This is a genomic window from Blastococcus deserti, assembly GCF_042682525.1.
GTDB classification, from domain to species: Bacteria; Actinomycetota; Actinomycetes; order Mycobacteriales; family Geodermatophilaceae; genus Blastococcus_B; species Blastococcus_B deserti.
Genome location: NZ_JBHUHP010000009.1, coordinates 451,628 through 507,846, shown reverse-complemented (window position 1 = coordinate 507,846; position 56,219 = coordinate 451,628). Strand labels below are relative to the sequence as shown.

Here is a 56,219-nt window from a genome sequence, read left to right as displayed (position 1 = left end):
GGCGGAACGGCTCCGGTCGCCGTCGGCCACCGGGTCCATCGGCCGTTCCGGTTCCAGCAGACGTCGTCCGCGGCGTGCTGCCCATCCCTGCGCACCGGGGAACCGCGGCCCCCAGAACCGGGGGTCGCATCCCCCAGGGTTCTGGGGTTCCGGCCGGGCCGGCGCGGCGCGAGCATGGTCGCGTGCGCACGATCCGCACCGACGACGTCCGCGCCCGCCTCGGCGCCCTCGCGACGGCCGGGCTCGACCTCGACGGGTACGCCCACGGGTTCCTCGAACTCCTGGGGCGCGCCGTTCCGCACGAGATCGGCTGCCTCGCCACCACCGATCCCGCCACCGGACTGGTCACCAGGACGTTCAAGGTGAACCTGCCCGACCACCTCGACCGGGAGGTCGCGCGCTTCGAGTACGAGGTCGACGACGTCAACCTGTTCCAGGAGATCGCCCGGCGCCCCGACCCGGTGGGCGTGCTCCACCTGGACACCGACGGCAGACCGGAAGTCAGCGCGCGCTGGCGCGAGCTCCTGGTGCCGCACTTCGGCCAGGCGCACGAGCTGCGGGCGGTGTTCCGCCTCCGTGGGGACACCTGGGGACTCCTGGCGATCTTCCGGCCTGCCGGTGTCAGCGGCTTCAACCCGGCGGAGGCGGACTTCGTCGCCCGGCTCTCGCCCACCGTCGTCTCGGGGCTGCGCGCGGGGCTCGTGGCCTCGGTGGAACCGCAGACGTCGGACACCACCGGACCGGCCGTCCTCGTCGTCGGCGCCGATGGCCGGCTCTCCCAGATCACGCCCGCCGGGGAGCAGCGGTTGGGTGAGCTCGGCGGCGATCCGGCGCGGGGTCTCCCCCTCCCACTGCTGTCGCTCGTCGCCGCGGCCCGCGCGTACGCCGACGGGCGGAGGGCGATCCCGCCCCGGCTGCGCGTGCGGACGCCGTCCGGCCAGTTCCTGGTGGGGGACGCGGCCCCGTTGGCAGATCGCACCCGGACGGGACGGGACGTCATCGTCACGCTGGAGGAGGCGCGTCCCCCGGACATCGCTCCCCTGGTCGTCGCCGCCTTCGGGTTGACGCCGCGAGAGCGCGACATCGTCGGGCATGCGCTGCGTGGAGCGGACACCCGGGAGATCGGCCGGCGGCTGCACCTGTCCCCCTACACCGTGCAGGAGCACCTCACGTCGATCTTCGACAAGGCAGGCGTGCGCAACCGCCGGGAGCTGACCTCCCGGGTCTTCCTCGACCAGTACGCGCCCAGGCTCGGCTCGTCGCTCGCGCCGTCGGGCTGGTTCGACGACCGCGCCGGGTGAGCCGCCGGCGCGAGGCGACGACGTCAGCCGACCGAGGGCGGGACGTTGTGGTTGTGCCGGAAGACGTTGGCCGGATCGAGACGGGTCTTCAGGGCCGTCAGCCGCTCGAAGGTCGCCGCCGGGTACGCCTCGCGGACCCGCGCCGTTCCCTCGTTCTCCAGGTGGTTCACGTACGTGCCGCGTGCGAGCCGCCGGGTCGCGGTCCACGTCGCCCGTGCCCACGCGATCTCGGGCGCCGGGTCGGCTCCGGCATCCCACGCGCCGACGATCGTGGTCATGTGCGCGGCCTGCCGGTGGGCGAAGGCGGTCCCGTCCGCGGGCACGTCCGCGATCGCCCCACCCAGCCGCCGGACCAGGACGTGGGACATCGGGTGGCTGCGCCGCGCCGCGTGGTCGGCGAGCGCGTCCAGGGCAGCGTCGTCGAGCTCGTCGAGGAAGTCGCTCTTGACGTACGAGCGCATCCCCCACGGCGCGCTGGCGTCGACCGACTGCTGCAGCGCGCAGTAGGGCAGCACACCGAGCAGGTCGATCACCGGCCGGCCGAGCGCGGTCTGCACCGGCGCCAGCATGCGCTCGCCGTCGTCCGGGTCGCCGAACCAGGCAGCGGACAGACCGGCCAGCGGCCGCCCCCGGAACTCCTCCGGCACGAACGGCGCCGGAGGTGCCGTCACCTGCACCGCGACGAGCGACAGCTCGCGCGGTGCAGCGGCGCCGAGGTCGCGATAGAGCCGCAGCACGTCCCGGGCACGCTCGCCCGGGAAGAACACCGCTCCCCCGGGCACCGGGCCGACCGGGTGCAGCCGGTAGCTGAACGAGGTGACGACCCCGAAGTTGCCGCCGCCGCCGCGGAGCCCCCACATCAGGTCCGGGTCGGTCGTGTCGTCGACGTGGCGGATCTCGCCGTCCGCGGTGACCAGCTCGACGCCGAGCAGGTTGTCGCACGCCAGGCCGTGCATGCGACTGAGCCAGCCGATGCCACCACCCAGGGTCAGCCCCGCGACGCCGGTGTGCGAGATCTCGCCGCCGGGGGTCGCGAGGCCGTGCTGCTGGGCGGCGGCGTCGAACTCCCCCCAGGTGACGCCCGGCTGGACGCGCGCCGTCCGCGACGCCGGATCGATCCGCACCTCCTTCATCTCCGTCAGGTCGACGACGAGCCCGCCGTCGACGACCGACCAGCCCGGGATGCTGTGCCCACCGCCGCGGACGGCCACGGCGAGGTCGTGGCGCCGGGCCAGGTCCAGGGCGGCGACGACGTCGTCCGCCGAGCGGCACCGGGCGATGAAGGCCGGCCGGCGGTCGACGGCGCCGTTCCAGACGCGGCGCGCGTCGTCGTAGCCGGGGGACGCCGGGGTCAGCAGCGTTCCGGCGAAGGGTGGCGGGGCCAGCAGAGTCATGGCGGTCTCCTCGGTCGTCGGTGTGGGTCGCACCGACGATCGAGGCGCACGGCGTGGCCGCACCATCCCTTGTCCTAGGGGTTCCGCGCGCGCGTGCCCGGTCCGACACTTGCGGCATGGACCGGCGACGGGCGCGGCAGGCGGCAGCAGAGGTGGAGCGGCTCTGCCGGACGGCGACCGACGCGACCGACCTGCACCGGTCGGTGGCCGGTGTGATCGCGAGCGCCGTGCCGTTCGACCGCTGGTGCGCCATGAGCTTCGATCCGGCGACCGCGCTCCCGACCGGCGGCTTCCACGCCGAGGGCCTGCCCATGCCACTGGTCCCGCGGCTGCTGGAGCTGGAGTACGGCGAGGAGGCCGACGTGGCCCGGCTCGCCGACGTGGCACGGGGCGAGCACCCGGTGGTGAGACTGTCGGAGGCGACCGGCCGTGAACCGATGCGCAGCACTCGCTTCCGCGACGTGCTTCACCCGGCCGGCCTGCCGCACGAGCTGCGAGCCGTCCACCGCGACGGCCGCACGCCATGGGGCGCCGTCATCCTGCTGCGCGGCACCGACGTTCCCGACTTCACGTCCGGCGAGGCCGCCTGGGTCGGCACGCTGAGCGCCCGGGTCGCCGAGGCGCTGCGCCGGCTGCAGCTGATGGCGCAGGCAGCCGAACCGGGCGGCGACGCACCGGGGGTCGTGCTGCTCGAGGTGACCGATCCCGCGGTCACCGTGCTCACCGCGTCGCCGTCGGCACTGCAACGGCTGGCCGACGTCGAGGACGGCACGGTCGACGGCCTGCCCTTCGCCGTCGCGTCGCTGGCACGGACCGCGCACGGCCGCCGCGGGACCGCCCGCTGCCGGCTGCGGACCCGCTCCGGCCGGTGGCTCACCCTGCACGCCGAGCGGCTCGCCGGATCCACGGTGAGCCTGGTGGTGGAGCCCTCCCGGCCCGCCGACATCGCCGCCCTGCTGACCGACGCCTACCGGCTCACCGAGCGGGAGGCCCAAGTGGTCGGGCTGGTCGTCCGCGGGCACAGCAACGCCGAGATCGCCCGAGCGCTGTGGTTGTCGCCCTACACGGTGGCCGATCACGTGAAGAACGTCTTCGAGAAGACGGGCGTGCGCAGCCGCGGCGAGCTGACCAGCCGCCTGTTCTTCGACCACTACCTGCCGCGGCTCTGATCGCGGCCGCGTCATGCAGAAGCGTCATGCAGGAGGGTCGTGCAGGAGGAAGGCCCCGTACCCGACGACCCGGCCGGGGTCGGCTCCGGCGTCGGCCGACGTGGCCAGCCGCAGGACCTCGACGTCGAGGCCGCGGTCGGCGGCATGCTGCAGCAGACCGCGCAGGGGCCAGTGGCCACAGGCGTCGGCCGGTCCGACCGCCAGGCCGTCGCGGGCGACGATCGCGGCGGCGGTGTGGGCATCCTGCTCGCGAGCCAACGGCTGGGGCAGGTAGTGGCTGAGGTCGGTGGAGACGACGGCGACGGTGCCGGTCTCCGCGAGCAGGCTCGACAGGAGGGCAGCGACCGTCGCGGGGGGCGTGTGGCCGACCAGCAGCGGCAGGGCCCGGACTCCGGGGTCGAGGGCCCGCTGGAGGAACGGCAGCTGGGTCTCGATCGAGTGCTCGCCGGCGTGCGGGTGGTCGTGGACGGCGACGCCGGGCGTACCGATGACCGCCGTCCGGGCGTCCACGTCGATCTCGACCGGACCCAGCGGGGTGTCGAAAGCGTCCACGCTCGGCACCGCCATCCCGCGCAGCGGCGTGACGTGCGCCGGGCCCAGCACCACGACGCGCGTGATGCGGAAGCGGCTCGGGGCCAGGTGGGCGTAGGCCGTGGCGGCCACCGCGCCGGAGTACCGGTAGCCCGCATGGGGCGCGATGACGGCGACGGGGTGCTCCGGCCGCTCGGGCCGGACGTCCGCGAGGAGGCCGTCGACCAGGTCGGCGAGGGCGGAGCGGTCGGCGGGGTAGAACCGGCCGGCCACGGCGGCCGGACGGACGCGCACGGTCAGCCCCCGGCGCGCGCGAGCGACACCGGCAGTCGCCGTGCTCCCCACCGGCCGACCGGTCCGTCGTAGCGACCGGGGAGGGCGGTGCCGCAGGACCTGCAGCGCCCGTCGTCGGTGAGCCGGTAGCGGCCGATGACGTACCAGTCCCGCTCCACGACGACCTCGCCGCAGCCAGGGCAGGCGGTGCGCCCGCCCTCGGCGTCGTGGACGTTCCCCGTGTAGACGAAGCGCAGCCCGTGCCGGAGGGCGATCCGGCGGGCGCGGGTCAGCGTCTCCGGCGGCGTGGGCGGCACGTCGCGCATCTTGTAGTCGGGGTGGAACGCCGTGAAGTGCAGCGGGATGTCGGGCCCGAGGTTGGCGGCGATCCAGGCGCACTCGGCGTGGATCTCGTCGTCCGAGTCGTTCAGCCCGGGGATGAGCAACGTCGTGATCTCGAACCAGACGTCGGTCTCGTGCCGCAGGAATTGCAGGGTGTCCAGCACCGGCTGCAGGTGCCCGGCGGCCACGCGGCGGTAGAAGTCCTCGGTGAACGCCTTGAGGTCGACGTTCGCGGCGTCCACGTGCGCGAACAGTTCCCGCCGGGCGGCCTCCCCCGCGTAGCCGGCCGTGACGGCGACCGCCCTGATGCCCCGGGCCCGGCAGGCGTCGGCGACGTCGACCGCGTACTCGAGGAAGATCACCGGGTCGTTGTACGTCATCGCCACGCTGCGGCAGCCGAGCCGCTCCGCGGCCTCGGCGATGCTCTCGGGACTCGCCGCGTCGGAGAGCCGGTCGATCTCGCGGGACTTCGAGATGTCCCAGTTCTGGCAGAACTTGCAGGCCAGGTTGCACCCCGCCGTGCCGAACGACAGCACGGAGCTGCCCGGCAGGAAGTGGTTGAGCGGCTTCTTCTCGACCGGGTCCACGCAGAACCCGCTGGACCGGCCGTAGGTGGTGAGCACCACCTGGTCGGCCACCCGCCCGCGCACGAAGCACAGCCCGCGCTGGCCCTCGTGCAGCCGGCACTCCCGCGGGCAGACGTCGCACTGCACCCGGCCGTCGTCCAGCCGGTGCCAGTAGCGACCCGGAACCGTGTACCGGTCCTCGAGGTTGATCTCCGACGTCACCGCGTCGCCTCCCCTGCCTCACGGTAGTGCGCGGAGGTTCGTTCCGGCAGGGTCGGACCGCGACGGTTGCCCGGGCTCGCGGAGGGCGAGGACAGTGGGCCCCGCGGCGATGCCGCAGGGGTGTCGCCGTTCCCGGGAAGGAGTGGTGGCATGTACGCCCGAACCACCACCATGCGGATCGACAACCAGTACGTCGACGACGTCGTCGCGATCGTGCGCGACGAGCTCATGCCGATGGTCACGCGGATGGACGGCTGCGTCGGACTCTCCCTGCTGGTCGACCGTCACCACGGCCGTTCCGTCACGACCAGTGCGTGGGAGACCGAGGAGGCGATGCGCGCCAGCGCCGAGCGCGTGCGCGAGTCGCGTGACCGCGCCGCCCAGAGGTTCGGCGTCACCCCCGAGGTGCGGGAGTGGGAGATCGCCGTCCTGCACCGGGCACATCGGGCCGGCGACGGCGCCTGCGCGCGGGTGACCTGGACCCGGACCGCGCCCGGCAACCTCGACGCCGTGGTGCAGGCCTACCGGGAGAGCCTCATGCCCTGGTGGGAGCGGACCGCCGGGTTCTGCAGCAACAGCCTCCTGATCGACCGCCGGGAGGGAGCGTGCGCGTCGGCCGTCGTGTTCGACAGCCGGGATGCGATGGCGCACACCCGCGACCAGTTCACGACGCTGCGGGAGGAGTTCGCGCAGCGGATGGCGATGGAGATCCTGGAGGTCGCGGAGTTCGACCTCGCCCTCGCCCATCTGCGGGTACCTGAGACCGTCTGACCGGCAGCCCTGAGCGCCCGGGCGGGTTCGGGGCGCGGGTGACCCGATCGCCGAACGCCACCTCGCGTGCTGGCGACACGAGTCAGTGCGCTGCCAGGAGTGGTTCGGCGAGGAGGATCTCGGTGCCGTCGGGGCGGTAGGTGCGCCATCGGCCGTCGGGTGATCGCTCGACCCGGAAGCCGTGGTGCACCTTGGTGTGGTGCCGCTCGCACAGCAGCGCCGAGTTCTCCAGCGAGGTGTCGCCGCCGTCGATCCAGTGCACGAGATGGTGGACGTCGCACCAGTGCGTCGGGGCACCGCATGCGGCGAACACGCACTTCCGGTCCCGCTGCTCGGTGGCCCACCGCAGATGCGGCGGGACGACGCGGTGGGTGCGACCCACGTCCAGCGGGGTGCCTTCGGGGCCGAGGATGACCCGGCCGATCGTGCCGTCGCAGGCCAGCCAGCGCGCCCGGGCCGCTGAGATGGTGGTACCGAACCCGGTCTCGGCGGTGGCCGGGCCTGTCGAGGGGTGGACCAGGTCCTCGACCGGGACCGTGACGATCACGTGCGGCTTCACAGTGCGCAGCGTCGGCAACCCGCCGGTGGCCAGCAGGTTGTCCGCGGCCTGCACCAGGGCGTCACCCAGCCGCTGGGCGCGGCTGCGCAGATCGCCCTTCGGCCGGTCGGCCTGCACGATCGACTCCAGCGCCGCAACCACCTTCTCCCCACCGACCGCGTCGAGCTCGAACCGGCCGGTGACCCGGCCGTCCAGCAGCCGCGACAACGTCAGCGACCGGCCCTCGGTGGGATCGGGCTCGGGCCCGTCGGGATCCAGCCGAGCCAGGTAGTAGGCCACCACCCGTCGAAGCTGCGCGAACGGCTGCGTGGCGGCAACCTCGGCCAGCGTGGCCTCGACGGCGGCCAGGTCGACGCCCTGCCCGACTGCCTCGGCCTGCACCTCGGTCACCGCCACCGGCGCCATCACCGCGACCTGATCGGCGCTCACCGCGCCGGAGGCGAAGGCCGCCGCCACCGCCGGCAACTGCTCGACCGCCCGGCCGTTGCCGATCAGCCGCCGCACCTCACCGGCCGACAGCCGCACGTGCCCGCGCAGCCACGAGGACATCGACCTCAGCCCGTCGTGCTCGGCCGCCTGCACCACGTCGGCCCGCCGAACGGTGCGGGTCAGTTCGGCGTCCAGCCGATTGCGCGCCCGCACCAGCAGGGTCGTCCGGTCCAGCAGTTGCGGGGCGAGGAAACCGTCCAGGTCCTCGGCCGCGAGGGTGTCGAGCACCGCCTCGAGCTCTTCCACGACACCCCCAGCCAGTCAGTTCGAACGCATGTTCGATGATACCGCCTGCGCGAGGGTGGCACCACGCGAATACGCAGGTCAGGTCGCTGTCCACAGACTCCGTCGAGGCGTTGCCAAGAGTTCGACGATCGACGGCTCCGGGCAGCTCACGGGGCGTGCGACGCAGTCCCCGGCCCCGGCAGCAGGCCGCGCTCGACGGCCACCATGACCGCCCGCGTCCGGTCGTCCACCCCGAGCTTGGCGAACAGCCGCAGCAGATGCGTCTTCACCGTCGCCTCACCGATGAACAGCTCGCGCCCGATCTCCGCGTTCGTCAGGCCCCGCGCCACGCCGGCCAGGACCTCCAGCTCGCGGGGCGTCGGCGCCTCCACCGCCGGCGCCCGCATGCGCGACACGAGCCGCGCGGCGACCGGTGGCGCCAGCACCGTCTCTCCCCGTGCGGCCGCTCGCACCGCCTCCGCCAGCTGGGGCAGAGGGGCGTCCTTCAGCAGGTATCCGGTGGCCCCGGCCTCCACGGCGCGGACGATGTCGGTGTCGGTGTCGTAGGTCGTCAGCACGAGGACGCGGACGGCAGGATGCGCGGCACCCATCCGCTCCGTCGCGGTGACGCCGTCCATCCCCGGCATCCGCAGGTCCATCAGGACGACGTCCGGCTGCAGCGACGCGACCGCGGCCAGCGCCTCCGACCCGTCCGACGCCTCCCCCACGACCGTCAGGTCGTCCTGCGCGTCCAGCCACCCGACCAGCCCGCCGCGCACCACCGGGTGGTCGTCCACCACCAGGACGCGGATCACGACGCCGGCACCCGCACCGTCACCCGCGTCCCCTCACCCGGCGCGGAGGCCACGTCGACCTCGCCGCCCACGGAGGAGACCCGGTCGCGCAGCCCGTCCAGTCCCGAGCCGTGCGCCCGCGCCGGGTCGAACCCCACCCCGTCGTCCTCCACGTGCACGGAGACCTGCCGCGCGCCCTCGTCCCCCACCACCGACACCCGGATCACGACCGCGTGCGCGGCCGCGTGCCGGCGCACGTTGGTCAGGGCCTCCTGGGCGCCACGCAGCAGGACGACCTCCTCGTCGCGGCGGAGCACCAGCCCGCCGTCCAGCGCCGAGGTGTCCACCCGCACCGACAAGCCGGTCTCCCGGCCGAAGCGTTCGGCCAGTCGCGCGAGCGCGTCGACCAGGGTCGACCCGTCCAGGGCCACCGGCCGGAACGCGGCGACCATGGCCCGCGCCTCGGCGAGGTTCTCCCGCGCGACCTCCTCGATCAGCGCGAGTCGCTCGCGCACCGCGTCGTCGTCCCGGCCGACCTGAGCGGTCGCCGTCTGCGCCAGGACGACGATGCTCGTGTAGCCCTGCGCGAGGGTGTCGTGCACCTCCTGGGCCAGCCGCTCCCGCTCGGCCAGCACGCCGCGCTCGTGCTCGGCCACGGCCAGGTCCGCCCGGGTCAGCTCCAGCTCCTGGATCAGCTCGCCCCGCCGCACGCTCTGCCACAGCACGTGGCTGATCCACAGCCCCAGGCCGGCGCTGAAGACGATGTTCACCCCGGTGGAGACCAGCGCGTCCATCGCGGCTTCGCCCGACGTCGCCCGCGTCACCGGGCCCAGCGCCGATGCGACGGCCAACAGCACCGTCCAGATCACCCCCGCGGGCGACCCCTGCACCACGAACCAGATCTGCGGATAAGCCAGGAAGAGCAGGAAGAACACGCCGGGGGCGACGAACCCGAGGACGCCCGACGTCAGCACCAGCACCGACAGGTACGCGACCGCGCGCACCGGACGTCCGGCCGCGATCGCCGGCGCACCGGCCAGCAGGTACGCCACCGCGAGGACGCCCAGCACGACCAGCGCGGCGGCCCGCGGCGGCCCGTCCTCGCCGACCACCACCGTGCCGACGGCCAGGACCCACATCCCGGCCGCCAGGACGTGCAACCCGGCCAGCGTGGCCCGCCAGCCGCGCTCGCTGAGAGGCTCGGGACCGCCGCCCTCCTCCGGGACGTTCGGGAGGAGGACGGCGGCCAGCCGGGGCCCGACGGTCATCCGGCGTCCCGCCGCCAGCGGAACGTCCTTGCGCACACCACGGCACCGATGATCACCCATGCCACGAGCACCAGGGCAGTTCTCCCGTGCTCCCAGGTGCCGGTGGGCTCCAGGGCGGCAACCGCATCGGGCAGGAACACCGACCGCATGCCCTGCACCATCCACTTCAGCGGGAAGAGCGCCGCAACCTGCTCCATCGGCCCGGGCAGGTCGGAGTCCGGGAAGAACACCCCCGAGATGAACTGCAGGACGACGGCGAACGCCGGGATCCCGGCCGCAGCGGCGCGGGCGCTCCCCACGAATCCCCCGACGGCGATGCCGAGGAACGTGCCCGCGACGATGCCGAGCGCCACGACCCAGGCGAACGTCAGCCACCGCGCGGGCTCCGTCGGCAGCGGGACGTCGTAGGCGATCGCGGCCACGCCGAGCAGCAGAGCCAGCTGGAGTGCGGTCGTGACCAGCACCTGCCCCGCCTTGCCGACGCCGTAGGCCAACGCCGGGGTGCCGAGTGTCTGCAGCCGCGCCAGGTCGCCACGGTCGCGTTCCTCGGAGATCGCGGTGCCCACCGCCTGGAAGCTCGTGAGCATGATCCCGGCCGCCACGATGCCGGCGAGGAAGTACTGCCGGAGGCCGATGCCCGGGAACACCTCGTCGTCGCCGAAGACGGATCCGAAGATGAGCAGCATGATCACCGGATAGGCGAAGGAGAAGGCGATCTGCCCGGGGTCGCGGGCGTACAGCCGGAGCTCGAGGCCGATGCGGGCCCACCCGATCGTGGCCGCCGAGGGCGGCGCGGGCCGGTCGGTGGTCAGCGGTGCTGTGGTGGCGGTCATCGAATCTCCCCTTCGGGGGTGGCGACCAGGCGGAGGTAGACGTCTTCCAGGCCGGGGCGGGTGACGGACAGATCGGGGAGCTCGCCGAGCGGGTCGACGGCGAGCAGGTCCCGCAGCAGCGCGGCCGGCGTGGTGGTGACCAGCTCGCGGACGGCGCCGTCCTCCGTCCAGCGGACGGTCACCTCGTCGCGCAGTGCGCCGCCGAGCTGCGCGGGGGGCGCCACCTCGACCAGCCGCCCGCCGGAGATCACGCCCACGCGGTCGGCGAGGTGCGCGGCTTCGTCGAGGTAGTGGGTGGTCAGGACGATCGTCGTCCCGCCGTCGCGCAGACCCTCGATCAGCGACCAGAACTGGCGTCGGGCGGCCGGGTCGAGCCCGGTCGTCGGCTCGTCGAGGAACAGCAGCTCCGGCCGGCCCTGGACGCCGAGCGCGACCTCCAGCCGGCGACGCTGACCGCCGGAGAGCTTGTCCACCCGGGTGCCCGCCGTGCTGTCGAGGCCGACGGCGCGGAGCAGCTGGTCGCCGTCCTGCGGAGTGGCGTGGTAGCGCGCGAAGTGGTCGACGGTCTCCCGGACGGTGAGGGCGTTGCCGTCACCGGTGGTCTGCCCCACCACGCCCACCCGGTCGCGCCAGGCCCGCCCGGCGGACGCGGGATCCTGCCCGAGTACTCGCACCTCTCCGGCGTCCCGCCGCCGGACGCCCTCGAGGATCTCCACCGTCGTCGTCTTGCCCGCACCGTTGGGTCCGAGCAGGGCGAAGATCTCGCCGCGGCCCACGTCGAGGTCGAGACCGTCCACCACGGCGCGTCCGCCGTACCGCTTGACCAGACCGAGCACTTGCACGGCCGCTCCGTCCGAGGGCGCGGGGAGATCGAGCTCCGGCGCCGGCTGGATCGTCGTCATGACAAGAGCGTCACCGCGCGACCCCTGCCGGCGGGACCGCCGAACCGCTGGTCCGCCGTCCACCGGTCGGTGGACGGCGGACCTCCACCGGGCGGTCGGACGGGCTACGGCTGCGCCGTCCCCACGCGGGCGCGGAGGTGCCGAGCGGTCAGGGTGTCGGCACGCAGCAGGTCGGCCGGTGTCCCTTCGAAAACGATCCGGCCGCCGTCGTGACCGGCGCCGGGCCCGAGGTCGATCACCCAGTCGGCCCGTGCGATGACGTCGAGGTCGTGCTCGATGACGACCACGGTCCGGCCGCCGTCCACCAGCCGGTGCAGGAGGCCGACGAGCCGGTCGACGTCGTCCATGTGCAGACCGGTGGTGGGCTCGTCGAGCACGTAGACCGCGCTGTCGCCGGTCATCTGGACCGCCAGCTTCAACCGCTGGCGTTCCCCACCGGACAGCGTCGAGAGCGGCTGGCCCAGGGTGATGTAGGGCAGACCCACGTCGGCCAGCGCGCCGAGCATCCGCTGCAACGGCTTCTCGGAGAGGAACTCGCGGGCCTCGTCGACGGTCAGCGCGAGGACCTCGCTGATGTTCTTCCCGCGCAGCCGGTAACCGAGCACCTCCTCGGTGAAGCGCCTGCCCTCGCAGGCCTCGCAGACGCTGACCGCCGTGTCGAGGAACGCGAGGTCGGTGTAGGCGAGCCCGAGGCCTTTGCACTCCGGGCAGGCACCCTCGGAGTTCGCGCTGAAGAGAGCCGGCTTGACCCCGTTCACCTTGGCGAACGACGTGCGGATGGTGTGGAGCATCCCGGTCCACGTGGCGGTGTTCGACCGGCTCGAGCCGCGGGTCAGCCGCTGATCGACGACGACGACGTCGGAATGCTGCTTCGGCAGGACGCCCAGGAACAGCGAGCTCTTGCCCGACCCCGCCACCCCGCTGACGACGGTCAGCACCCCGGTCGGGACGTCGACGGTCACGTCCTGGAGGTTGTGCAGCCGAGCGTGCTCGATGCGCATCGCCCCGGTCGCCGCCCGCGGTGCCGGGTTGGTCTCGTGCACCCGGTCGAGGTGGCGGCCGGTCAGCGTGCCGGAGCGGCGCAGCCCGTCGACCGCGCCGGCGTAGACGACCTCTCCCCCGTGCGTGCCGGCGCCCGGCCCCATGTCGATGACGTGGTCGGCGATGGCGACGACCCCCGGCTCGTGCTCGACGACCAGCACCGTGTTGCCCTTGTCCCGCAGCCGCAGCAACAACTCGTCGAGCCGCTGCACGTCGTGCGCGTGCAGGCCCACCGTCGGCTCGTCGAACACGTAGGTGATGTCGGTGAGGCTCGAGCCGAGGTGGCGCACCATGCGCACCCGCTGCGACTCGCCACCGGAGAGGGTGGACGAGGCGCGGTCGAGCGAGAGGTAGCCGAGGCCGATGTGCACGAGGTCCCCGAGCAGCGCCGCCAGGGCATCGAGCACCCGCTGGAGCGACCGCACCTCGAGCCCTCGGACGAACCGCAGGAGCTCGTCGACCTGCATCGCCGCGCAGTCGGCGATCGAGACCCCGTCGATGCGGCATTCGCGTGCGGGCGGGTTCAGCCGGCTGCCACCGCAGGCGGGACACGGCCCCGAGACCGTGGTGCGCTCCACCGCGCGCCGGATGTGGGGCCGCAGTTCGGCCAGGTCCTTCGCGAAGAACGACTTCGACATCCGGACGAGCAGGCCCTGGTAGGTCAGGTTCATCTTCCCGTACCTGAGCTTGACCTCCTCGCCGTACAGCAGCTGCCGCCACTCCTCCTCGGTGTAGTCGCGCAGCTTCTTGCTCCGGTCGAAGAAGCCGGAGTCGGCGATGACCGTCCACGGCCAGGACTCCTTGCCGTGCCCCGGGAAGCGGATGGGGTCCTCGTCGAGGCTCTTGTCCTTGTCGAGAAGCGCGTCGACGTCCCACTCCGACTTCCGGCCCAGCCCCTCGCACTCCGGGCACATGCCGGCGGGGTCGTTGAACGAGAGCGCGGTCGCCGGCCACACCCGCGGTTTCCCGGCGCGCGAGTAGAGAATGCGCAGCAACGAGGAGGCGTCGGTCGCCGTCCCGACCGTCGACCGGGCGTTCGCTCCCATGCGCGTCTGGTCGACCACGATCGCGGCCGACAGGTTCTCCACGGAGTCGACGTCGGGCCGCCCGTAGTGCGGCAGGAAGTTCTGCACGAACGCGGAGTAGGTCTCGTTGATCAGCCGCTGCGACTCGGCCGCGATGGTGTCGAAGACCAGCGACGACTTGCCCGAGCCGGACACCCCGGTGACCACCGTGAGAGCACGTTTCGGGATGTCCAGCGACACGTCACGCAGGTTGTTCTCCCGCGCGCCGCGGACCTCGATCGCGCCGTACAGGGGATACCCGTCGGTCACGTCCACCTCCACCTCTCGCATTCCGCCGTCGCGGTGGACGACGGGTGGGACATCGATGACTGAGCGGTTCACCGCGAGAGCGCCTGGAACCTGCGCACGCTGAGCGCGGCGAAGACGGCCGTGAGCACGGCCGGCCAGGAAACGGCGAGCAGCATCGCGTGCTCGGTCGCCCACCCGCCCCCGGCCCCGACGGGCGAACCGAACAGCTCGCGGACGGCGGTCACCGTCCCCGCGGCCGGGTTCCACTCGGCGATCGTCGACAGCCACCCCGGCATCGAGGACGCGGCGACGAACGCGTTGGACAGGAAGGCGAAGGGCCAGACGAGGATCTGTACGGCCGTCACCGTCGAGGGGTCCCCGGTGAGCAGTCCGAGGTAGATCCCGATCCAGAGGAACGCGAGCCGGAGCAGCAACAGCAGCCCGACGGCGGCCACCGCCGGGCCGAGACCAGCGGGACGCCAGCCGATCGCCAGACCGGCGGCGACCAGCACGGCCAGCCCGACGACCGAGGAGAGCATGTCGGCGAGGCAGCGGCCGGCCACCACCGCCGACGGCGCCATGGGCAGCGACCGGAACCGGTCGGTGATCCCCCGTGCGGTGTCCGTGACGACGGCGGTCATGGTGGCCTCGACCCCGAAGACCATCGCCAGGGCGAGCATCCCGGGGACCAGGAAGTCGCGGTAGTCGCCACCGCCGGGGACGACCATGCCGCCTCCCAACAGGTAGACGAACATCAGCATCAGGAGCACCGGGAAGAGCGCCCCGACGAGCACCGGCGCGGGCTGGCGGCGCCAGTGCGCGACATCCCGTCCGGCCATGGTGACGGCGTCCACGACGGCCCAGCGTGCTCGACCGAGCAGGCCCGGCTCCGTCCAGGAGAGGTCGAGCGCAGTCATGCCGGCACCTCCGTGCGCTCGTCGTCCCGACCGGTGATCCGCAGGTAGGCCTCGTCGAGCGTGGTCGGTCGGAGGACCACGTCGTCCACCGCGATGCCGGCCTCATCCAGTGCGCGCACCACCGCCCCGAGGACGCCCCGTCGCCTGACCACCGGGACCACCACCCGCTCCCCGGTCCCCACCGGATCGGCCACGGCTCGGACCACCGCCGCCCGCTGCGCCACGTCGGCCGCTTCCTGTGCCCGACGGGGGTCTGCGACGACCAGCTCCAGCCGGTCACCGCCGATCGCGGCGGTCAGCTCCCGCGGTGTCCCCCGAGCGGCCACCCGGCCGTCGTCGAGGACGTACACGTCGTCCGCCAGCTGCTCGGCCTCCTCCAAATACTGGGTGGTCAGGAGCACCGTCGTGCCCCCGGCGACGAGCGCACGGACGGCGTCCCAGACGTCGCGTCGGCCGGCCGGGTCGAGGCCGGTCGTCGGCTCGTCGAGGAACAGCACCGCCGGCGCCAGCACGAGCCCGGCGGCGATGTCGAGCCGCCGCCGCATCCCGCCCGAGAAGGTCCGCACCGGCTGCGTCCCCGTTCCGGTGAGCCCCACCTGCTCGAGCAGCTCGTCGGCCCGCACGCCGGCCGACCGGCGATCGAGGTGGTGCAGCCTCGCGAACAGGACGAGGTTCTCCCGCGCCCCGAGGACGTCGTCGACCGCCGGGTGTTGCCCGATCAGTCCGATCCGGCGCCGGACCGACCGTGGCTGCCGGGTGACGTCGAAGCCCGCCACCTCCACCCGGCCGCCGTCCGGCCGGGTCAGCGTCGTCATGACCCGCACCGCCGTGGTCTTCCCGGCCCCGTTCGGCCCGAGCAGGGCGCACACCGACCCCCCGCTCACCTGCAGGTCCACACGGTCGAGCACCACCCGCTCCCCATACCTCTTGATGAGTCCCGCCACCGAGAGCGCACTCGCCACCGACTACCCCCGTACGCTGTACGTCATTGGTCGAGAGGACACCGTACGCCGTACGGAGACCGTGTGCCAGCGACTGAGGGGCGATGCGCGAGAGAGTGAGGACATGGCCACCGCGTTCACGGGCACCGGCGACCCCGCCCGGAGCATGGCGCTGCTCTGGCGCACCCCGGCGAGCGATGCCGTGCGACCGGGTCCGAAGTCCGCCCTCGACGTCGACCGCATCGTGTCGGCCGCGGTGCAGCTGGCCGACGCCGAGGGGCTCGCGGCCGTCTCGATGCGCCGCGTCGCCGCCGATCTCGGTACCGCCGCGATGACGCTCTACAGCCACGTGCCGGGCAAGGGTGAGCTCGTCGACCTCATGCTCGACGCCGTCCTCGCCGAGCTCTATCCCGACGAGGAGGTGGTCACGAGCGGCACCTGGCGCACCCGGCTGAAGACGGTCGCCCAGGCCAACTGGGACTTCTTCCTCCGCCACCCGTGGGCCGCGCATCTCGCCACCGGACGCCCCCCGCTCGGTCCGGGGCTGATGCGCAAGTACGAGCTCGAGTTGCGGGCCGTCGACCACCTGGGTCTGTCCGAACTGCAGATGGACCTGCTCGTCACCCTGGTGAACGGTTTCGTCCGCGGCACCGTGAGCGGGGTGCAGGAGAAGGCCGACGCGGAACGCCTGACCGGCCTCAGCGAGGACCAGTGGTGGGCGGCCACCGAGCCCTACCTCGCCCAGGTCTTCGACGCGGAGCGCTTCCCCACCGCCGCGCGCGTGGGACCGATCGCCGGCGAGGAGCTGGGTGCCTACGACCCGCACCGGTCGTTCGAGTTCGGCCTCGACCGACTGCTCGACGGCATCGGCGTGCTCATCCTCGACGCCTCGCGGTGAGACCCGAGGAGCCCTGACGTCGGGACGGCGATGTCCGGAAACCGCCAGTCATCGGCGTCCACCGCTGGCATGCTCGACGCCGTGACCCCGCCTCTGGACGCCGAGCGCTGCTACCGCGCGGTGGCCGGCCGCGACGCCCGCTTCGACGGCTGGTTCTTCACCGCCGTGCACACGACCGGCATCTACTGCCGCCCCTCGTGCCCCGCCCGCACGCCCCTGCCCCGCAACGTCAGCTTCTTCACGACGGCGGCCGCGGCACAGGGCGCGGGCTTCCGCGCGTGCCGGCGGTGCCGCCCCGACGCCGTGCCGGGGTCCCCGGAGTGGGACGTGCGGGCCGACGTCGTCGCGCGGGCCATGCGCCTGATCGCCGACGGCGAGGTGGAGCGCTCCGGGGTCCCCGGGCTCGCCGCCCGGCTCGGCTACTCCGAGCGGCAGCTGCACCGACTGCTCGTCGGCGAGCTGGGCGTCGGCCCGCTCGCCCTGGCCCGCGCGCAGCGCGCCCAGACGGCCCGGCTGCTCATCGAGACCACCGACCTGCCCATGGCCGACGTGGCCTTCGCGGCCGGGTTCGCCAGCATCCGGCAGTTCAACGACACCGTGCGCGAGGTCTTCGCGACGACGCCGACCGCGCTGCGCCGCACCGCTCCCGGCACCACCGGGGGCGCACCCGGCTGGCTGACCCTCCACCTGGCGGCACGGGCGCCCTACGAGGCCGCGGAGGTCCTCCTCTTCCTCGGCGCGCACGCCGTCCCGGGTTTGGAGGAGTGGGACGGGACGACGTTCTCCCGGGTACTCGACCTGCCGCACGGCCCCGCCGTCGTGCAGCTCTCCCCCGCACCGGATGGAGGAGCCGCCGTCACCGCGCGGCTGCGGCTGCCCGAGCTGCGCGACCTCGGGGCCGCCGTGACCCGCTGCCGCCGGATGCTCGACCTGGATGCCGACCCGGCGGCGGTCGACGACGTCCTCGGTGCCGACCCCGCACTGGCCCCCCTGGTGGCGTCCGCTCCCGGCCGGCGGGTGCCCGCCTCACCCGACGCCGACGAGCTCGCGATCCGGGCCGTCCTCGGCCAGCAGGTCTCGCTCGCCGGCGCCCGCACGCTCACCGCCCGGCTGCTGACGGCCGGCACCCCGCTGCCCGAACCGGTCGGCACCCTCACCCACGCCTTTCCACGCGCCGCCGCCCTGGCCGACGCCGACCTCACCGCCGTCGGTCTCACCGGCGCCCGCCGCCGGACCGTCTCGGCGCTCGCGGCCTCGCTCGCCTCCGGTGTCATCGCCCTCGACCCGGGCGCCGACCGTGCGGAGGCGGGGCGGGCGCTGCTCGCCGTCCCCGGCATCGGTCCGTGGACGGCGGCACTCGTGGGGCTGCGCGGGCTGGCCGACCCGGACGTCTGGCTGCCCGGAGACCTCGCCCTGCGTCGGTCCTTGGCGGCACTCGGCAGCTCCGACCCAGAGGCCGCGACGCGCTGGCGGCCGTGGCGCTCCTACGCCGTCCTGCACCTGTGGGCGCTGGCCGTGCCGTCCCTGTTCACGCGAGCGCCCGCCTCCCTGCCCCACCCGACCACTCCCTCCCTCTCGAGGAGCGCCTGATGACCGCCTCCACCGCACCCGCCCGCCACGCCACCCTCGGCACGCCCCCGGGACCGTTCACCGTCGTCGTCGCGACCGGCTCCGACGGCCAGGACGTCGTCCTCGCCAGCGGCTGGACCGCCGACGTCGGGGAACTGCTGCCCCTCGTGCACCCCACCCTGCGCCCGACCGCCGTCGAACGGGTCGAGGATCTCCCCCTCCTCGACGTCGTCGAGAAGTTCGTCGCTGGCGACGTCGCCGCGATCGACGACGTCCCCGTGCAGCAGCGCTCGGGCCCGTTCCTCACCGAGGCGTGGCAGGTCCTGCGCACCGTGCCCGCCGGACATCCCGACACCTACGCCGCCTTCGCCGCGCGGTGCGGGCGGCCGGCCGCCGTGCGGGCCGCGGCCAACGCGTGCGCCCGCAACGCCGCGGCGTTGTTCGTCCCCTGCCACCGGGTGCTCGGCTCCGACGGGGGCCTGGGCGGCTTCCGCTGGGGCACGCCGGTCAAGCGCTGGCTGCTCGACCACGAGGCAGCGCACGCACCCGTCGCGGCCTGAGCGCGGCCCCTGCCGCCGCGCCCGGCAGGCTGGCGGCGGGACCTGCAGGAGGTCACGCCTCCGCGGAACTGTCGGACCCGTCCGGCAGGGTCGGCTCCCATGGACGCCGCTTCCCTGCTCACCGGTCTCCTCCTCGGCGCGCTCCTCGCCACCGCAGCCACGCTCGGCGTGGTCTCGCTGCTGACCCGCCGGCGCCCCGACGACGCCGGGCTCGAGCCCGTGCACGAGTCGCTGGATCACCTGCACCGGCTGCTCGCCGGCATGGAGCGCGCCCGCGCCACCGCGCACGGGGAGCTGCGCGAGCAGATGGGCACCGTCGGGCAGGCCTCCGCCCAGCTCAAGCACGAGACCGCCGCACTGGTCACGGCACTGCGCACGCCGCACGTCCGCGGCCGCTGGGGCGAGGTCCAGCTGCGCCGGGTCGTGGAGGTCGCCGGCCTGGTCGAGCACTGCGACTTCGTCGAGCAGCCGGCCGGCACCAACGACGCCGGCGCCGGCGTCCGGCCCGACCTGGTGGTCACGCTCGCCGACGGCCGTCAGGTGATCGTCGACGCGAAGGTGCCGTTCACCGGCTACATCGAGGCGGTGCAGGCGACCGAGGAGCCGGTCCGCATCCAGCGGGTGGCGATGCACGCCCGGCAGCTGCGCACGCACGTCGACGCACTGGCCGCGCGCCGCTACCCCACCGCGTTCCGGCCGGCCGCGCCGTTCACGGTCCTGTTCGTCCCGTCGGACGGCTTCCTCACGACGGCACTCGAGGCGGAACCGGGTCTGCTGGAGTACGGCTTCTCCCGCGACGTCGTCCTGGCCACGCCGAGCACGCTGCTGGCCCTGCTGCGCACCGTCGCCTACTCGTGGCGGCAGGAACGGCTGGCCCGCGACGCCGACCAGGTCCTGGAGGTCGGACGCCGCTTGCACGCTCGGCTGAGCACGCTGTCGGGGCACCTCACCCGCCTCGGCTCCGCGCTGGGCACGACGATGACCCGCTTCAACGAGACGGTCGGCTCCTACGAGCGATCCGTGCTCACCGCGGCCCGGCGCTTCGACGACCTCGGGGTCGCCGAGAACCCGGTGCCCGCGCCGGAGCCGCTGGAGGCCACGGTGCGCACGCTGCACCCGGCCGAGCCGGACTACGACGAGGAGGAGACCCGCGACGGGACGAACGGCTAGTTCGAGGGCCGTCGCACGGTGGTGTCCTCGCCGGCCGCCGCGGCGATGTGCTTGGCCGTGTCGCAGTAGTGGCGGAACCGGCTCACCCGGCCGGCCTCGTCGAAGGTCCACAGGTGGAGCTCCTCGTCGTCGAACCGACCGCCGCCCGGCAGGGCGAACGACGCGCGGACCTCCGCGACGACCTGGCGGCCGCTGCCGATGAGGTCCAGGACGGCGAAGTGGAGCACCGTGGCCGAGCCGAGCACGGCGAAGAAACCCTCGACGTCGGACGGGCCCTTCCGCGGGACGAGGTACGGGACCTCGGCGCGCTGCGCGAAGTTGTCCACCCAGTCCTCCCAGGCGACGTCGTCGGCGAGCCGGCCGAGGATCGCCGGGATGTCTCCTCGGCCGAAGGCGGCGTAGATGTCGGCGACGGTCTCGGCGTTGCCGGCGGCGACGGGGCTGGTGGTGGCAGGACTGCTGGTCATCTCGATCCTCCGAGGACGGCGCTGTGGGACGGACGGATCGTCGGCCGCACCGGTCCGCGCGACATCGGTCGTTCGACCTAACCGGGCAGCAGTCCGTGCTCCATAGCGAAGACCGCGGCGCCGGCGCGGGTCCGGCGGCCGGTCTTGTCGAAGACGTGCGCCAGGTGGTGACCGACGGTCCGGTCCGACACCCCGAGCCGGTCGGCGATCGCCCGGTTGGACATGCCCCGGGCCGCCAGCCGGAGCACCTCGACCTCACGATCGGTCAGGTCGCACGGCCAGGCGCGGCGCGGGCGGGGCAGGCCGGCGCCCGCGAGCACCGCGGCGCAGGCGTCGGGGTCCAGTCGCCCGGCCGCGGCCTCCTCGACGAGGGTCGCCCGAGCCACGTCCGCGCCCAGCGCGGACCGGTGCGGCCGCTCCTCGGTCAGCGCCGCGAACACGTCGGCGGCCGCCAGCAGCCGGGCGTCGAAGGACAGCTCCGCTCCGCTCGTCCCGCGGTGGTAGCCGCTGCCGTCGCAGCGCTCGTGGTGTCCCGCCGCCGACTCCGCCAGCGCCGCCAGACCCGTGCAGCGCCGCAGCACCCGGTCGGTCCAGTAGGTGTGCAGCCGCACCCGCTCCCGATCGGCGGCCCCCAGTGGTCCCGGCCGGTCCCAGACCGCGCTCGACACCGCGACGCGACCGAGGTCGTGCAGCAGGGCGGCCGAGCGGACCGCCTCCCGGCGCGCGTCCGGCAGGCCGGCAGCCACCGCAGCCGCCGCCGCGACCGCCGCCACGTGCGTGGAGTGGCCGAGCAGGTACCGGCCCTTCAGGTCGACGACCGCGGCCAGGGCGGCACAGAGGTCGTCGACCCGCGCCGCACCCGCCGCTGCGGCGGGTGCCGGCTCCGCGGCGAGCACCGCGGCGAGCAGGTCCGGCACGTCGATGACGGGGAGCAACGTGTCGGCCGACCGCAGGAACGCCGCGGCGAGATCGGGGTCCAGATGCCCACCCGCACGCCGGGCCACCTCGCGCACTGCCGCGGCAGCTCCTCCCTCCGCGGCGGCGAGCACGGCCTGCTCAGCCACGTGGACGATGCGGGCGAGCAGCGACACCTGCTCACCGTGTCGGGCGCCGGGCAGGCCCCGTCCGTCCCAGCGCTCGTAGACGTCGTCGAGGGCGTCCACCGCAGCCGGCGACAGGCCGAGTCTCCGGCCGAGCGCCCGGCTGACCTCGCAGCCGGCCCGGCTCGCCCGCTGCCCCTCGACGGGTGCGACCGCCAGGAACGTCCGGGCGAGCTCTGCCTGCCGCTGCGGCACCCAGCGTCCGAACCCCCCGAGCTGATCGGCGAGGACGTCGGGGTCACCCGGGTCGAGCCGGCTGAACGCGGCCTCGAACGCCGTGTCGTCCTCGAAGAGCGCGGCGTTCTCCGACGCGTTGGCCGTGCACCCGATCGACCGGAGCAGCGCGACGTGGAACACCGCCGCGCGACCGTCGTCGTCGAGCTCGAGTTCCGCGGCGAATGCCGTCGCGAGCGCGCAGGTGCGCAACCCCTTCTCGAAGGGCACGCCGGTGGCCAGGTCGGTGGTCAGGGAGAGTGCGGCGAAGACCTCCGCCACCCGGGCCCGCGGCATGCCGGGCAGGGTAGAACCGGAAGGCCGCAGCGGGCACCGGTCCGGCGCCCGTCCGGGCTCAGTCGGTTCGCGCGGCCCGCTCGGCGCGGCGCAGCTCGTGCGGCAGCGCGAAGACCAGCCGCTCCTCGGCGGCCTTCACCGTCTCGACGTCGGGGTAGCCACGGGCGGCGAGCCAGTCGAGGACCTCGCTCACGAGGATCTCCGGGACCGAGGCACCACTGGTCACTCCGACGGTGCCCACGCCCTCGAGCCAGGCCGGGTCGACCTCCGAGGCGAAGTCGACCAGGTGGGCATCACCGGCACCGGCCTCCAGGGCCACCTCGACGAGGCGCACCGAGTTGGAGGAGTTGGTGGAGCCGACGACCAGCACCAGGTCGCACTCGGCCGCCATCTGCTTCACGGCCTGCTGGCGGTTCTGGGTGGCGTAGCAGATGTCGTCGCTGGGCGGGGACTGCAGGCCGGGGAACCGGTTCTTCAGCTGGTCCACCGTCGCGAGCGTCTCGTCGACCGACAGCGTGGTCTGGGAGAGCCACACGACCTTCTCGGGGTCGCGCACCTGCACGTTCGCGACGTCCTCGGGACCGTCGACGAGCTGGATGTGGGCGGGCGCCTCACCGGCGGTGCCCTCGACCTCCTCGTGGCCGCGGTGGCCGATCAGCAGGATGTCGAAGTCGTCGCGGGCGAAGCGCTTGGCCTCCTGGTGCACCTTCGTGACCAGCGGGCAGGTGGCGTCGATGGTCCGCAGCTGCCGCGCGGCGGCCTCCTCGTGCACCACCGGAGAGACCCCGTGCGCACTGAAGACGACGACCGAGCCCTCGGGCACCTCGTCGGTCTCGTCCACGAAGACGGCCCCGCGCCGCTCGAGGGTGGCGACCACGTGCTTGTTGTGGACGATCTGCTTGCGGACGTAGACGGGCGCGCCGTGGATCTCCAGCGCCCGTTCGACGGCCACGACCGCCCGATCCACGCCGGCGCAGTAGCCCCGGGGATCGGCCAGCAGGACACGTCCGCGCTGTTCACCCATGCACTCATGGTAGGTGCGCCGACGCGGACCGCCGTGGTTCCGGAGGGTGGGACAGACCACGACCACCTCCCCGGGTGGATCTGCCCACATCGCGTGTCGCGCCGGAGGTTGTGGGGCACGCTGTGCGCATGGCTCGAGAGATCCCGCAGGTTGTCCGCGCCGCCGCCGGCCTGGCGGCCACGGTCCTGGACGAGGCGCGCAAGCTCCCCGAGACGCTCCCGGGGCTCCCCGTGCGCCTGATCGGCCTGGCGATGCAGCAGGCGATGAAGGTGCAGCAGCAGTACGCCGGCCTGGTGGCCCGGGGGGACGAGCTGTTCACGGGTCTGCGTGGGGACAAGGAGCCGGGGCTGGCGACCTTCGACGACGACGAGCCGACTGCCGCGCCGTCCAACGGCTTCCGCGACTCGGCCTTCGACCGGGCGGGAGACCCCGCGGTCGACTCCCTGCCGGCCGACCCGGCGGCCGACGCCGTGACGGCCGTCGTCGACGAGCTCGCCGACCAGGTGGAGACCGGCCGGCAGTCGATCGAGGAGCTGGCCGAGGAGGCCCCGGCCATCGAGGAGATCCTCGACGAGATCGCCATCGACGAGCTCGTCGACCAGGCGCCCACGCTCGAGGAGACCGCACCCGCCCTCTCCCTCGTGAACGACGCCCCGGCCACCGAGGACGCCGACGCTCTGGAGCGGGCGCTGCTCGAGTCCGACGACTCCCCCGCCGCCACCGACGCCCCCGTGGAGGCCGAGCCCACCGCGGACGTCGCCACCACCGTCGACGTCCTGACCCCCGAGGGCGAGATCGCCACCGTCGACGCCACCGTGACCGACGAGGGCGTCGCCGCACCCGAGGCCCCCGGCACCGCGGACGCCGACGACGACACGGTGGCCACCACCGATGCCGCCGCTGATTCCACCGCCGGGACGACCGGCGCCCGGCCGCGCAAGGCGGCCAAGGCGGCCAAGGCCACGAAGGCGACCAAGGCCACCAAGGCGGGCGGGACCCGGGCCCGCAAGGCGACGAAGGCCGCCGCCGGCGACACCGACACCACCGCGGTCGACACCGCCACCACCGACACCACCGCGACCGACACGACGGACACGACCGACACCGCCGCCGCCGGCACCGACACCGGCACCGCCGCGACCGACACGAACGCGGGGCCGGCCACGGCCACCGACGGGAGCGGCTCAGACGTCGCGGCGGCCACCGGCGTCCGGACGGACGTCGGCGACAGCGACACCTCCGACGAGGACACCGCTATCGCCGAGGGTGCTGCGGTCGGCGCGGTCGGCGAGACCTCCGCGGCTCCGACGGACGAGCCGGAGGGCGGCAGCGAGCTGTCCGGCTCCCAGGCCGCCGGGACCGCGCCGATCGACGGCTACGACAGCTTCACGATCGCCCAGCTCCGCGGCCGGCTGCGGGGCTACGCCCTCAGCACGGTGGCAGACCTGCTCGCCTACGAGGAGGCGACACGGGCCCGGGAGCCCTACCTGCGCATGCTCCGCAACCGGTTGGAGAAGCTCGAGGAGCAGGCGGTCGAGGCCAGTCCGCTGGCACCGCGGGGCGCATGAGCAGGGACCCCGGGCAGGATCCCCTCCTCCCCACCCGTCGCGGGTCCCGGACGGGGCCGTCCGGGGGTGTCGGGGCAGTCTGACACGCTCGCGGCGTGACGTCCCCGTCCTCACCTGAGGCGCCCTGGCCGGTCCGCACGGTCGCGCGCAAGATCGCCGACTGGATCGGGCGGCTCGGGGAGGTCTGGGTCGAGGGCCAGGTGGCGCAGCTGTCGCGGCGCGGGGGCGCGGCGACGGTGTTCCTCACCCTGCGCGACCCGGCCGCCGACCTGTCGGTGCCGGTCACCTGCCACCGCGACGTCGCCGAGCGCCCCGGCCTGGAACTGACCGAAGGCGCCCGCGTCATCGTCCGGGCCCGGCCCGACTACTACGTCGCCCGAGGTTCGTTCTCCCTGCGCGCGACCGAGATCCGCGCCGTCGGCCTCGGTGAGCTGCTGGCCCGTATCGAGCGGGTCCGCCGGCTGCTGGCCGCCGAGGGGCTGTTCGACGCGGCCCGCAAGCGGCCGCTCCCCTTCGCCCCGGCCGTCGTCGGGGTCATCACCGGCCGGGACAGTGCCGCCGAGCGCGACGTCCTGGTCACCGCCCGGCGGCGCTGGCCGGCCGTTCGCTTCGCGATGTACAACTGCGCCGTCCAGGGACCGCAGGCTGCGGCGAACGTCATGGAGGGACTCCGCCGGCTGGACGCCGACCCGACCGTCGAGGTCATCGTGATCGCGCGGGGCGGTGGATCGGTCGAGGACCTCCTGCCGTTCTCCGACGAGGGACTGGTGCGGGCGATCGCGGCGGCCCGCACCCCGGTCGTCACCGCCGTCGGGCACGAGACCGACACGACGCTGGTCGACCACGTCGCGGACGTCCGCGCCGCCACGCCCACTGACGCCGCCCACCGGGTGGTCCCCGAGATCGGCGAGCAGCGCCGCCTCGTCGACGGATTGCGTTCCCGCGCCCGCCAGGTCCTCGCCGGCCGCCTCGAGCAGCAGGAGCGGTGGCTGGAATCGGTGCGCAGCCGCCCGGTGCTGGCCTCGCCCGACCGCCTGCTGCACGGCCGGGAGGACGACGTGCTCGCGCTGCGGACCCGCGCCCGCCGCACCGTCGTGCACCGCGTCGAGGCGGCCGAGCGCGACCTCGAGCACGCACGCGCCCGCGTGGCTGCCCTGTCCCCCGCCGCGACGCTGGACCGCGGCTACGCCGTCGTCCAGAGGGCCGACGGCTCGCTGGTCCGGGACCCGGCAGAGGTCACCGTCGGCGAGCGGCTGCGGGTCCGCGTCGCCGGGGGCCGTCTGACCGTGCGGGTCGACGGCGGCACCGACGGGGAGGATGAGCGGTCGTGAACGGAGCAGACGCGCGAGGAACGAGCGAGGAGCGAGGAGCGCAGCGCTCCGCGGAAGCGAACCGAGGACCCCGTGAGCGGACAGGTGCGCGAGCATCGCAGCGAGGAACGAGCGAGGAGCGCAGCGCTCCGCGGAAGCGAACCGAGGACATCGTGAGCGGACAGGTGCGCGAGCATCGCAGCGAGGAACGAGCGAGGAGCGCAGCCCTCCGCGGAAGCGAACCGAGGACATCGTGAGCGGACAGGTGCGCGAGCATCGCAGCGAGGAACGAGCGAGGAGCGCAGCGCTCCGCGGAAGCGAACCGAGGACATCGTGAGCAGTGCCGAGAACATCGTGAGCAGTGCCGGGAACGCGGAGCCGACGACCACCTACGAGCAGGCCCGTGAGGAACTCGCCGACGTCGTCCGTCGGCTGGAGGCCGGTGGCCTGACGCTGGAGGAGTCGCTGGCCCTCTGGGAGCGCGGCGAGGAGCTCGCGAAGCTCTGCCAGCACTGGCTCGACCGGGCCCGCGAGCGGCTGGCCGCCGCGGCGCCCGCCGATCAGCCGGAGTAGGGCCGCAGCGACGCGGCGACGGTGCGCAGTTCCTCGTCCGGAGCCGAGCCGGTGACCAGCACCGTCACCCCGTCGGACTCGCGGAAGAGCGCCGTCTCCCCGTCCACGGTGGTCGACCGGGTCCAGCGCTCACCGTCGACGTCCACGCTCCCCTGCTCCTCCGCGCCGTCGAGGACGGCGGTGAGCGGGTCGGCACGGCGGTCGTCGCTCACCACGAACCCGGCGAACTCCTCCGACGGCGTGAGGTACCCGATCTCGAGGGTGACCGGGTCCCCCTCCCCCGCGCCGCCGGCGTCGGTGCGCGCGCTGGTCGTCAGGTACTCCTCGCCGAGCCCGGTCGGCACCAGCACCTGGTAGGCGGCGCGCTCGGCCGCGAGCCGCACGGTCGACGACGGGTCCACCGTGCGGACGCCGACGTCGCCGCTCTGCCGGAAGGTCTGCCACCCGACGAGCAGCAGGCAGATCACCACGAGGGGCAGCAGCGAGCGGACCATGTTGGCGAAGGTGAGCCGGCCGGCCCGCTCGACCGCCGAGGACACCGGCGCCGAGGGCTCCGCGGCGGGGGTGGATGCGTGCTCGCTCGTCGGGCCGACTCCGGTCATGCCCCTAGGATCGCAGGGAAGTTCCCGCACTTCCGCCGCCCCGCCGCCCCGCCGCCCATGGCCCCGTCCCGGGGCCCGCCCTGAGCTTGCGAAGGGTGGGTCGGACGGGGTCCTTCCACAGGAGGTCCCGTGTCGCTGCCCGTTCCCGAAGGACCCGTCCCGGCGAGCCGCGGCTTCCGCACCGACCGGCCCGCGCCCGACCGCAACCTGGCCCTCGAGCTGGTCCGGGTGACCGAGGCGGGAGCCATGGCCGCCGGCCGGTGGGTGGGCCGCGGCGACAAGAACGGCGGCGACGGCGCCGCCGTCGATGCCATGCGGGCGCTGATCGGCACGGTCAGCATGAAGGGCGTCGTGGTCATCGGAGAGGGCGAGAAGGACGAGGCCCCGATGCTCTACAACGGCGAGCAGGTCGGCGACGGGCACGGCCCGGAGTGCGACGTCGCCGTCGACCCCGTCGACGGCACGACCCTCATGGCCAAGGGCATGCCCAACGCCATCGCGGTCATGGCCGTGGCGGAGCGCGGTGCGATGTACGACCCGTCCGCGGTCTTCTACATGGAGAAGCTCGCGACCGGCCCGGCCGCCGCGGACGTCGTCGACATCACCGCTCCGGTCGCCGAGAACATCCGCCGCGTGGCCAAGGCCAAGAAGAGCTCCCCGGGCGACGTCACGGTCTGCATCCTCGACCGGCCGCGGCACGACCAGCTCGTGAAGGAGGTCCGCGAGGCCGGCGCCCGCATCAAGTTCATCACCGACGGCGACGTCGCCGGCGCGATCGCCGCCGCCCGCGAGGGCACCGGAGTCGACCTGCTGCTCGGCATCGGTGGCACGCCGGAGGGCATCATCGCCGCCTGCGCGCTGAAGTGCATGGGCGGCGCCCTGCAGGGCAAGCTCTGGCCCAAGGACGACGAGGAACGGCAGAAGGCGCTCGATGCCGGTCACGACCTCGATCGGGTGCTGCACATCGACGACCTGGTCCGCGGCGACGTCTTCTTCGTGGCCACCGGCATCACCGACGGCGAGCTTCTCCGCGGCGTCCGCTACAGCGCCGGCGGCTGCACCACCCAGTCGCTGGTCATGCGCTCACGTTCGGGCACCATCCGGTCGATCGAGAGCCTCCACTCGCTGGAGAAGCTGCGGGCCTACTCGGCGGTGCCTTTCGACCGGCACGACGAGCACGGCTGACCGGCTGCCGGCCTCACCTCGGCGGTGGGGGCACGGGCGGCGGGGGCACGGGCGGCGGGGGCACGGGTGGCGGAGGCACGAGCGGCGGGTGCACGAGCGGCGGGTGCACGAGCGGCGGCGGACCGATGACCGGCGGTGGCAACGGCCGCCGCTGGGCCAGACGCTCGAGCAGCGCTCCCCAGCGACTGGGCGAGTCGCCCGGCGCGAGGCTGCGCAGCCGGAGGTCGCCGAACACCGCCCTGGCGTGGACCACCACCAGCGGCGTGCCGGCGATCCGCGGCACGGGCGCGAGCTCCACCTTGCGGTTGCCGAGCACCGTGCGGCCGCGCAGCTCGGCGTCCACGCCCTCGGCGACGATCACGTCGATGTCGCCGAAGACGGTGCTGATCTGGAGGTCGATCCGGTCCGCGCCGGTCCGCAGCCCACGCAGGTCGATGCGGACGTCACCGAACACCGTGCCCACCCGCTGCGGAGGCGAGGTCGCGACGGTCAGCGTGATGTCGCCGAAGACGCTCGACACCTCCTCCTGCGGCCGCTGCCCGACGATCTCCACCGGTCGAGCCGTGTGCACCGGCAGGTCGGCCACCAGCAGGTCCAGCTCGGCCCGGGTCACGGCCGCGTAGGCCGCGCCGGCACGCTGGCCGAACTCGTCCAGATCGATCCGGCCCTCACCGAGGGCTGTCTGCAGGCGGGCGACGACTGCCTCCCGGTCTGCGTCCGAGGCCCGGAGGACGGGGGAACCCGCCGCGGCGGCGTCGTCGGTCACGGCTCCGGACCGTAGCGGACCGGAAGGCCTCGTCGGAGCACCTGCGGGACGGGTAGGCACCGGCACCCTGCCACCCCGCGCCGGTCACCCGCCGGGGAAGGCCACCGTGCAGAGGACGTTGGTGTCGAGGGCCTGACGGCCGGCGCACGTGTCGCCGTAGGCCTCGTAGAGCGAGCCGAACTCCGACTCCAGGTACAGGTCGTCGCAGGCGGTCATGTCGCCGTCGTAGCACTGCTGCGCGTACTGGTCCAGGAGCGGATCGTCGCCGAGACCCTCCGGCGGCACCGTGGGCGGGGGGATGTTGCCGGAGTCGGTCGTGGGACTGGCACTGGCGCTGGAGGACGACCGTGGGCTCGGCGAACCGCTGGTCGTGCGGTCGGACGTGCTCCGGCTGGCGTCGGCGCTCGTGCTGGTGCCGGAGGCCGCCGTGCCGCCGTCGTCCCTCCCGAGCACCAGCAGCAGGGCGACCCCGATGGCCGCCACCACCACGACACCGGCGACGACGAGGGCGATCACGGTGTTCCGGTTGCGGGAGGGCGGACGGCCGCCCGGCGGGGACCACTGCTGCCCCGGCGGTCCGTACTGCCCGTAGGGAGGCTGCTGCCCGTAGGCCGGCTGCTGCCCGTAGGGAGGCTGCTGCCCGTAGGCCGGCTGCTGCCCGTAGGGAGGCTGCTGCCCGTAGGGAGGCGGCTGCCCGTACTCCCCACGCTGCCCGTAGTCGGCATGCCGTCCGTACTGGCCCGGCGGTCCGTACTGGCCCGGCTGCCCGTAGGGAGGCGAGGCCGGCTGCCCCGGACCGCCGTAGGGTTCCTGGCCCGACGGCGGCTGGCCGAACTGCCGGGTCTGGTCGCGCTGACCTTCCCCACCCGGGGAGCCCAACCGCTGGGTGGGCTCGTCGGCGGCCTGCGGCGGCTCCCACCCCTCGCGGTCCCCCGGCTCCTGTCCGCCCTGCGGCGGGTACGGCGGCTGCGACATGGGCACTCCTCGGCCTGGGGACAGCGCTGGCGCGGATGCTAGGGCGCCCGGCCCCCGACCTCCACAGCCCAGGACGCGGCAGGATGCGGGTGACCGGGTCCCGTCCCGCAGCCGCGAATCACTCGAGTTCGGTGCAGCTCCCGACCGTGTACTCCTTGACCCGGCCACCGCAGGTGTTGGCGTAGGTCTCGTACTCCGACATCGGCGGTGACTCGTAGTAGAGGTCGTCGCAGGCCTGCAATGCCCCGTCGAAGCACTGCTGCGCGTACTGGTCGAGGGCGGGATCCGACCCGAGATCCTCCGGTGGTGTCGGCGGGAACTGCTCCGCGGGGTCCACCGGTTCGCCCGGCAGCGCGAGGTCCTCCGGCACGGCGCCCATCAGCTGGTCCATGGCGGCCTGCATCGCCTCTTCCGAGCCGTCGGCGATCCCCCGTTCGACCGCCGGGCCCACCTGATCCGCCATCTGCCGGCCGATGTCCTCCGCGCCGGCGAGGAAGGCCGCCGTGACCAGCAGTGCGGCGCCGACCGCACCTGCCAGGAGGCCGACCCCGGCGACCAGGGCCAGCCCGAGCGGTCCCCTGCTCCTCGCCGGGCCGGCGGGTGCCGCGGTCGGCGCGCCGGGAGCCCTCCACCCACTGGTCGGCGGCGGCTCCCAGGCGGGTGCCCAGGCAGGTGCCTGGGGCGGGGACCAGGTGCCAGCGGGCGCCTCGCTGCCGGGCGCGGGGTGCGGCCAGGAGCCCGTCGGGCGCTGGGGCTCGCTCGAGGGACCGCCGTCCCCGCGGGCGTTCGGTGCCGACACGTGCATCTCCTCGGGATCGGTGTCCGGCCGCTGGTCCGCCGCCGCACACCGCTCATCGGCCGACCGCGGCGAGGGCGGGACCGGCCGGGCCGCCGGGGGTGTCTAGGGTCCCTCCCGGAGCACTGTCACCATCCATCACACACGGGAGCGCAGCGTGGCCCCACAGCAGGACGGCACCGGACAGGACGCCGGCGGGTACCGCATCGAGCACGACTCCATGGGGGAGGTCCGCGTTCCCGCCTGGGCCAAGTGGCGGGCCCAGACCCAGCGCGCCGTCGAGAACTTCCCCATCTCCGGCACCCCCATCGAGCGCGAGCTCATCGGCGCGCTGGCCGCCATCAAGGGCGCGGCCGCCACCGTCAACGCCGATCTGGGCGTGCTGGACGGCGACGTGGCCCGCGCCATCACCGAGGCAGCTGCGACCGTCGCGCGCGGCGACTGGGACCAGCACTTCCCGATCGACGTCTTCCAGACCGGGTCCGGGACGTCGAGCAACATGAACACCAACGAGGTCATCGCCACGCTCGCGACCGAGTCGCTGGGCCGGCCGGTGCACCCCAACGACCACGTCAACGCCTCGCAGTCGTCCAACGACGTCTTCCCCTCGGCCATCCACATCGCGGCCACCCGGGCGATCGTCGTGACCCTCATCCCGGCGCTGCAGCACCTCGAGGCCTCCCTCGAGCGCAAGGCCGAGGAGTTCGCCGAGGTGGTCAAGAGCGGGCGCACCCACCTGATGGACGCCACCCCGGTCACCCTCGGGCAGGAGTTCGGCGGTTACGCGGCGGCGGTCCGGTACGGCGTCGAGCGGCTCCAGGCCTCGCTCCCCCGTGTCGGGGAACTGCCCCTGGGCGGCACCGCCGTCGGCACCGGCATCAACACGCCTCCCGGTTTCGCCGCGGCGATCATCGAGAAGCTGGCCGCCGAGATGGACCTGCCGCTGTCGGAGGCGCGCGACCACTTCGAGGCGCAGAGTTCCCGCGACGCGCTGGTGGAGGCCTCCGGCCAGCTCAAGACCATCGCTGTCGGCCTGGTGAAGATCGCCAACGACCTGCGGTGGATGGGCTCGGGCCCCCGGACCGGGCTGGCGGAGATCTTCCTGCCCGACCTGCAGCCGGGCAGCTCGATCATGCCGGGCAAGGTGAACCCGGTGATCCCGGAGGCGACCATCCAGGTCGCCGCGCAGGTGATCGGCAACGACGCGGCGGTCACCTTCGCGGGGACGACGGGCAACTTTGAGCTCAACGTGACGCTGCCGCTCATGGCCCGCAACGTGCTGGAGTCGATCAGGCTGCTGGCCAACGTCAGCCGGATCCTGGCCGACCGGACCGTCGACGGCATCACCGCCAACGTCGAGCGCTGCCGCGAGTACGCCGAGTCCTCCCCGTCGATCGTCACGCCGCTGAACAAGTACATCGGCTACGAGGAGGCGGCGATCGTGGCCAAGCAGTCGCTCAAGGAGCAGAAGACGATCCGCCAGGTGGTCCTGGAGCGGGGGTACGTCGAGCAGGGCAAGCTCACCGAGCAGCAACTCGACGAGGCCCTCGACGTCCTGTCGATGACCCACCCCTGACGTCCGGCCGGGGTGCGGGATCGGCAGATCTCGCACCCCGTCCGGCGCGGCGTCGGGGGGCATCACGGGCGCGCGACCAGTAGCGTCCGGAACCGTGACCGAGACAGACGTAGCCCTGCGCTACCCCGGTGGAGAACTGCCCCTGCCCGTCGTCAAGGCGACGGAGGGCGCCGACGGCTTCGACACGAGCAAGCTCCTGGCGACGACCGGCAAGGTCGCCCTCGACATCGGCTTCGTGAACACGGCCGCCTGCACCTCGGCGATCACCTACATCGACGGTGACGCCGGGATCCTGCGCTACCGCGGCTATCCGATCGATCAGCTGGCCGAGCAGTCGACCTTTCTCGAGGTCACCTACCTGCTGATCTACGGGGAGCTGCCGACCGCCGACCAGCTCTCCGCGTTCGACCAGCGGCTGCGCCGGCACACGCTGCTGCACGAGGACCTGAAGATGTTCTTCAACGGGTTCCCGCGCGACGCCCATCCGATGCCGGTGCTGTCCTCCGCCGTCAGCGCGCTGTCGACCTTCTACCAGGACTCCCTGGACCCCTTCGACCAGGAGCAGGTGGAGATCTCCACCCTCCGGCTGCTCGCCAAGCTGCCGACCATCGCGGCCTACGCCTACAAGAAGTCCGTCGGGCAGCCGTTCCTGTACCCGGACAACTCCTGCGGGCTCGTCGAGAACTTCCTCCGGATGACCTTCGGCTTCCCCGCCGAGCCCTACGACCAGGACCCCGACCTGGTCAAGGCCCTGGACATGCTGTTCATCCTGCACGCCGACCACGAGCAGAACTGCTCCACCTCGACCGTCCGGCTGGTCGGCTCCTCCCAGGCCAACCTGTTCGCGTCGGTCTCGGCCGGCATCAACGCGCTCTTCGGCCCGCTGCACGGCGGGGCCAACCAGTCGGTCCTGGAGATGCTCGAGTCCATCCAGCGCGAGGGCGGCGACATCCCGCGCTTCGTCGAGCGGGTCAAGAACAAGGAGCCCGGCGTCAAGCTCATGGGCTTCGGTCACCGCGTCTACAAGAACTACGACCCGCGTGCGGCGATCGTGAAGCAGACCGCCGACACGGTGCTCGACAAGCTCGGCGGCAACAACGAGCTGCTCGACCTCGCCCGGCAGCTGGAGGAGATCGCCCTCAAGGACGACTACTTCGTCCAGCGGAAGCTCTACCCGAACGTCGACTTCTACACCGGCCTCATCTACCGGGCCATGGGCTTCCCGACCCGCATGTTCACGGTGCTGTTCGCGCTCGGCCGGCTGCCCGGCTGGATCGCGCAGTGGCGCGAGATGATCGCCGACCCGGCGACGAAGATCGGCCGCCCGCGTCAGCTCTACACCGGTGAGACCGAGCGGGCCTTCGTTCCCGTCGACAAGCGCTGACGAGGGACGCCAGAAGAACCCCGCGTCCTCCCCCACGCTGGCGGCGGACGTGGCCCACCGGGCCCCCGCACGCCGGGGCCGGCCTCGGGAGCGGGCCACCGGGCCGGGCACCTTCCCACAGGGGAAGGTGCCCGGCCCGATCCGTGTCCGGGAGACGCCCCTACGGTGGGTGCGACCTGCCCGCTCGGAGGACCGCAGACCTGGAGGACCGCCCATGGCCGAGCCGCCCGGCGACGACGTCCTCGTCGTACCCCCGATCCCCCTGGCCAGCGGCAGCATGCTGGAGCCGGAGGACGACGGGCCGCCGGTCCGCATCACCAAGGTCGAGGTCGTGGTCTCCACCGAGGACGGCGGGGAGCTGCGCATCCCGCTGACCCACCGGCACGGCGCCTGGTGGGCACCCTGATCCCTCCCCCGCAGGGGTCACCCGCGTCGTCCCGGAGCAAGGTTCACCCTCACCCGGCGGGGTGAGACCCCCGCGGCAGCCGTTCAGCCGCTCCCGCCGGCACGTCGATACGAGGTCAGAACGCTCCGCCTGCACCCGCAGCCGGAGCCGGCCACGGAACGACGAGACCGCCGGGGGACGCTGCAGTGCCTGCACCACGCACGTCCTCCACCCGTGCCCGCACCGGCGCCCGGCCCGTCATCAGCGCCCGCGAGGCCCAGGCGCTGCGCGAGGCTCTCGCGCTGCGGTCGGCGCTCGCCGCCGGCCGGCCCCTCACGCCCGAGCAGGCCGCCGCGGTCCGCACCGCGACGGCCGCGGCCGTCCGCACCACGCCCGGTGCCGGAACGGGCACCCGTGCTCCGGCTCGGCGCACGGCGTCCGGCCGGCCCGCTGGGAAGCGACCCGCGCAGCGACCGGTCGACCGGAAGAGCCGCCGCACGCCCGCCCGTCCGGCCGACGGCACGGGGACACGGTGGTCGACCCGCCTCGGCGTGGTCGCGCTGAGCACCGTGCTCCTCCCCGCCGTGGCCGCCCTCGTGCTGCCGGGCGCCGACGAGCCCGGGCAGGGCCCGCTCGACGCCACGGCCCTCGCGCTGACCGCGCAGAGCTCGCTGCTCGAGGACGCCGGCCGCTACCGCCAGCTGGAGCAGGAGGTGGCGCGCCGGGAGGCCCAGCTGCAGCAGGCCCGCGCCGCCGAGGAGGCCGCTCGAGCGGATGTCGAGGACCGGCAGCAGACGGTCGGCGTCTCGGCCGCCGAGCTCTACCGTGCGGCGCCGCAGCAGCGCTATCCGCTCCTCTCGCTGAGCGTCCACGACCCCGACGCGACGTCCGACACCCTCTTCCGCCAGTCATTGGCCGAGCGCGCCGATCTCGTCGTCACCGGGGACGTCGTCCGCGCGCAGCGCAGCCGGCTCGCCCTCGCCGTGGCCACCGACCGGGTGGCGCTGGCCGAGTCCGCCGTCCGGGCCGCGGACGACCGCGCCGAAGCGGTCCTGCGGACCGTCCGGTCGAAGGTCGACGAGCTGACCCCCGAGGTCATGTCCGTCCTCGCCGGGCTGGGCTCGATGCCGGTCAGCGGGCCGCAGCAGGAGCGCAACCGGGAGGCGACGCTGCGGTGGCAGCAGTACCTGGCGCGGCTCGCCGCGGCCGGCATCGAGCCGCCGCAGGCCACCGAGCTGACCGACCCCACCGACCTGCCGCCGGGACTCTCCCCCGCGCTCGACGGCGCCGGCCGGCCGATCCCCGGCGTCGTGTGGGCGGTGGTCGGCAGCAGCCCGGTCACGGTCCTGCCCGCGGAGACCGTCGCCGCGGTCAGCAGCGCGCTGTCTCAGCTGGGCAAGCCCTTCGTCCCGGGCGCCACCGGCCCCGACGCCTACGACTGCGGCGGGTTCACGGCGGCGTCCTGGCTGCTGGCCGGCTACGCGGTCCCCGCGACCCCGCAGGACCAGTGGGCAACCGGCGCCGCGGTGCCGCTCCCCGACGTGCAGATCGGTGACCTGGTCTTCGCACCGGGCGGTCAGGACGTCGGCATCTACGTCGGCAGCGGTGAGGTCATCGGCGCCTCCGCCGGCACCTACCAGGTCGGCGTCCGATCGGTGACGCCCGGCTCCTCTGCGGTCCGCGTGACCCTGCCGGGGCCCGAGCAGGCCAATCCGGCGCTGCCCGTGGCCGAGGCCGGCGCCTGTGGTGCTCCCCTGCCGCCGCCCGGTGAGCGCACGGGCGCGTGGGGCGGCTGGAGCAACGGCCAGATCCCGGTCGACACGCTCTGCCGGCTGGGCACGCACCGGCACGCGCTGCGCTGCGACGCCGCGGCCTCGTACGGCCAGCTCGACGCGGCGTACACGGCCGCGTTCGGCACGCCGCTGTGCATCACCGACTCCTACCGCTCGCTGGGCGCGCAGGTCGCGGCGTTCTCCCGGAAGCCGCAGCTCGCCGCCGTGCCGGGCACGTCGAACCACGGGTGGGCGTTGGCGGTCGACCTGTGCGGCGGGATCAACGTGAGCGGCTCGCCGCAGTGGACCTGGATGACGGCCAACGCGGGCCGGTTCGGCTTCGTGCAGCCCGACTGGGCCGCCCCGGGCGGGGAGAAGCCCGAGCCCTGGCACTGGGAGTACGGCTACATCTCCTAGCGCGGTCTCCCAGCCCCCGCTTTCTGTGCCGAAAGCTGAGCTCCCCCGGTCAGCTTCCGGTACCGGAAGCTGGGGGCGTCAGAGCCAGGGGAGGTCGGCCAGGCGGGTCCAGGGCAGGGTGACGCTGGCCTCCGAGATCTCCCCGGCCAGCCGGGCGGCGATCGACGGGCCGGCGCAGGCGACCGGCCGCTCCGGGGTCACCACGACGTGCATGTCGGTCATCGCGACCCCGGCCGCGGCGATGCGCGCGATCATCAGCTCGGGAGCCACCAGGGCCGCGGTCGCGAGCGCCGGGACCGACCGGTGCGACCACAGGGCCACCGGTCCCTCGGTCCGCAGGTCCAGCGGCACGTCGTGGGAGCGGCCGGTCGCGGCCGAGCGGACGCGGTGCACCGTCGCGGCGTCGGCGGGGACGGACGCCGTCCAGGGGACGGCCAGCTCTCCCCTGCGGACGACGACCCGCCAGCCGACGGCGGTCCGCGCGCGGTCCGCCCAGTCGAGGACGGCGATGCCTGCGGCAGCCGCCGCCGCGTCGGTGACCGGGCGGTGGGCGATGAAGGACGCCAGGGCGGCGGAGATGGCGACCCTGGTCGGGCGCACACCGGCGTGGGTCATGTCGTCGGCGAGGTCACCGAGGGCCACCCGGACACATCGCTCCTCCTCCTCGAGGACGAGCACCGAGCCGGCGCCCGAACGCTCGATCACCCGCGCCCGGAGGCCCGGGGTTGCCAGGCAGGGCAGGAGGGCGTCGGCCACCTCGCGGAGGTCGCCGACGCCGATGCGCGCCGGGCGCAGCCGCTGCAGCAGGCCGGAGGAAGCGCCGAACCGGATGTCGATCATGCGGGCCCCCGGAGCAGGTCGCGGACGGCGTCCGGTAGGTCGGCGAGGGTGAGGACGCTGGCCAGCTCGGCCGCGCTCAGCCGTACGGGGAGGACGTCCTCGTCCCAGCCGGTGGCCAGGCGCACCCGGGCGGCGGAGGCGGGCCAGACCGCGTCGCGCGCCGCCGCGACGTGCAGCTCGGTCAGGACGTCCTCCAGGTGGATGGCGGCCACCGGGTGCATCGGGCGACCCGCGAGTGCCTGGCGCACGGCAGCCGCCAGCTGGGCGCGCTGGGCGCCGGCCAGCCAGTGCGGGACGAGCACCTCAGGGCCCGGCTCACCGGCGGGCAGCGCGCTCATGCGAGCCGTCCCGGCACGGGACGCCGCCCGGCAGCACACGGCACCGCGGCGTCGCGGTGGCGGATACGGGGGCGAGGCGTCACGTGGTGGATATCGGCAGGGCCGCGCCACGATCGACCCGTGCGGAGCTTTTTCGTGCCGGGGTGGTCCCGACCGCACGCCCGTCCGTGCGGGGTCCGGTGTCTCCGGCGCCGCGTGAAGCGCCCCGGCCGGACCTGCCGTGCGTCGTGTCACCGAGCGTGCATCGTGACCCTCGTCGACGCGTGCACCGACCGATCCGCACCGCACCGTGCCGGATCGGACCCGCCGCGGAGAGCCGGGTTCCCGGCGGTGCCGGGACGAGCCGCTGGCGCGGCCGGATCGGCCATGTCGGCCGTCCGCAGGCCGATGGCGAACCCGGGTCGGGCCGGGATGGCTGCCTCGGCCGAGGGGTCAGTCGACGAGTTCGGCCAGCCGCGTCTTGAGCGCCTGCTCCACCCGGTCGGCGTACACGTTCATGTTCCGCACCGAGGTGTTGAGGTCCTGCGATAGCTGGGTCTTGGTCTGGCCGCCCCAGGTGGTGAGGTACCAGGTGGCCCAGCCCAGGACGTTCGGTTGCCCCGCCCGCTGGTCCTTCCGGGCGGTCGGGTCCGGGGCGCAGGCCGCGGTGAGGGCGTGCGAGAGCAGCGTCTGCTCCGCCTCACCCATGATCTCGTCCGGCGCCTCGGAGGAGTCCGGCAGCAGGATCTCGCTCGCATCCGGCCCGCCGTCGAGCGACTGCAGGTTGCGCAGCCCGTTGAGGGTCGCCACCGTCTGGGAGTTGCGCCGCAGGGTGGCCACGCTCTGCCCCATGAAGGCGGCGAGCTCCTTCTCGCTGGGCCGTCGCTGGTGCTCGGCGATGAAGGCGGCGATGGCCTTCTGCTGCTTGTGCTCGGTGTCGGCGGCGGTCCGGCCGTGGGCGTTGCGGCCGAGGTCGTGCACCCACTTCGACAGCTGGGTGGCCAGGAACGCGCCGAAGGGGACGCCCTTGGTCTCGTCGTACTGGCTGACGGCCTTGAGCACCCACTCGTAGACCTGCTGGCCCAGGTCGTCCGGGTCGGGCAGGTGCAGGCGGATCGTGCTCATGTTGCGCTGCAGGCGCTTGAGACTGACCGGGCCGTAGTGGCGGCAGAGGTCGTTCAGGTACTCGGCCGGCAGGTCGCGGGGGGCACGCCGCCGCACGCCGGTCTCGGCCCGCAGGCCGATCGTCGTCGAGCCGTGCCGTCCGGCCCAGGCCCGGATCCAGTCGGCCAGCACCGCCGCCGAGCCGCAGGCGCCGTCGACCCGGTAGAGACCGTCGCCCTGGTCGTAGCTGACCGTGACGCCGTCGGGGAGCTCGCTGCGGAACTTCTCCAGCGGGAGCTCGTGGTCGACGCGGAAGTGGACGCGGTCGCGCGGGGTGATCGGGGCGAGAGACCAGCCGTCGCCCTCCGGGATGCCGCCGAAGACCAGCGGCTGGCGGACACGGGTGCGGTTGTCGGTGGCGGTGGACGTTGGGGCTATGGCATTGGAAGACGAGGCGCAATCGGACACCGGTACTCCTGGCACTACGGGGAAGGACGGGACCCGGGGAAGGGGACCCGGAAGTGACGCGGAGGTCGTCAGGCCGGGATGGGTTCGCCCGGTCCCGGCATGCGGGGCGCGGGGACCGGCGACGCCGGCGTGGTGGGCAGGCCCTCGAGGACGTCGGCGGCCGACATGCCGGCCGAGGCCTTCTCGATGAGCATCGCGGCCGCGGCCCGCTCCGCGCCGCTGGGCTCGGCGGTGTAGACCGGCATGTGGTCGTACAGCGAGGTGAAGATGGCGCTGACGAACGCGTACGCGGCCTGGGCCTGCGGCGAGAACTTGGCCACGGCGGTGCGCGGTCCGAGGTCGACGCCGACGGTCACGCGGACGACGCGATCGTCCTTGCTCAGCCCGGTCACGGCGAAGGACACGTCGTCGTGCTCGGCGGCCAGCGCGGCCAGGGCGGCCAGGCACTTGCGGGTCGCACCCCGGCGCGGCCGGAGCTGGACGTGGACGATCACCGACTCCGGCTCGCCCTGCTCCATGGCCTGTGCGTTGACTGCACTGCGTTGCATGCTGATCGCCCCCTGTCACTTGCGTGGGGAGAAATCTGCCTCATGCCCTCGGCAACCGAGGGCACAACACTCGCCGTGTCATACGCAGGCCTGCGGGCATACTTCGGCAGAAGTTGCCCGTGTCGCGCCTCCTGAGGGCTGGGCGATGGACACGTCGGCAGGCCTTGCCAAACCGGACCGACTCCCGACCATGCAGATCTGTCAGGCCGGGACGTCGCCCCCGGCCGCGTCGGCCGCGCCGGCCGCCTCGTCCGCCGCCGCGGTGACGGCCTCGGCCGCCCCCGCGGACGGCGCGAAGGCGGCCAGCGCCCCGAGGCTGTCGGCCGTCACCTGGGCGGCCAGGAGGTTCGCCTCGGCGATCTGCCGGTAGACCTCCTCGCGATGGATGGCCACCTCGCGGGGGGCCTTGAATCCCAGCCGCACGGTGCCGCCACGCACCTCGACGACGTGGACCTCGATGTCGTCGCCGATGCGGATCGTCTCGCCGACGCTGCGGGTGAGTGTGAGCACGAGTACCCCTCCATGGGTGTGTGGTGATGCCGTCCTTGGCGGTGCCCGACCTGCGGGCGGCGCGCCGCACGATCGCACGGCGCACCAGTGTCAGTTATCGGCGCAGTGGCCGCCTGATGGGATGTGCGGCGTCCAGGAGGACGACCTGACGGGCCCGGTGGGTCGCCGGGTTGACCACCACGGGGGCGCGGAGGTTCGCGGTGGCCCCGGCGACGTCGCCGACCGGAACGGTCACCAGGCAGTGGAGCCGGGCCTCGCGGGTGTCGGCGAGACCGAGCTCGACGCACACGGCGCCGGGCAGGGTCGGGGCGTAGTCAGGGAACCAGTCCGCCGCGGACGCGACCAGGAATCGCGGACCGTCAGGAGCGACCGACTGCAGCCAGGCGAGCCGGCCGGCGTCCTCGGCGGGCACGAGGACGTAGTCCCGGTAGCCGGGGAAGCCCGGGAGCGGCTCGGCCAGGGACAGGATCTGCACCCGGGCGGTGGCCGGGACGACCGCCGGCGTCCCCGCGGGCGCGTCGGCCAGGGTCAGGGCCGGGAACGGCGTCATGCGGGCAGCCTCCTCGGCCGGGAGTGCACGGGAGCGGGACGGGCGTTCATCAGCGGAGGTAGTCGAGGAGGGTCGGTGAGATCGCCTTCGCCGTCGCGGCGAGGGCCGCCTCGTACCCCACCTGCTGCATCTGCAGCTTCATGATGGTGTTGGGCAGGTCGACGTTCTCCGTCTCGCCGAGCGAGCCCTGCAGGGTGACCGAGCGGTCGAAGTTCAGCTGCTCGGCGCGGTCGACACGGGAGGCCCGTGCCCCGATGTCGGCCACCGACGTGGACATCCGCTTGATGGCGACGTCGAGGTCGGCGAGGTCGGTCTCGAGGGCCACCGGGTCGGTGGTCAGGTTGGTGGCGATCCGCCCGACGATGTCGAACAGGTTGCTGCCGTCCGGGCCGAAGGCCTCCGGGCCGGTCAGGTCGACCCGCACCTTCTCGCTCTCCGACAGCCGGCGGGTGACCTCCGGGCCGGCGAGCCCGGCCCACGTGCCGTCGTCGTTGTAGGCCTTCCCGCCCGGCGTCACGCCGCCGAAGACGGGCCGGCCCTGCACGGCGGTGTTGGCCAGGGCGAGCAGGCCTTCCCGCAGGGAGGCGACCTCCGTGGCCAGCGACTGCTGGCTCGCGTCGGACACGGCCCCGGTGTTGAGGCCCTGCACCGTCAGGTCGCGGACCCGTCGGGTCGTGTCGAGCATCTCGCGCAGGGTGGAGTCCCCCTGCTCGAGCCATCCCTTGGCGTCGCTGATGTTGCGGGCCTGCTGCGCCACGGCGGCCTGCTCGGAGCGGAGCTGCATGGCCCGGTTCGTGCCGGTCGGCGAGTCCGACGGCGCGTTGATGAGCCGGCCGGAGGTGAGCTGCTGTTGCAGCTTGCCGACGGCGTCGAGGTTGCGGTTGAGGCCCTGGAGGCTGGTGAGCGCGACGGCGCGCTGGGTGATGCGCACTCAGGTCACCGCCCCACGAGCCCGGTGCGGTTGATCAGGGTGTCCAGCGTCTGGTCGATCGCCGTGATCATGCGACCGGCCGCGGAGTACGCGTGCTGGTAGGACAGCATGTTGGTCATCTCCTCGTCGAGGTTCACGCCGGCCACCGACTCCCGCGCGGCATCGACCTGGGTCGTGATGACCGCCTGGATGTCCTGGTTCCGGATGGCCACGGCGGCCTGCACCCCGAGCTCCACGATCATCTTGCGGTAGGTGGCGTCGGTTCCCGTGACCTGCTGACGCAGCTGGGCGATCTTGTCGGCGTTGCCGTTGTCCAGGGCAGGCACGCCGGCCGTCGGGCCGACGGACGACGCCGCGATCAGCTTCGGGTCGCTGATGACGACGGAGATGGAGGCCGCGGTGATCGGCCCCGACAGGGAACCCAGGACGTCGCCGCCCGGGTTGCCCGCCAGGTCGAAGCCGGTGGCGTGCGCCGCGTTCAGCGAGTCGGCCAGGCCCTTGGCGATCCCGTCGAGCTGGGTGCGGTAGTTCGGGATGAGGACGTTGAGGGCGCTGAGCTGGCCACCGCCCGTGCCGCCGGCCGCGACCGGGTAGTTGCCGGATGCGGTCACGATCCGCGGCTTGTCCGTCGCGGTGATCAGGTCGGGGTCGATCGGCCCCGCGACGGCGAGCTCGTAGGAGTTGCTCCCCGACACCAGGGCCATGCCCCCGACCACCACGTCGAGCGTGCCGTACTGGCCGGGCCGGACGGTGGCGCCCACCTGGTCAGCGAGCTTCATGACCAGGACGTCCCGCTTGTCCGAGAGGTCGTTGGCCGGCAGGCCGGCCTGGTTAGCGACCCGGATCGCCTTGTTCAGCTCGGCGACCGTCGCCGCCGCGGCGTTGACGTCCTTGACTAGCACGTCGAGGTTCTCACGGGTCTGCTTCCACTGCGCCTCGAGGGAGGCGGAGCTGAACTGCAACCCGCCGACCAGCGTCTCCAGCCGCTCGATGACCTGGGTCCGTGCCGCATCGGTGTCGGGCGAGTTGTGGAGGTCCTCCCACCCGTCCCACATCTCGGACAGCAGGCTCTGGATGCCGGTGTCCCCTGGCTCGCGGAACGCCGTCTCGACCTGCTCGAGGGTGTCGGCCTCGACCAGCAGGCGGGCGCTGTTGGCGTGCTCGGTGTGGCCGCGGCCCTCGAGGAAGGCGTCCCGGATCCGTTGGACGTCGTCGGCGCTGACACCGGCCCCGATGCCGGGGCTCGTGGAGTAGAAGGCCGGGATGGTGCTGCCGCCGATGGCCTGCAGGTCGACGCGCTGCCGGGAGTAGCCCTCGGTGTTGACGTTGGCGATGTTCTGACCCGTGACGTCGAGCGCGCGACGCTGCGCCCACAGCGCCGTCGTCGCCGCGTTGAGCCCGGAGAACGTGCTCACTTGGACTCCTCGCTGGCGCTCGTCGTCTGCGTTCGCAGGGCTCCGATGCCCCTGTGTGAACTCGCGAGCTCGTTCACAGGATGCCGTCCAGCGTGACCGCCCGGTGTGCGCCGGTGTCGGTGTTGCGTCCGGTGTTGCCGTAGGTGCCGGCCGTCGGGGTCTTCGCCGACATGAGCGCGTCACCGATGGCCGACAGCCCACCCTCGATCAGCTCGCGGTTGGTGTCGGACAGGCTGCGGAGGTCGGTCACCAGCACGAGCAGGGCCTCGTGGTGCTTGGCGAACAGGTCGTTCCACGGTGCGGGGGCGGCGTCGGCCACCTGGCGGAGGGAGGGGTTGGCCCCGATCCCGAGCGTCACGGCGATGGCCTCGGTGGCTGCGGCACGCTCCACCTCGAGGGTGCGCAGCTGGTCGAGGACCACCTCGATCTCGTGGGCGATCCGCGCCAGCCAGCGCGTCTTGCCGGTGAGGATCAGGTACTGCTTCTCCTCGGCCTTGAACAGCAGCAGGTCCAGGAGCTCCTGCTCCCGCCACAGCAACGTCGACAGGTGCTGGTAGTCCACGTGTCCACCGCCCTTCCGTCGTCTCTCGTCGCCCGGCCGGTCGTTCCTGCCCCCGGCGGGTTTCCTCGTCGAGCTGCCATCGGCACTCCGCGAGGGGGCCTCAAGCCGAAGCCGGAAGTCGCCGCTCAAGTTCGGGTGCTTTTGTGCCGAGGGCGGTGCCGTGTGCGCCACGGGCAGCCGAGAAGAAGGAACGTGAGTGCAGCCCGCGCCCTGGCCACCGACGGCCCACCGCATCAGCGCCCGACGGCTGAACGTCAGCGTCCGACGCATGCGCGGTCGCACGACGAGCGGCCCGGGTCGGGGCGCACCTACCCGCAACCAGGGCGGGGCCGCTCGCAGGCCGAGATCGACGCCCTCGTGACCGAGCACCTGCCACTGGCCTCCTTCGCGGTCAACGCGGTGGCCGCCCGGATCTCGCTGCCGGGTCACGTCAGCCGGGACGACCTGCTGTCCTGCGCCCACGTGGCGCTGGTCGAGGTGGCCAAGCGGTTCGACCCGTCGGCCGGCGCCTCGTTCGCCACCTACGCCCTGGCCCGGCTGCAGGGCGCGGTCCTCGACGAGCTCCGCTCGGGGGACTGGGCCAGCCGGTCGGTGCGGGCGGCGGCGCGACGCAGCGAGGCCGCCGCCGACGCGTTGACCATCTCGCTGGGCCGGCCGCCCTCCCGCGAGGAGCTGGCCGCCAGCCTCGGGGTGGCCCGCAGTGAGCTCGACAGTCTCCAGGTCGACGTCCACCGGGCCGTCATGGTGAGCATCGACGCGGAGTCCGGTCCGGACGGCAGCACCCTGGACCTGCCTGACAGTGGTGAGTCGCCCGAGCGTGCGGTTCTGCGGGGCGAGCGGGCCCGCTACCTGCACGAGGCGATCCGCGCGCTGCCCGACCGCCTCGACGAGGTGGTGGAGCGCAATTTCTTCGGTGACGAATCACTCACCGACATCGCGCAGGACCTGGGCGTCACCCTGAGCCGCGTCTCCCAGATGCGCGCCCGCGCCCTCACCCTGCTCCATGCCGCGATGAGCGAGATCTGGGACGGCACGGCGGTGCCGGCGGACGGCGGGGTTCGCGCCCGGAACCAGCAGCGGGCCTATCTGGACCGGGTCACCGGTCGCGCCGGCGCGCCTCAGCCTCCGGCGCCCCCGCTGCCCCGCTCACGGTCCGACTGGCCGTTCGCGCCGCTGCCCGCGCAAGAGACGACCGCCCGGCTCGCCTGACGCGACTGCCTGCCCTCCACGCACACCCGCCGACGCCGACCGGGAGGTGGCATGAGCCTGACCGTCAACACCAACATCTCGGCCCTGAACGCTCACCGGCATCTGGGGACGACCGACGGCCGGATGAGCGCGTCGCTGGAGAAGCTCGGCTCGGGCCTGCGCATCATCCGCGCCGCCGACGACGCGGCGGGACTGGCCATCTCGGAGGGTCTCGACTCGCAGATCGGGGGGCTGAAGGTCGCTGTCCGCAACGCCCAGGACGGCATCTCGGTCCTGCAGACCGCCGAGGGCGCACTGGCCGAGACGCACGCGATCCTGCAGCGGATCCGCGACCTGGGCGTCCAGGCCGCCAACGAAGGAGCGCTGGACGACGACGCCACGGGCGCCCTCCGCTCGGAGATGCGGCAGCTCAAGGACGAACTGGACCGGATCGCCGGCACCACGGCCTTCAACGGCACGAGGCTGCTCGACGGCAGCTTCTCGACCACCTTCCACGTGGGTGCCGACGCCGGGCAGACGATCCCGGTCGGCCTCGGCATCGCGATGACCGCCGCGGGGCTGGGCGTCCTCGGCCTCGACACCACGGTCGGGGGCACCAACCCGACGACGTACGAGTTCCTCACGGGGCCCGGTTTCCCCGGTCCGGGGCAGGTGTCGGTGTCGACGGCGGCCTCGAGCACCCAGCCGGCGATCCTCACGTGGAGGAAGCCGGCCGGGACGGCGGACTTCAGCGGCGCCGGCTTCGACGCGTCGGCGTTCGAGGCTCTCGACGGTGTGCTGGCCTTCGGCGGCCGGTCGTTCGACCTGGCGTCCGTCGCCTACGACGCCACGGCCGACACCGACGGGAGCGGAACGGTCGACAGCGACGACCTGCTCGAGCAGGTCAACGTGGCCGCGCGCGGGGCGCTGGGGCTCACGGCGGGGCCGTTCATCACGCCACCGGCCACGGACGCCCTGCAGTTCTTCCTGCAGGAGGCCGTGCCCGGCTACACGGCCGACCCCGGCGGCATCGGGTACGGGCGGGCGCTCAGCGACTCGGCCGCCGACGTCGCACGAGCGACCCCTGCCTTCGCCGCGGCGACCGGGGAGCTCGGCACCGTCGACGCGGCCATCGCGCTTGTCTCCGCGGTGCGCGCCGACCTCGGGGCCCTGCAGAACCGCTTGGAGCACACCACCCGCAACCTCGACGCCGCGGCGGAGAACCTGACCGCCTCGGAGAGCCGCATCCGCGACGCCGACATGGCGCAGGAGATGTCCGGTTCACCCGGAACCAGATCCTGTCCCAGGCCGGCACCGCGATGCTCGCGCAGGCCAACCAGGCCTCACAGGGCGTCCTGTCGCTGCTGCGGTGACACCTCCGCACGGCCGCGCAACCCACCCGGGTGAAAACCGGCGAAAAAGACGCCCGGTTCGCCTCAAGTCCCACCGGCCCCACGCCGTAATCAGCAGTGCGACACCAGCACGGCCCGCAGCACGGATGCAGCGGGAGTCCCAGTAAGACCCCGTCCAAGGAGGAACACCATGGGTCTGCGCGTCAACACCAACATCGCGGCGCTCAACGCGTACCGCAACCTGTCCGTCACCGACGGCCAGATGGGCAAGTCGCTGGAGAAGCTCTCCTCCGGCTTCCGCATCAACCGTGCCGCCGACGACGCGGCCGGTCTGGCCATCTCGGAGGGCCTGCGCTCTCAGATCGGTGGCCTGAAGGTCGCCGTCCGCAACACCCAGGACGGCATCTCGGTCGTGCAGACCGCTGAAGGTGCGCTCACCGAGACGCACAGCATTCTCCAGCGCATGCGCGACCTGGCCGTTCAGTCCAGCAACGACGGTGGCCTGAACGCCGAGGCCAAGAAGAACGTGCAGTCGGAGATCAGCCAGCTCAAGTCCGAGCTGGACCGGATCGCCAGCACGACCACCTTCAACGGCAAGAAGCTCCTCGACGGCAGCTTCGCCTCCACCTTCCAGGTGGGCTCGAACGCCGGCGAGACCATCGCCGTCCAGATCGGCACCCCGACCAAGGGCATGGACGCCACCGGCCTGGGCGTCAGCGGTGTCGACGTCACCGGTGCCGGCACCCTGACGGTGACCCAGGTCGGCGCAGTCGCCGACGACCAGGGCACCCCGGCGGCCGGCACCGTCACCATCAACGGTGACTTCACCCAGGCGACGACCTTCGACACCCTGAAGGGCACCATCAGCTACAACGGCAAGACGTTCGACCTGTCGTCGGTGCAGTACCTCGCCACCGACACCGCGGCTCAGCGTGAGACCAAGCTGAACACCGCTGCCAACGCGGCACTGGGCACCACGGGTACCCCGTTCGTCGGCAGCGCCACCAGCATGGTCTTCACCGGCGCCACCCCGGGAGCGGGTACCACCGCTGCCGACGCGGCGAAGCTGAGCCCGGTGTTCTCGCAGGCCAGCGGCGCCAGCGCCGCCATCGGCCTGATCGACACGGCCATCAAGAGCGTGTCCACCACTCGTGCCGACCTGGGTGCCATCCAGAACCGGTTCGATCACACCATCAACAACCTCAACGTCGCGGTCGAGAACCTGACCGCGTCCGAGAGCCGCATCCGCGACGCCGACATGGCGCAGGAGATGGTCCAGTTCACCCGGAACCAGATCCTGTCCCAGGCCGGTACCGCGATGCTCGCGCAGGCCAACCAGGCCTCGCAGGGCGTCCTGTCGCTGCTCCGCTGATCCCGGTCAGCTGAACAGCTGAGGCGCGCAGCAGTTCCTCAGCAGTACCCCGAGTGAGGGGGGAGGCCCTCGGGCCTCCCCCCTCACTCGCACCCGGCCCGTCCCCGTCCGTCCAGGAGGCAGCACATGACGATGAGCCTGAGCACCGGCCTGATTTCCGGCATGGACACCGGGACCCTGGTCAGCCAGCTCCTCCAGGCCGAGGCGGCGCCGCAGACCGCCCTGAAGACCCGGCTGGGCGCGGCCCAGATGGCCGCGTCGGCCTACCGCACCGTCAACACGACGTTCGCCGCCATCCGCGCCGCCGCCGAGGCGCTCTCTGCTTCCGCGCTGACGTCGGCCCGCAAGGCCGCCAGCAGCTCCACCGACGTCACCGCGACCGCCTCGGCCACCGCGGTGAACGGCAGCACGGTCACCTTCGCGGTGACCGGGCTGGCGAAGACGCACCGGGTCCTGAGCGTCGCCGAGTGGGGCTCGACCACCGCAAACGTCCACAAGAAGGCCGACGGCTCCGCCCAGGAGCTCACCTGGCCGATCGAGATCATCGACGTCGCCACCGGCACCTCCCGCGGCTCGGTGAGCGTGGGTACCTCGGCGACGCTCGCCGACGCCGTGAAGGCGATCAACGACAAGAAGCTCGGCGTGCGGGCCACGGCCGTCCAGGTCGAGACCGGCAAGTACCGCCTGCAGCTCACCAGCGAGACCTCCGGCACCCCCGGCGTCTTCGCGGTGAAGAGCAACAACGAGATGGTCGCGGACGCCGGCCTGCAGTTCACGGTCAACGAGACCGGGCAGAACGCGACGATCGACCTCGGCGGGAGCCAGGTCGCCAGCTCGCCGACCAACACCTTCAGCAACCTCATGGACGGCGTCTCGGTCACCGTGACCAAGGTCGACCCGACCCGCCAGATCACCGTGTCGGTCACCGACGACCCCGACAGCGTGGCCACCAAGGTCCAGACCCTCGTCGACGCGGTGAACTCCGCACTGTCGACGGTGAAGACCTACACCTCCAACGCCCCGGGCAGCACCGCCGCGCTCAAGGGGGACTTCTCCGTCTCCTCGCTCTCCGGCCGGCTGCTGGACGCCGTCTCGGAGGCCGTCGGCCCGCACGGTTCCCCCGCCAAGGTCGGCTTCCAGCTGACGCGCGACGGGAAGATCACCTTCGACAAGGCCAAGTTCACCACCGCGCTCAAGGACACCCCCGAGCTCGCGACGCGCATGGTCGCCGGAGGGCCCGCGACGACCCTCAACGGCGCGGCCGTACCCGCCGTCACCGGCATCGCCGAGCGCCTGCTCGGGGTCGCCAAGTCGGCGTCGGACAGCACGACCGGCTCACTGGTGGCCCTCGCCAAGGGCCAGGACTCCGTCGCCAAGGACATCCAGGACCGGATCGCGGCCTGGGACCTGCGGCTGGCCAAGCGGAAGGAGACCCTGACCCGGCAGTTCACCGCCATGGAGACCGCCCTGAGCGGGCTGCGCAACCAGTCCACCTGGCTGGCCGGGCAGATCAACTCGCTGCCGTCGTCCTGATCCCGCCCGTCACCGCACCGACCTTCCCCACGCTCCAGGAGAACCCCTCGATGAGTGCCGCATCCCTCCGCGCCCGCTACCTCGGCGACGCCGTCGCGACGAGCTCGCCGCAGCAGGTGCTCGTGATGCTGTACGACCGGCTGGCCCTCGACCTCGAGCGTGCGCAGAAGGCCGCGGCCGCCGGCGAGCGCGAGGCGGCGAGCGAGCAGCTGCAGCACGCCCAGTCGATCGTGATCGAGCTGCTGTCCAGCCTGCAGGTCGACGCGTGGGAGGGCGGCCCCCGCCTCGCGGCGCTCTACAACTGGCTCATCGGCGAGCTGATGCAGGCCAACGTCAAGCTGGACACCAACCGCATCTCCTCCTGCCGCCAGGTGGTGGAGCCCCTGCGCGACGCGTGGCGGGCGGCCGCGGCCACGTTGGCCGGCAGTTCGTCGTGACCGGCGCAGGCCCGGACGACGGCCAGGGGCGCACTCCCCCGCCGGTGAACTGGGCGGTCGTGCTCGACCAGCTCGAGGGCGAGGTGCTCGCCGCCGAGCAGACCATGGCCCGGGGCCGCGCCGAGGAGATCGCCGCCTGGGGACGACGGGCCGACGACTGGGTCCCGCCGTCGACCCTGGGCCCTCTGCCGCCGGACCTGCGGGAGCGCGCCGCCCGCCTGCTGCAGCACCAGCTCGCCGTCGCCGAGGCGCTCGTCGAGCGGATCACGCAGTCGCAGAAGCAGCGCGACGTCGCCGCCCGCATGTCCTACGGCCCGACCCGGCCGGTCGCGTCCTTCATCGACCAGGCCCTCTGAGCCCAGCCCTCCGAGACCAGCCCTCCGTCCCGCACTCCAGCGCCGCGAACGACCGCCCCGCCATCGGTACGTCGATGACGGGGCGTCCTCGTTCGCGGCGTTGTGCTTTATCGCGGTGAAGCACGGCTGCCGCCGGCACGGGTGCACGGATGCTGCCAACTCAGGCGCCCCGGTCGACGCGGGAAACGGCGAGGTCACCGCTGGTCACAGGGGTCACCGCCTTCCCGTCCGGCGCGCGTGTCCCTCGTGTGGTGGAACCGCGGTCAGGCCCGGAGCCCGGTGTGCCGATGAGGGTTGAGCACGGACAGCACCACTTCGCCACGGATCGGCGGACCCCGCACTCGCTCGCGAGTGCCTTCCGCGTACCCGGAGGTCGAACGTGTTCTGCTGCACCCGTCGGCGACCCGCTCCATGATCGGCGAGATCACCCCCGCGGCGCTGCACGCCAGCCTCTCCGGCCTGGCCCAGCGCCAGCGCGTCACCGCCGACAACATCGCCAACGTCAACACACCAGGCTTCCTGGCCGGCCGCGTGGACTTCGAGTCCTCGCTGCGCGGCGCACTCCGCCAAGGTGAGACCCCGGCGATCGACGGCGGAACGGTCGCGCGCTCGCTGGAGCCGACCAACACCAACGGCAACAACGTGAACCTCGACGCCGAGACGCTGATCGCCACCGAGACCGGCCTGCGGTACCAGCTGGCCCTCAACGCCCTGGACGGCAAGTACAACTCGCTGCGCACGGCACTGAGGACGGCGTGACGTGAGCATCTTCCACACGCTCGGGATCTCCGGGTCCGGCCTCATGGTCCACCGCAAGTGGCTCGACGCCGTCTCGGACAACATCTCCAACATCAACACGGTCCGGCGCACCGACGAGGACGCGTTCCAGGAGCGCTTCGTCGTGGCCCAGGCCGTGGACTACGGCTCCGGGGACGGCGGCGTCCGCGTCGCGCGCGCCGAGTTCGGCGACCCCGAGGGCCGCATGGTGTACCAGCCCGACCACCCGCTCGCCGACGCCGAGGGCTACGTGAAGTACCCCGACATCGACCTCGGTGACCAGATGACCCAGCTCCTGATGGCCCAGCGGGGCTACCAGGCCAACCTGGCCGTCGTCGAGCGGGCCACCAGCGCCTACCAGGCTGCGCTGCAGCTCGGGAAGGGCTGACCATGACCTCCCCGATCGGCGGGATCCTCCCCGTCGGCGTCGGCGCGATCACCGGCGTCGCCGGCGCCACCGAGGGCGTCCCCCAGGCCCAGAACGCCGACGGTTTCGCCGCGGTCCTCGCGGCGTCCTTCGACAAACTGCAGGGCACCCAGGCGGCCGCCGACGAGCTGGCCGCCCAGGCCGCCACCGGCGACCTGAAGGACGTCCACGACTACATGATCGCCAGGAACGAGGCGTCGCTGGCGACCGAGATGGTCGTGACCTTCAAGAACAAGGCCGTTGAGGCCTTCAACGAGATCATGAGGATGCCCGTCTGATGAAGTCGGCTCTCGCCGGGACGATGGAGCGTGCCCGCTCCACGTTCGACACGATCAGCCTGGGGCAGAAGGTAGTCATCGGCCTTCTGCTCGTCGGGCTGACCCTCGGCGGGTTCTTCTTCTTCCGCTGGATCACCGCCCCCACCCAGGCACCGCTGTTCTCGAACCTGGCCTCCACCGACGCCTCCGCGATCGTCGACGAGCTCAACGCCGCGGGCGTCGCCTACGAGCTCACCGACGGCGGGCAGACGATCATGGTGGCCAAGGACCAGGTGTACGACCTGCGCCTGACCATGAGCGGCCAGGGCCTGCCGGCCGGCCAGGACACCGGCTACGCCTTGCTCGACGAGCAGGGCATCACCACCAGCGAGTTCCAGCAGCAGGTCACCTACCAGCGCGCGCTGGAAGGAGAGCTCTCCAAGACCCTGGAGGCGCTGGAGGGCGTGAACTCGGCCGTCGTGCACGTCGCCCTGCCCGAGGACGAGGTCTTCGTGACCGAGGAGTCCGAGCCCACGGCATCGGTGCTGCTCGACCTGGCCCCCGGCACCGCGCTGTCCGGGGAGCAGATCCAGGCGGTCACCAACCTCGTCTCCTCCAGCGTCCAGGACATGGAGCCCGACCAGGTGACCGTCACCGACGCTGCCGGACAGGTGCTGTCGGCACCCGGCACGGGCATCACGGCCGCGGCCGGCGACGCCCGCTCGCAGGTCGAGCAGGAGTACGAGGCGCGTCTGAAGAACAACGCGCAGGCCATCCTCGACCGCGTCGTCGGGCCCAACCGCGCCGTCGTCTCCGTCCGTGCCGACGTCGACCTCTCGCAGAGCGACACGACGTCGGAGACCTACACCTACGACGCGGACACGCCGCCGGTCTCCGAGAGCACGACCACCGAGAACTACACCGGGACGGGCACGCCCGTCGGCGGCGTCCTCGGCCCGGAGAACATGCCCGACGCGGCGGCCAACGCCGGCGGCGGCAACTCCACCTACGAGAAGGAGTCGACCACGTCGAACAACGCGGTCGGCAAGACCACCACGGTCACCGAGGGCGCCCCCGGCGGCCTCAACCGGCTGACCGTGTCCGTCGTCATGGACGACGCCGTGGCGGGCAACCTCAACCAGCAGCAGATCCGCGACCTCGTGGGCAACGCGGTGGGCCTCGACGCGGCCCGTGGCGACGACATCACCGTCGCCTCCATGCCGTTCGACACCACCGCGGCCGACGAGGCAGCCGCGGAGATGGAGGCGGCCCGCGAGGCCGAGGCCAGCGCCCAGATGTGGTCGATGATCCGCACCGGCGGGATCGCGGCCGGCATCGCGCTCGTCGTCCTGCTCGTCTGGCTGCGTTCCCGCCGCCGGGGCGAGGTCGAGGAGGACTACGAGCCCCTCGAGCTGAGCGACGACATGCTCGCCGAGCTCGACCGGCTCCGCATCCAGAGCACCCGCGAGGCGGTCGAGGTCGACGCCCGCGCCCTGGAGCTCGAGGCGGCCGAACGGCAGAAGGTACGGGGGGAGATCTCGGCAATGGTCAGCGAGCGCCCGGACGAGGTCGCGGCGATGCTGCGCGGCTGGCTGACGGAGAACAAGTCGTGACGATGGCCAGCATGGAGCAGCTCGTCGGGCTCGGCGGAGGCAACCTCCCGGCCGTTCCCGCGGCCCCGGAGCGGCCGGAGCTCCCGGGCCTGCGCAAGGCCGCGGTCTTCCTCGCCCAGATGTCCAAGGAGGAGGCCGGAACCATCCTGTCCAAGCTCCGCCCGCGCGAGGTCGAGTCGCTGACGCGGGAGCTGATGGCCCTGGGCTCGGTCGAGTCCCAGGACGTCGACGGCGTCATGAACGAGTTCCACGGCCTCATGACCGCCCAGCACTTCATCGGCCGGGGCGGCGTCGACTTCGCGCGCGAGATCCTGGCCGCCGGCCTGGGCGAGGACAAGGCCGAGGGCATCCTCTCCCGGCTCAACGTCGTCTACACCGAGGTGCCGTTCGCCTCCCTGCGGAACGCCGACGTGCGCCAGCTGGTCACCTTCCTGAAGGACGAGCACGCGCAGATCATCGCGCTGGTCCTCGCCCACCTGACCGCCGCGCAGTCGGCCGAGGTGCTCTCCGGTTTCGCCCCGGAACTGCAGGCCGAGGTCGCACACCGGATCGCGACGATGGACCGGACGTCGCCGGAGATGGTCCGCCTCGTCGAGGAGGAGCTGGGCCGCCGGATGGGGTCGCTGCTCGCGCACCAGGACATGACCACCGTGGGCGGCGTCGAGACCCTCGTCGAGATCATCAACCGCTCGCCGCGACCCACCGAGCGCTCGATCCTCGAGTGGCTGGACAACACCGACCCCGAGCTCGCCGAGCAGGTCCGGTCGCAGATGTTCGTCTTCGAGGACATCGTCACCATCGACGACCGCTCCCTGCAGCAGGTGCTGCGCGAGGTGGAGGCCAACGACCTGGCCACCGCGCTCAAGGGTGTGCGACCCGATGTGCGCGACAAGGTGGTCCGGAACCTGTCGGAGCGCGCCGCCGAGAACCTCAACGAGGAGATCGAGCTGCTCGGCCCGGTCCGCACCCGCACGGTCGAGGAGGCCCAGGCCAAGGTCGTCGGCGTCATCCGCACGCTCGAGGAGCAGGGCGTCCTGACCATCACCCGCGGACAGGACGATGAGTTCGTCGCGTGAGGGGGTCCTGCTGCGCGCCGGTGCCGCGCAGCGGGCCACCCCGTACCGGAGGCCGCGCCCCGAGGAGGGCACGGCGCAGCAGCCCGAGCCGCCCGCGCAGCCGGTCGAGCGGCGGTCGACCATCCGCCGGGCGGCCGACCTGCCGGTCACCGGCGGGGGGCCCTCCTTCCGGCTCGGCGACGTCTACGCCGAAGAGCTGGCGCGGCTGCGGGAGCACGCGCGCGCGGAGGGTTTCGCCGCCGGCCATGCCGAGGGCATGACCGCGGCGGCGGCCGTCGTCGCCGAGACCGAGCGGGCGGCGGCCGAGCGGCTCGCCGACGTGCAGGCCCGGTGGGAGCGGCGGATGGCGTCGGCCACCGCGGCCCTCGCCGCCGCCGCGGCACGCTTCGAGGAGGCGTCGGTCCCCGTCGCGGACGACGTCCGGGAGACGGTCATCGGCACGGTGCTCACGCTGGTCGAGGACCTGCTGGGACGCGAGCTCGCGCTGGCCGACTCCCCGGTGCTCGACGCCGTCCGTCGCGCTCTGGCGTTGTGCCCGGCCGACGCCCCCACCGTGGTCCGGGTGCATCCCGACGACCTGGCCGAGATCCCCGACTCCGCGCTCGCCGGGCTGCCGGACACCGTGCGTGTCGTCGGCGACCCCGCGGTCGAGCGGGCCGGGGCCGTCGCGGAGACCGGCCCCCGCCGGATCGACGCGCAGCTCGGTGCCGCGCTCGAGCGGGTGCAGGCGGTCCTCAGCGCATGAGCTTCCCCGCCACCGTGCTCACCCGGGCGCGCGCCGCCGCCCGGCCGCAGGTGACCGGCTCGGTGACCGGCGCCATGGGCCTGACCCTCAGCGTCGACGGCATCAGCGCCGCGGTCGGTGACCTCGTCGAGGTCAACCCCGGCGACCGCCCCCTCCTGGCCGAGGTCGTCGCCGTGGGGCGCGACCGGCTCACCTGCATGCCGCTCGGCAACCTGTCGGGCGTCCACTCCGGCGCACCGGTGCGGGCCACCGGGATGCCCCTGCAGGTGCCCGTCGGCGAGGCGCTGCTGGGCCGGGTGCTCGACGGTCTGGGCCGGCCGGTCGACGGCGGTCCGGCCCTGGGCTCCCGGGTCGCCTTCGTCGACCTGTCGAGCGAGACCCCGCACGCGCTCAGCCGGACCCGTGTCGAGGAGCCGCTGACGTTCGGCGTCCGCGCCCTCGACACCCTCGTGCCCTGCGGCAAGGGGCAGCGCCTGGGCATCTTCGCCGGCTCGGGGGTCGGGAAGTCGAGCCTGCTCGCGCAGATCACCCGCGGCACCGACGCCGACGTGCGGGTCATCGGCCTGATCGGCGAGCGTGGGCGCGAGGTGCGCGAGTTCCTCGAGGAGAACCTCGGCGCCGAGGGCATGGCCCGCACGGTCGTCGTCGTCGCCACGTCCGACGAGCCGCCCCTGGTGCGGCTGAAGGCCGCCTTCGTCGCCACGCGCATCGCCGAGGCCTTCCGCGACGAGGGCCGCGACGTCCTGCTGCTGATGGACTCGATCACCCGCACCGCGATGGCCCAGCGCGAGGTGGGGCTCTCGGCGGGCGAGCCTCCCGCGACGCGCGGGTACCCGCCCAGCGTCTTCGCGATGATGCCGCAGCTGCTGGAGAAGGCCGGGACCGGTGTCACCGGCTCCATCACCGGCCTCTACACGGTGCTCGTGGAGGGCGACGACCACAACGAGCCGATCGCCGACACCGCGCGGTCCATCCTCGACGGGCACATCGTGCTGACCCGCAAGCTCGCGACCACCGGCCACTTCCCGGCCATCGACGTCCTCGAGTCCATCTCCCGGGTCGCCGGCGCAGTGGTGCCGCCGGAGCGGATGGCCGACGCCCGGGAGATCCGCCGGCTCATGGGTGCCCTGCGCGACGTGAAGGAGCTCGTCGAGATCGGCGCCTACCAGACCGGCAGCGACCCGCTCGTCGACCGTGCCCGCATGCTGGCGCCGTCCATCGAGTCGTTCCTGCAGCAGCCCATGGGCGAGTCCACGGCACCCGAGGAGTCCTGGGCGTGGCTGCAGCGGATCGTGAGATCGGCGTGACGCGGCCTGCGACGTCCCGCGGGGGTGCGCGGTGAAGCGGGCCGCCTTCCGGCTGCAGCCGGTGCTCGAACTGCGC

The 56,219-nt window shown here is 73.3% G+C and carries 54 protein-coding genes and 1 pseudogene; 28 read left to right on the top strand and 27 right to left on the bottom strand.

From position 1 onward, the window contains the following. The first annotated feature begins 182 nt into the window (after positions 1-182). Positions 183-1,301 carry a helix-turn-helix transcriptional regulator gene (locus tag ACFSHS_RS10430; protein WP_376874950.1) on the top strand — a complete coding sequence of 373 codons (1,119 nt, stop codon included), beginning with the start codon at positions 183-185 and terminating at the stop codon, positions 1,299-1,301. Positions 1,302-1,324: 23 nt separating this feature from the next. On the opposite strand, the gene ACFSHS_RS10425 is transcribed toward ACFSHS_RS10430, so the two are convergent. Next, positions 1,325-2,695 (bottom strand): FAD-binding oxidoreductase, encoded by a 1,371-nt coding sequence (locus ACFSHS_RS10425; protein WP_376874947.1) that lies wholly within the window; start codon positions 2,693-2,695, stop codon positions 1,325-1,327. 116 nt (positions 2,696-2,811) lie between these two features. On the opposite strand from ACFSHS_RS10425, the gene ACFSHS_RS10420 reads away from it, so the two are divergent. Continuing rightward, complete coding sequence (locus ACFSHS_RS10420; protein ID WP_376874944.1) at positions 2,812-3,864, top strand: helix-turn-helix transcriptional regulator; 1,053 nt, start codon at positions 2,812-2,814, stop codon at positions 3,862-3,864. A 24-nt stretch (positions 3,865-3,888) separates the two neighbouring features. Here the strand turns inward: ACFSHS_RS10420 and amrB are convergent, their stop codons facing one another. Both amrB and amrS read right to left on the bottom strand, forming a co-directional pair. After that, a complete protein-coding gene (gene amrB, locus ACFSHS_RS10415; RefSeq protein WP_376874941.1) occupies positions 3,889-4,689 on the bottom strand; it encodes an AmmeMemoRadiSam system protein B in 801 nt (266 codons plus the stop codon). A 2-nt stretch (positions 4,690-4,691) separates the two neighbouring features. Next, complete coding sequence (gene amrS / locus ACFSHS_RS10410; protein WP_376874938.1) at positions 4,692-5,798, bottom strand: AmmeMemoRadiSam system radical SAM enzyme; 1,107 nt, start codon at positions 5,796-5,798, stop codon at positions 4,692-4,694. 150 nt (positions 5,799-5,948) lie between these two features. Between amrS and ACFSHS_RS10405 the strand changes: the two genes are divergently transcribed. Continuing rightward, the gene (locus ACFSHS_RS10405; RefSeq protein ID WP_376874935.1) at positions 5,949-6,569 is read left to right on the top strand and encodes an antibiotic biosynthesis monooxygenase; all 621 of its coding nucleotides are present in this window, start codon (positions 5,949-5,951) and stop codon (positions 6,567-6,569) included. 82 nt (positions 6,570-6,651) lie between these two features. Here the strand turns inward: ACFSHS_RS10405 and ACFSHS_RS10400 are convergent, their stop codons facing one another. The 8 genes from ACFSHS_RS10400 to ACFSHS_RS10365 form a co-directional block, all read right to left on the bottom strand. Continuing rightward, positions 6,652-7,863, bottom strand: coding sequence for an HNH endonuclease signature motif containing protein (locus ACFSHS_RS10400; RefSeq protein ID WP_376874932.1), 1,212 nt, complete (start codon positions 7,861-7,863; stop codon positions 6,652-6,654). 146 nt (positions 7,864-8,009) lie between these two features. Next, positions 8,010-8,657, bottom strand: a complete 648-nt coding sequence (locus tag ACFSHS_RS10395; protein ID WP_376874929.1) for a response regulator — start codon at positions 8,655-8,657, stop codon at positions 8,010-8,012. Further along, positions 8,654-9,904 carry a sensor histidine kinase gene (locus tag ACFSHS_RS10390; RefSeq protein ID WP_376874926.1) on the bottom strand — a complete coding sequence of 417 codons (1,251 nt, stop codon included), beginning with the start codon at positions 9,902-9,904 and terminating at the stop codon, positions 8,654-8,656. The genes ACFSHS_RS10395 and ACFSHS_RS10390 overlap by 4 nt, the downstream gene beginning before the upstream one ends. Continuing rightward, positions 9,901-10,737: an ABC transporter permease gene (locus tag ACFSHS_RS10385; RefSeq protein WP_376874923.1), complete on the bottom strand. Its 837-nt coding sequence runs from the start codon at positions 10,735-10,737 to the stop codon at positions 9,901-9,903. The genes ACFSHS_RS10390 and ACFSHS_RS10385 overlap by 4 nt, the downstream gene beginning before the upstream one ends. Further along, complete coding sequence (locus ACFSHS_RS10380) at positions 10,734-11,639, bottom strand: ABC transporter ATP-binding protein (protein WP_376874920.1); 906 nt, start codon at positions 11,637-11,639, stop codon at positions 10,734-10,736. The genes ACFSHS_RS10385 and ACFSHS_RS10380 overlap by 4 nt, the downstream gene beginning before the upstream one ends. A 104-nt stretch (positions 11,640-11,743) precedes the next feature. Then, positions 11,744-14,014: an ATP-binding cassette domain-containing protein gene (locus tag ACFSHS_RS10375; RefSeq protein ID WP_376874917.1), complete on the bottom strand. Its 2,271-nt coding sequence runs from the start codon at positions 14,012-14,014 to the stop codon at positions 11,744-11,746. A 68-nt stretch (positions 14,015-14,082) separates the two neighbouring features. Beyond that, positions 14,083-14,910 carry an ABC transporter permease gene (locus ACFSHS_RS10370; protein WP_376874914.1) on the bottom strand — a complete coding sequence of 276 codons (828 nt, stop codon included), beginning with the start codon at positions 14,908-14,910 and terminating at the stop codon, positions 14,083-14,085. Beyond that, entirely contained in the window at positions 14,907-15,854 is a 948-nt protein-coding gene (locus ACFSHS_RS10365; protein ID WP_376875186.1) for an ATP-binding cassette domain-containing protein, read from the bottom strand. The genes ACFSHS_RS10370 and ACFSHS_RS10365 overlap by 4 nt, the downstream gene beginning before the upstream one ends. Positions 15,855-15,975: 121 nt before the next feature. On the opposite strand from ACFSHS_RS10365, the gene ACFSHS_RS10360 reads away from it, so the two are divergent. From ACFSHS_RS10360 to ACFSHS_RS10345, 4 genes are all read left to right on the top strand, one after another. After that, positions 15,976-16,749: a TetR/AcrR family transcriptional regulator gene (locus tag ACFSHS_RS10360; RefSeq protein ID WP_376874911.1), complete on the top strand. Its 774-nt coding sequence runs from the start codon at positions 15,976-15,978 to the stop codon at positions 16,747-16,749. 81 nt (positions 16,750-16,830) lie between these two features. After that, on the top strand, positions 16,831-18,339 hold the full coding sequence (locus ACFSHS_RS10355; RefSeq protein WP_376874908.1) for an AlkA N-terminal domain-containing protein: 1,509 nt from the start codon (positions 16,831-16,833) through the stop codon (positions 18,337-18,339). Continuing rightward, a complete protein-coding gene (locus ACFSHS_RS10350) occupies positions 18,339-18,878 on the top strand; it encodes a methylated-DNA--[protein]-cysteine S-methyltransferase (protein WP_376874905.1) in 540 nt (179 codons plus the stop codon). Before ACFSHS_RS10355 ends, ACFSHS_RS10350 begins: the two co-directional genes overlap by 1 nt. 99 nt (positions 18,879-18,977) lie before the next feature. After that, positions 18,978-20,048, top strand: a complete 1,071-nt coding sequence (locus ACFSHS_RS10345) for a DNA recombination protein RmuC (RefSeq protein WP_376874902.1) — start codon at positions 18,978-18,980, stop codon at positions 20,046-20,048. On the opposite strand, the gene ACFSHS_RS10340 is transcribed toward ACFSHS_RS10345, so the two are convergent. From ACFSHS_RS10340 to ACFSHS_RS10330, 3 genes are all read right to left on the bottom strand, one after another. Next, positions 20,045-20,515 carry a nuclear transport factor 2 family protein gene (locus ACFSHS_RS10340; protein WP_376874899.1) on the bottom strand — a complete coding sequence of 157 codons (471 nt, stop codon included), beginning with the start codon at positions 20,513-20,515 and terminating at the stop codon, positions 20,045-20,047. The two genes, ACFSHS_RS10345 and ACFSHS_RS10340, sit on opposite strands and share 4 nt — an antisense overlap. A 77-nt stretch (positions 20,516-20,592) precedes the next feature. Continuing rightward, on the bottom strand, positions 20,593-22,125 hold the full coding sequence (locus ACFSHS_RS10335) for an HD domain-containing phosphohydrolase (protein ID WP_376874896.1): 1,533 nt from the start codon (positions 22,123-22,125) through the stop codon (positions 20,593-20,595). A gap of 58 nt (positions 22,126-22,183) precedes the next feature. After that, positions 22,184-23,149 carry a 4-hydroxy-3-methylbut-2-enyl diphosphate reductase gene (locus ACFSHS_RS10330; protein ID WP_376874893.1) on the bottom strand — a complete coding sequence of 322 codons (966 nt, stop codon included), beginning with the start codon at positions 23,147-23,149 and terminating at the stop codon, positions 22,184-22,186. Between the two features lie 128 nt (positions 23,150-23,277). Between ACFSHS_RS10330 and ACFSHS_RS10325 the strand changes: the two genes are divergently transcribed. The 3 genes from ACFSHS_RS10325 (at position 23,278) to ACFSHS_RS10315 (ending at position 26,600) form a co-directional block, all read left to right on the top strand. Then, the gene (locus ACFSHS_RS10325) at positions 23,278-24,717 is read left to right on the top strand and encodes a hypothetical protein (RefSeq protein ID WP_376874891.1); all 1,440 of its coding nucleotides are present in this window, start codon (positions 23,278-23,280) and stop codon (positions 24,715-24,717) included. 95 nt (positions 24,718-24,812) lie between these two features. Further along, a complete protein-coding gene (gene xseA / locus ACFSHS_RS10320) occupies positions 24,813-26,048 on the top strand; it encodes an exodeoxyribonuclease VII large subunit (protein WP_376874888.1) in 1,236 nt (411 codons plus the stop codon). Between the two features lie 312 nt (positions 26,049-26,360). Further along, on the top strand, positions 26,361-26,600 hold the full coding sequence (locus tag ACFSHS_RS10315; RefSeq protein ID WP_376874885.1) for an exodeoxyribonuclease VII small subunit: 240 nt from the start codon (positions 26,361-26,363) through the stop codon (positions 26,598-26,600). Here ACFSHS_RS10315 and ACFSHS_RS10310 read toward each other — a convergent pair. Beyond that, positions 26,588-27,202, bottom strand: a complete 615-nt coding sequence (locus ACFSHS_RS10310) for a DUF4245 domain-containing protein (protein WP_376874882.1) — start codon at positions 27,200-27,202, stop codon at positions 26,588-26,590. The genes ACFSHS_RS10315 and ACFSHS_RS10310 overlap by 13 nt on opposite strands. 129 nt (positions 27,203-27,331) lie before the next feature. Here ACFSHS_RS10310 and glpX point away from each other — a divergent pair, with 129 nt between their 5' ends. After that, entirely contained in the window at positions 27,332-28,387 is a 1,056-nt protein-coding gene (gene glpX / locus ACFSHS_RS10305; RefSeq protein WP_376874879.1) for a class II fructose-bisphosphatase, read from the top strand. A 13-nt stretch (positions 28,388-28,400) separates the two neighbouring features. On the opposite strand, the gene ACFSHS_RS10300 is transcribed toward glpX, so the two are convergent. The 3 genes from ACFSHS_RS10300 to ACFSHS_RS10290 form a co-directional block, all read right to left on the bottom strand. Next, positions 28,401-29,153 carry a DUF1707 domain-containing protein gene (locus ACFSHS_RS10300; protein ID WP_376874875.1) on the bottom strand — a complete coding sequence of 251 codons (753 nt, stop codon included), beginning with the start codon at positions 29,151-29,153 and terminating at the stop codon, positions 28,401-28,403. Between the two features lie 84 nt (positions 29,154-29,237). After that, positions 29,238-30,128, bottom strand: a complete 891-nt coding sequence (locus tag ACFSHS_RS10295) for a chromosomal replication initiator protein DnaA (RefSeq protein WP_376874873.1) — start codon at positions 30,126-30,128, stop codon at positions 29,238-29,240. A 118-nt stretch (positions 30,129-30,246) separates the two neighbouring features. Beyond that, positions 30,247-30,927 carry a hypothetical protein gene (locus ACFSHS_RS10290; RefSeq protein ID WP_376874870.1) on the bottom strand — a complete coding sequence of 227 codons (681 nt, stop codon included), beginning with the start codon at positions 30,925-30,927 and terminating at the stop codon, positions 30,247-30,249. Positions 30,928-31,081: 154 nt separating this feature from the next. On the opposite strand from ACFSHS_RS10290, the gene ACFSHS_RS10285 reads away from it, so the two are divergent. The 4 genes from ACFSHS_RS10285 (at position 31,082) to ACFSHS_RS10270 (ending at position 36,458) form a co-directional block, all read left to right on the top strand. Then, a complete protein-coding gene (locus tag ACFSHS_RS10285) occupies positions 31,082-32,500 on the top strand; it encodes a class II fumarate hydratase (protein WP_376874867.1) in 1,419 nt (472 codons plus the stop codon). Between the two features lie 94 nt (positions 32,501-32,594). Then, on the top strand, positions 32,595-33,884 hold the full coding sequence (locus ACFSHS_RS10280; protein WP_376874864.1) for a citrate synthase: 1,290 nt from the start codon (positions 32,595-32,597) through the stop codon (positions 33,882-33,884). Between the two features lie 214 nt (positions 33,885-34,098). After that, complete coding sequence (locus tag ACFSHS_RS10275) at positions 34,099-34,290, top strand: hypothetical protein (RefSeq protein WP_376874860.1); 192 nt, start codon at positions 34,099-34,101, stop codon at positions 34,288-34,290. Between the two features lie 185 nt (positions 34,291-34,475). Beyond that, the gene (locus ACFSHS_RS10270; protein ID WP_376874857.1) at positions 34,476-36,458 is read left to right on the top strand and encodes an NlpC/P60 family protein; all 1,983 of its coding nucleotides are present in this window, start codon (positions 34,476-34,478) and stop codon (positions 36,456-36,458) included. A gap of 78 nt (positions 36,459-36,536) precedes the next feature. On the opposite strand, the gene ACFSHS_RS10265 is transcribed toward ACFSHS_RS10270, so the two are convergent. From ACFSHS_RS10265 to ACFSHS_RS10225, 9 genes are all read right to left on the bottom strand, one after another. Then, positions 36,537-37,298: a hypothetical protein gene (locus ACFSHS_RS10265; RefSeq protein ID WP_376874854.1), complete on the bottom strand. Its 762-nt coding sequence runs from the start codon at positions 37,296-37,298 to the stop codon at positions 36,537-36,539. Next, positions 37,295-37,636: a hypothetical protein gene (locus ACFSHS_RS10260; RefSeq protein WP_376874851.1), complete on the bottom strand. Its 342-nt coding sequence runs from the start codon at positions 37,634-37,636 to the stop codon at positions 37,295-37,297. The genes ACFSHS_RS10265 and ACFSHS_RS10260 overlap by 4 nt, the downstream gene beginning before the upstream one ends. Positions 37,637-38,068: 432 nt before the next feature. After that, entirely contained in the window at positions 38,069-39,187 is a 1,119-nt protein-coding gene (locus ACFSHS_RS10255) for a sigma-70 family RNA polymerase sigma factor (RefSeq protein ID WP_376874848.1), read from the bottom strand. Positions 39,188-39,255: 68 nt separating this feature from the next. Then, positions 39,256-39,735, bottom strand: a complete 480-nt coding sequence (locus ACFSHS_RS10250) for a hypothetical protein (RefSeq protein WP_376874845.1) — start codon at positions 39,733-39,735, stop codon at positions 39,256-39,258. Positions 39,736-39,936: 201 nt separating this feature from the next. Continuing rightward, positions 39,937-40,245, bottom strand: a complete 309-nt coding sequence (csrA, locus tag ACFSHS_RS10245; RefSeq protein ID WP_376874842.1) for a carbon storage regulator CsrA — start codon at positions 40,243-40,245, stop codon at positions 39,937-39,939. Between the two features lie 94 nt (positions 40,246-40,339). Continuing rightward, the gene (gene fliW, locus ACFSHS_RS10240) at positions 40,340-40,795 is read right to left on the bottom strand and encodes a flagellar assembly protein FliW (RefSeq protein ID WP_376874839.1); all 456 of its coding nucleotides are present in this window, start codon (positions 40,793-40,795) and stop codon (positions 40,340-40,342) included. Between the two features lie 49 nt (positions 40,796-40,844). Beyond that, the gene (gene flgL, locus ACFSHS_RS10235) at positions 40,845-41,726 is read right to left on the bottom strand and encodes a flagellar hook-associated protein FlgL (protein ID WP_376874836.1); all 882 of its coding nucleotides are present in this window, start codon (positions 41,724-41,726) and stop codon (positions 40,845-40,847) included. Between the two features lie 5 nt (positions 41,727-41,731). Further along, on the bottom strand, positions 41,732-43,141 hold the full coding sequence (gene flgK / locus ACFSHS_RS10230; RefSeq protein ID WP_376874833.1) for a flagellar hook-associated protein FlgK: 1,410 nt from the start codon (positions 43,139-43,141) through the stop codon (positions 41,732-41,734). Between the two features lie 73 nt (positions 43,142-43,214). Beyond that, positions 43,215-43,703: a flagellar protein FlgN gene (locus ACFSHS_RS10225; RefSeq protein ID WP_376874830.1), complete on the bottom strand. Its 489-nt coding sequence runs from the start codon at positions 43,701-43,703 to the stop codon at positions 43,215-43,217. A 357-nt stretch (positions 43,704-44,060) separates the two neighbouring features. Here ACFSHS_RS10225 and ACFSHS_RS10220 point away from each other — a divergent pair, with 357 nt between their 5' ends. From ACFSHS_RS10220 to ACFSHS_RS10160, 13 genes and pseudogenes are all read left to right on the top strand, one after another. Continuing rightward, entirely contained in the window at positions 44,061-44,912 is an 852-nt protein-coding gene (locus ACFSHS_RS10220; protein WP_376874827.1) for a sigma-70 family RNA polymerase sigma factor, read from the top strand. A gap of 51 nt (positions 44,913-44,963) precedes the next feature. Beyond that, positions 44,964-46,264 (top strand): annotated as a pseudogene (locus tag ACFSHS_RS10215) (flagellin N-terminal helical domain-containing protein). A gap of 169 nt (positions 46,265-46,433) precedes the next feature. Further along, entirely contained in the window at positions 46,434-47,615 is a 1,182-nt protein-coding gene (locus tag ACFSHS_RS10210) for a flagellin N-terminal helical domain-containing protein (protein WP_376874824.1), read from the top strand. Between the two features lie 126 nt (positions 47,616-47,741). Then, positions 47,742-49,148, top strand: a complete 1,407-nt coding sequence (fliD, locus tag ACFSHS_RS10205) for a flagellar filament capping protein FliD (protein ID WP_376874821.1) — start codon at positions 47,742-47,744, stop codon at positions 49,146-49,148. Between the two features lie 50 nt (positions 49,149-49,198). After that, positions 49,199-49,585, top strand: coding sequence for a flagellar export chaperone FliS (gene fliS, locus ACFSHS_RS10200; protein WP_376874818.1), 387 nt, complete (start codon positions 49,199-49,201; stop codon positions 49,583-49,585). Then, entirely contained in the window at positions 49,582-49,941 is a 360-nt protein-coding gene (locus tag ACFSHS_RS10195) for a hypothetical protein (RefSeq protein WP_376874815.1), read from the top strand. The genes fliS and ACFSHS_RS10195 overlap by 4 nt, the downstream gene beginning before the upstream one ends. A gap of 411 nt (positions 49,942-50,352) precedes the next feature. Beyond that, positions 50,353-50,700 (top strand): flagellar basal body rod protein FlgB, encoded by a 348-nt coding sequence (gene flgB / locus ACFSHS_RS10190; protein ID WP_376874812.1) that lies wholly within the window; start codon positions 50,353-50,355, stop codon positions 50,698-50,700. Position 50,701: 1 nt separating this feature from the next. Then, positions 50,702-51,106 carry a flagellar basal body rod protein FlgC gene (locus ACFSHS_RS10185; protein ID WP_376874809.1) on the top strand — a complete coding sequence of 135 codons (405 nt, stop codon included), beginning with the start codon at positions 50,702-50,704 and terminating at the stop codon, positions 51,104-51,106. A 2-nt stretch (positions 51,107-51,108) separates the two neighbouring features. After that, positions 51,109-51,423 carry a flagellar hook-basal body complex protein FliE gene (gene fliE, locus ACFSHS_RS10180; RefSeq protein WP_376874806.1) on the top strand — a complete coding sequence of 105 codons (315 nt, stop codon included), beginning with the start codon at positions 51,109-51,111 and terminating at the stop codon, positions 51,421-51,423. After that, entirely contained in the window at positions 51,423-53,015 is a 1,593-nt protein-coding gene (gene fliF / locus ACFSHS_RS10175) for a flagellar basal-body MS-ring/collar protein FliF (protein WP_376874803.1), read from the top strand. The genes fliE and fliF overlap by 1 nt, the downstream gene beginning before the upstream one ends. A 2-nt stretch (positions 53,016-53,017) precedes the next feature. Beyond that, positions 53,018-54,091, top strand: coding sequence for a flagellar motor switch protein FliG (fliG, locus tag ACFSHS_RS10170; RefSeq protein ID WP_376875183.1), 1,074 nt, complete (start codon positions 53,018-53,020; stop codon positions 54,089-54,091). Continuing rightward, on the top strand, positions 54,075-54,836 hold the full coding sequence (locus ACFSHS_RS10165) for a FliH/SctL family protein (protein WP_376874800.1): 762 nt from the start codon (positions 54,075-54,077) through the stop codon (positions 54,834-54,836). The genes fliG and ACFSHS_RS10165 overlap by 17 nt, the downstream gene beginning before the upstream one ends. Next, entirely contained in the window at positions 54,833-56,143 is a 1,311-nt protein-coding gene (locus ACFSHS_RS10160) for a FliI/YscN family ATPase (protein ID WP_376874797.1), read from the top strand. The genes ACFSHS_RS10165 and ACFSHS_RS10160 overlap by 4 nt, the downstream gene beginning before the upstream one ends. The last annotated feature ends 76 nt before the right edge of the window (positions 56,144-56,219 follow it).

Coding starts and splice junctions, on each gene's coding strand:
- ACFSHS_RS10425 (WP_376874947.1), bottom strand. CDS start 2,695: ATGACTCTGCTGGCCCCGCCACCCTTCGCCGGAACGCTGCTGACCCCG.
- ACFSHS_RS10420 (WP_376874944.1), top strand. CDS start 2,812: ATGGACCGGCGACGGGCGCGGCAGGCGGCAGCAGAGGTGGAGCGGCTC.
- ACFSHS_RS10405 (WP_376874935.1), top strand. CDS start 5,949: ATGTACGCCCGAACCACCACCATGCGGATCGACAACCAGTACGTCGAC.
- ACFSHS_RS10390 (WP_376874926.1), bottom strand. CDS start 9,904: ATGACCGTCGGGCCCCGGCTGGCCGCCGTCCTCCTCCCGAACGTCCCG.
- ACFSHS_RS10385 (WP_376874923.1), bottom strand. CDS start 10,737: ATGACCGCCACCACAGCACCGCTGACCACCGACCGGCCCGCGCCGCCC.
- ACFSHS_RS10380 (WP_376874920.1), bottom strand. CDS start 11,639: ATGACGACGATCCAGCCGGCGCCGGAGCTCGATCTCCCCGCGCCCTCG.
- ACFSHS_RS10370 (WP_376874914.1), bottom strand. CDS start 14,910: ATGACTGCGCTCGACCTCTCCTGGACGGAGCCGGGCCTGCTCGGTCGA.
- ACFSHS_RS10360 (WP_376874911.1), top strand. CDS start 15,976: ATGGCCACCGCGTTCACGGGCACCGGCGACCCCGCCCGGAGCATGGCG.
- ACFSHS_RS10350 (WP_376874905.1), top strand. CDS start 18,339: ATGACCGCCTCCACCGCACCCGCCCGCCACGCCACCCTCGGCACGCCC.
- ACFSHS_RS10345 (WP_376874902.1), top strand. CDS start 18,978: ATGGACGCCGCTTCCCTGCTCACCGGTCTCCTCCTCGGCGCGCTCCTC.
- ACFSHS_RS10340 (WP_376874899.1), bottom strand. CDS start 20,515: ATGACCAGCAGTCCTGCCACCACCAGCCCCGTCGCCGCCGGCAACGCC.
- ACFSHS_RS10335 (WP_376874896.1), bottom strand. CDS start 22,125: ATGCCGCGGGCCCGGGTGGCGGAGGTCTTCGCCGCACTCTCCCTGACC.
- ACFSHS_RS10330 (WP_376874893.1), bottom strand. CDS start 23,149: ATGGGTGAACAGCGCGGACGTGTCCTGCTGGCCGATCCCCGGGGCTAC.
- ACFSHS_RS10325 (WP_376874891.1), top strand. CDS start 23,278: ATGGCTCGAGAGATCCCGCAGGTTGTCCGCGCCGCCGCCGGCCTGGCG.
- ACFSHS_RS10310 (WP_376874882.1), bottom strand. CDS start 27,202: ATGACCGGAGTCGGCCCGACGAGCGAGCACGCATCCACCCCCGCCGCG.
- ACFSHS_RS10295 (WP_376874873.1), bottom strand. CDS start 30,128: ATGTCGCAGCCGCCGTACCCGCCGCAGGGCGGACAGGAGCCGGGGGAC.
- ACFSHS_RS10275 (WP_376874860.1), top strand. CDS start 34,099: ATGGCCGAGCCGCCCGGCGACGACGTCCTCGTCGTACCCCCGATCCCC.
- ACFSHS_RS10265 (WP_376874854.1), bottom strand. CDS start 37,298: ATGATCGACATCCGGTTCGGCGCTTCCTCCGGCCTGCTGCAGCGGCTG.
- ACFSHS_RS10260 (WP_376874851.1), bottom strand. CDS start 37,636: ATGAGCGCGCTGCCCGCCGGTGAGCCGGGCCCTGAGGTGCTCGTCCCG.
- ACFSHS_RS10250 (WP_376874845.1), bottom strand. CDS start 39,735: ATGCAACGCAGTGCAGTCAACGCACAGGCCATGGAGCAGGGCGAGCCG.
- fliW (WP_376874839.1), bottom strand. CDS start 40,795: ATGACGCCGTTCCCGGCCCTGACCCTGGCCGACGCGCCCGCGGGGACG.
- ACFSHS_RS10210 (WP_376874824.1), top strand. CDS start 46,434: ATGGGTCTGCGCGTCAACACCAACATCGCGGCGCTCAACGCGTACCGC.
- fliD (WP_376874821.1), top strand. CDS start 47,742: ATGACGATGAGCCTGAGCACCGGCCTGATTTCCGGCATGGACACCGGG.
- fliS (WP_376874818.1), top strand. CDS start 49,199: ATGAGTGCCGCATCCCTCCGCGCCCGCTACCTCGGCGACGCCGTCGCG.
- flgB (WP_376874812.1), top strand. CDS start 50,353: ATGATCGGCGAGATCACCCCCGCGGCGCTGCACGCCAGCCTCTCCGGC.
- fliE (WP_376874806.1), top strand. CDS start 51,109: ATGACCTCCCCGATCGGCGGGATCCTCCCCGTCGGCGTCGGCGCGATC.
- fliF (WP_376874803.1), top strand. CDS start 51,423: ATGAAGTCGGCTCTCGCCGGGACGATGGAGCGTGCCCGCTCCACGTTC.
- fliG (WP_376875183.1), top strand. CDS start 53,018: ATGGCCAGCATGGAGCAGCTCGTCGGGCTCGGCGGAGGCAACCTCCCG.
- ACFSHS_RS10165 (WP_376874800.1), top strand. CDS start 54,075: ATGAGTTCGTCGCGTGAGGGGGTCCTGCTGCGCGCCGGTGCCGCGCAG.
- ACFSHS_RS10160 (WP_376874797.1), top strand. CDS start 54,833: ATGAGCTTCCCCGCCACCGTGCTCACCCGGGCGCGCGCCGCCGCCCGG.